Source organism: Rhodococcus zopfii NBRC 100606 = JCM 9919 (genome assembly GCF_001895025.1).
Classification (GTDB): domain Bacteria; phylum Actinomycetota; class Actinomycetes; order Mycobacteriales; family Mycobacteriaceae; genus Rhodococcus; species Rhodococcus zopfii.
On sequence record NZ_BCXI01000037.1, the window covers coordinates 1 to 56,531 of the forward strand.

At 67.1% G+C, this 56,531-nt stretch carries 54 protein-coding genes, 1 tRNA gene and 1 pseudogene (1 of these 56 running past the window's edge); 36 read left to right on the plus strand and 20 right to left on the minus strand.

The features are described 5' to 3' along the window. Positions 1 to 89 precede the first annotated feature (89 nt). Positions 90 to 974: a LysR family transcriptional regulator gene (locus RZ1_RS21240; protein ID WP_072814578.1), complete on the minus strand. Its 885-nt coding sequence runs from the start codon at positions 972 to 974 to the stop codon at positions 90 to 92. A 135-nt stretch (positions 975 to 1,109) separates the two neighbouring features. Between RZ1_RS21240 and RZ1_RS21245 the strand changes: the two genes are divergently transcribed. Both RZ1_RS21245 and curA read left to right on the plus strand, forming a co-directional pair. Then, entirely contained in the window at positions 1,110 to 2,486 is a 1,377-nt protein-coding gene (locus tag RZ1_RS21245; RefSeq protein ID WP_072814505.1) for an NAD(P)/FAD-dependent oxidoreductase, read from the plus strand. Positions 2,487 to 2,613: 127 nt separating this feature from the next. Beyond that, positions 2,614 to 3,651, plus strand: a complete 1,038-nt coding sequence (gene curA / locus RZ1_RS21250; protein ID WP_072814506.1) for an NADPH-dependent curcumin/dihydrocurcumin reductase — start codon at positions 2,614 to 2,616, stop codon at positions 3,649 to 3,651. A gap of 60 nt (positions 3,652 to 3,711) precedes the next feature. Here curA and RZ1_RS21255 read toward each other — a convergent pair whose 3' ends face one another. The 3 genes and pseudogenes from RZ1_RS21255 to pcaD form a co-directional block, all read right to left on the minus strand. Beyond that, a complete protein-coding gene (locus tag RZ1_RS21255) occupies positions 3,712 to 4,923 on the minus strand; it encodes an acetyl-CoA C-acetyltransferase (protein ID WP_072814507.1) in 1,212 nt (403 codons plus the stop codon). 25 nt (positions 4,924 to 4,948) lie between these two features. Next, on the minus strand, positions 4,949 to 5,743 hold the full coding sequence (locus RZ1_RS21260) for an IclR family transcriptional regulator domain-containing protein (RefSeq protein ID WP_372481619.1): 795 nt from the start codon (positions 5,741 to 5,743) through the stop codon (positions 4,949 to 4,951). Positions 5,744 to 5,821: 78 nt separating this feature from the next. After that, positions 5,822 to 6,580, minus strand: a pseudogene (gene pcaD / locus RZ1_RS21265) (3-oxoadipate enol-lactonase); the annotation flags it as partial. 74 nt (positions 6,581 to 6,654) lie between these two features. On the opposite strand from pcaD, the gene RZ1_RS21270 reads away from it, so the two are divergent. The 3 genes from RZ1_RS21270 to RZ1_RS21280 all read left to right on the plus strand — a co-directional run bounded on the left by RZ1_RS21270 (position 6,655) and on the right by RZ1_RS21280 (position 9,766). After that, on the plus strand, positions 6,655 to 7,401 hold the full coding sequence (locus tag RZ1_RS21270) for a CoA transferase subunit A (RefSeq protein WP_072814509.1): 747 nt from the start codon (positions 6,655 to 6,657) through the stop codon (positions 7,399 to 7,401). Further along, the gene (locus RZ1_RS21275) at positions 7,398 to 8,045 is read left to right on the plus strand and encodes a CoA transferase subunit B (protein WP_072814510.1); all 648 of its coding nucleotides are present in this window, start codon (positions 7,398 to 7,400) and stop codon (positions 8,043 to 8,045) included. Before RZ1_RS21270 ends, RZ1_RS21275 begins: the two co-directional genes overlap by 4 nt. 164 nt (positions 8,046 to 8,209) lie before the next feature. Further along, complete coding sequence (locus tag RZ1_RS21280; RefSeq protein ID WP_280522836.1) at positions 8,210 to 9,766, plus strand: FAD-binding protein; 1,557 nt, start codon at positions 8,210 to 8,212, stop codon at positions 9,764 to 9,766. 15 nt (positions 9,767 to 9,781) lie between these two features. Here RZ1_RS21280 and RZ1_RS21285 read toward each other — a convergent pair whose 3' ends face one another. Continuing rightward, positions 9,782 to 10,909 carry an AI-2E family transporter gene (locus tag RZ1_RS21285; RefSeq protein WP_072814512.1) on the minus strand — a complete coding sequence of 376 codons (1,128 nt, stop codon included), beginning with the start codon at positions 10,907 to 10,909 and terminating at the stop codon, positions 9,782 to 9,784. Between the two features lie 98 nt (positions 10,910 to 11,007). Continuing rightward, positions 11,008 to 11,084, minus strand: a tRNA-Met gene (locus RZ1_RS21290). 105 nt (positions 11,085 to 11,189) lie between these two features. Between RZ1_RS21290 and RZ1_RS21295 the strand changes: the two genes are divergently transcribed. The 3 genes from RZ1_RS21295 to RZ1_RS21305 are packed head-to-tail and all read left to right on the plus strand — an operon-like array spanning position 11,190 to position 14,070. Further along, a complete protein-coding gene (locus RZ1_RS21295) occupies positions 11,190 to 11,942 on the plus strand; it encodes a (Fe-S)-binding protein (protein WP_072814513.1) in 753 nt (250 codons plus the stop codon). Then, on the plus strand, positions 11,939 to 13,450 hold the full coding sequence (locus RZ1_RS21300; RefSeq protein ID WP_072814514.1) for a lactate utilization protein B: 1,512 nt from the start codon (positions 11,939 to 11,941) through the stop codon (positions 13,448 to 13,450). Before RZ1_RS21295 ends, RZ1_RS21300 begins: the two co-directional genes overlap by 4 nt. Then, complete coding sequence (locus tag RZ1_RS21305; protein WP_072814515.1) at positions 13,447 to 14,070, plus strand: LutC/YkgG family protein; 624 nt, start codon at positions 13,447 to 13,449, stop codon at positions 14,068 to 14,070. The genes RZ1_RS21300 and RZ1_RS21305 overlap by 4 nt, the downstream gene beginning before the upstream one ends. 160 nt (positions 14,071 to 14,230) lie before the next feature. Here RZ1_RS21305 and RZ1_RS21310 read toward each other — a convergent pair whose 3' ends face one another. After that, a complete protein-coding gene (locus tag RZ1_RS21310; protein ID WP_072814516.1) occupies positions 14,231 to 14,455 on the minus strand; it encodes a hypothetical protein in 225 nt (74 codons plus the stop codon). A 228-nt stretch (positions 14,456 to 14,683) separates the two neighbouring features. Between RZ1_RS21310 and RZ1_RS21315 the strand changes: the two genes are divergently transcribed. The 3 genes from RZ1_RS21315 to RZ1_RS21325 are packed head-to-tail and all read left to right on the plus strand — an operon-like array spanning position 14,684 to position 17,875. Next, the gene (locus tag RZ1_RS21315; protein WP_072814517.1) at positions 14,684 to 15,601 is read left to right on the plus strand and encodes a polyphosphate polymerase domain-containing protein; all 918 of its coding nucleotides are present in this window, start codon (positions 14,684 to 14,686) and stop codon (positions 15,599 to 15,601) included. 55 nt (positions 15,602 to 15,656) lie between these two features. Beyond that, on the plus strand, positions 15,657 to 16,334 hold the full coding sequence (locus RZ1_RS21320; RefSeq protein ID WP_072814518.1) for a DUF4956 domain-containing protein: 678 nt from the start codon (positions 15,657 to 15,659) through the stop codon (positions 16,332 to 16,334). Next, the gene (locus tag RZ1_RS21325; RefSeq protein WP_174565228.1) at positions 16,334 to 17,875 is read left to right on the plus strand and encodes a CotH kinase family protein; all 1,542 of its coding nucleotides are present in this window, start codon (positions 16,334 to 16,336) and stop codon (positions 17,873 to 17,875) included. The genes RZ1_RS21320 and RZ1_RS21325 overlap by 1 nt, the downstream gene beginning before the upstream one ends. Before the next feature lie 17 nt (positions 17,876 to 17,892). Here RZ1_RS21325 and RZ1_RS21330 read toward each other — a convergent pair whose 3' ends face one another. The 3 genes from RZ1_RS21330 to RZ1_RS21340 all read right to left on the minus strand — a co-directional run bounded on the left by RZ1_RS21330 (position 17,893) and on the right by RZ1_RS21340 (position 19,716). Next, positions 17,893 to 18,513, minus strand: a complete 621-nt coding sequence (locus RZ1_RS21330) for an LON peptidase substrate-binding domain-containing protein (protein WP_072814580.1) — start codon at positions 18,511 to 18,513, stop codon at positions 17,893 to 17,895. 7 nt (positions 18,514 to 18,520) lie between these two features. Further along, positions 18,521 to 18,994 carry a DUF309 domain-containing protein gene (locus tag RZ1_RS21335; RefSeq protein ID WP_072814519.1) on the minus strand — a complete coding sequence of 158 codons (474 nt, stop codon included), beginning with the start codon at positions 18,992 to 18,994 and terminating at the stop codon, positions 18,521 to 18,523. A 119-nt stretch (positions 18,995 to 19,113) separates the two neighbouring features. Continuing rightward, entirely contained in the window at positions 19,114 to 19,716 is a 603-nt protein-coding gene (locus RZ1_RS21340; protein ID WP_072814520.1) for a TetR/AcrR family transcriptional regulator, read from the minus strand. Between the two features lie 105 nt (positions 19,717 to 19,821). Between RZ1_RS21340 and RZ1_RS21345 the strand changes: the two genes are divergently transcribed. The 4 genes from RZ1_RS21345 (at position 19,822) to fabG (ending at position 23,917) form a co-directional block, all read left to right on the plus strand. Next, a complete protein-coding gene (locus RZ1_RS21345; protein ID WP_072814521.1) occupies positions 19,822 to 20,967 on the plus strand; it encodes an acyl-CoA dehydrogenase family protein in 1,146 nt (381 codons plus the stop codon). Positions 20,968 to 21,004: 37 nt separating this feature from the next. After that, the gene (locus tag RZ1_RS21350) at positions 21,005 to 22,222 is read left to right on the plus strand and encodes an acetyl-CoA C-acetyltransferase (RefSeq protein ID WP_072814522.1); all 1,218 of its coding nucleotides are present in this window, start codon (positions 21,005 to 21,007) and stop codon (positions 22,220 to 22,222) included. Positions 22,223 to 22,368: 146 nt separating this feature from the next. Then, positions 22,369 to 23,130: an SDR family NAD(P)-dependent oxidoreductase gene (locus RZ1_RS21355; protein WP_072814523.1), complete on the plus strand. Its 762-nt coding sequence runs from the start codon at positions 22,369 to 22,371 to the stop codon at positions 23,128 to 23,130. A 28-nt stretch (positions 23,131 to 23,158) separates the two neighbouring features. After that, positions 23,159 to 23,917 (plus strand): 3-oxoacyl-ACP reductase FabG, encoded by a 759-nt coding sequence (gene fabG / locus RZ1_RS21360; protein ID WP_072814524.1) that lies wholly within the window; start codon positions 23,159 to 23,161, stop codon positions 23,915 to 23,917. 66 nt (positions 23,918 to 23,983) lie between these two features. Here the strand turns inward: fabG and RZ1_RS21365 are convergent, their stop codons facing one another. Both RZ1_RS21365 and RZ1_RS21370 read right to left on the minus strand, forming a co-directional pair. Beyond that, positions 23,984 to 25,021 carry a beta-ketoacyl-ACP synthase III gene (locus RZ1_RS21365; protein ID WP_072814525.1) on the minus strand — a complete coding sequence of 346 codons (1,038 nt, stop codon included), beginning with the start codon at positions 25,019 to 25,021 and terminating at the stop codon, positions 23,984 to 23,986. A 203-nt stretch (positions 25,022 to 25,224) separates the two neighbouring features. Beyond that, positions 25,225 to 25,905, minus strand: coding sequence for a TetR/AcrR family transcriptional regulator (locus tag RZ1_RS21370; RefSeq protein ID WP_238072248.1), 681 nt, complete (start codon positions 25,903 to 25,905; stop codon positions 25,225 to 25,227). Positions 25,906 to 26,224: 319 nt separating this feature from the next. Between RZ1_RS21370 and RZ1_RS21375 the strand changes: the two genes are divergently transcribed. From RZ1_RS21375 to RZ1_RS21425, 11 genes are all read left to right on the plus strand, one after another. Beyond that, entirely contained in the window at positions 26,225 to 26,971 is a 747-nt protein-coding gene (locus RZ1_RS21375; protein ID WP_083583827.1) for a GntR family transcriptional regulator, read from the plus strand. After that, a complete protein-coding gene (locus RZ1_RS21380) occupies positions 26,968 to 27,405 on the plus strand; it encodes a phosphonate C-P lyase system protein PhnG (protein ID WP_072814528.1) in 438 nt (145 codons plus the stop codon). Before RZ1_RS21375 ends, RZ1_RS21380 begins: the two co-directional genes overlap by 4 nt. Continuing rightward, positions 27,402 to 27,986: a phosphonate C-P lyase system protein PhnH gene (phnH, locus tag RZ1_RS21385; protein ID WP_072814529.1), complete on the plus strand. Its 585-nt coding sequence runs from the start codon at positions 27,402 to 27,404 to the stop codon at positions 27,984 to 27,986. Before RZ1_RS21380 ends, phnH begins: the two co-directional genes overlap by 4 nt. A gap of 1 nt (position 27,987) precedes the next feature. Beyond that, positions 27,988 to 29,097 carry a carbon-phosphorus lyase complex subunit PhnI gene (locus tag RZ1_RS21390; RefSeq protein ID WP_072814530.1) on the plus strand — a complete coding sequence of 370 codons (1,110 nt, stop codon included), beginning with the start codon at positions 27,988 to 27,990 and terminating at the stop codon, positions 29,095 to 29,097. After that, positions 29,097 to 30,959, plus strand: coding sequence for an alpha-D-ribose 1-methylphosphonate 5-phosphate C-P-lyase PhnJ (locus RZ1_RS21395; protein WP_083583828.1), 1,863 nt, complete (start codon positions 29,097 to 29,099; stop codon positions 30,957 to 30,959). The genes RZ1_RS21390 and RZ1_RS21395 overlap by 1 nt, the downstream gene beginning before the upstream one ends. A 5-nt stretch (positions 30,960 to 30,964) precedes the next feature. After that, positions 30,965 to 31,714 carry an ATP-binding cassette domain-containing protein gene (locus RZ1_RS21400; RefSeq protein ID WP_072814581.1) on the plus strand — a complete coding sequence of 250 codons (750 nt, stop codon included), beginning with the start codon at positions 30,965 to 30,967 and terminating at the stop codon, positions 31,712 to 31,714. Continuing rightward, positions 31,711 to 32,955, plus strand: coding sequence for an alpha-D-ribose 1-methylphosphonate 5-triphosphate diphosphatase (locus RZ1_RS21405; protein ID WP_072814531.1), 1,245 nt, complete (start codon positions 31,711 to 31,713; stop codon positions 32,953 to 32,955). The genes RZ1_RS21400 and RZ1_RS21405 overlap by 4 nt, the downstream gene beginning before the upstream one ends. Positions 32,956 to 33,138: 183 nt before the next feature. Further along, a complete protein-coding gene (locus RZ1_RS21410; RefSeq protein WP_072814532.1) occupies positions 33,139 to 34,092 on the plus strand; it encodes a phosphate/phosphite/phosphonate ABC transporter substrate-binding protein in 954 nt (317 codons plus the stop codon). 30 nt (positions 34,093 to 34,122) lie between these two features. Next, the gene (phnC, locus tag RZ1_RS21415) at positions 34,123 to 34,968 is read left to right on the plus strand and encodes a phosphonate ABC transporter ATP-binding protein (RefSeq protein ID WP_083583835.1); all 846 of its coding nucleotides are present in this window, start codon (positions 34,123 to 34,125) and stop codon (positions 34,966 to 34,968) included. After that, complete coding sequence (phnE, locus tag RZ1_RS21420; RefSeq protein WP_072814533.1) at positions 34,965 to 36,692, plus strand: phosphonate ABC transporter, permease protein PhnE; 1,728 nt, start codon at positions 34,965 to 34,967, stop codon at positions 36,690 to 36,692. Before phnC ends, phnE begins: the two co-directional genes overlap by 4 nt. Positions 36,693 to 36,745: 53 nt before the next feature. Next, positions 36,746 to 37,564, plus strand: coding sequence for an inositol monophosphatase family protein (locus RZ1_RS21425; RefSeq protein WP_072814534.1), 819 nt, complete (start codon positions 36,746 to 36,748; stop codon positions 37,562 to 37,564). A gap of 84 nt (positions 37,565 to 37,648) precedes the next feature. On the opposite strand, the gene RZ1_RS21430 is transcribed toward RZ1_RS21425, so the two are convergent. The 4 genes from RZ1_RS21430 to RZ1_RS21445 all read right to left on the minus strand — a co-directional run bounded on the left by RZ1_RS21430 (position 37,649) and on the right by RZ1_RS21445 (position 40,825). Then, positions 37,649 to 38,593 (minus strand): DUF1214 domain-containing protein, encoded by a 945-nt coding sequence (locus RZ1_RS21430; protein WP_083583829.1) that lies wholly within the window; start codon positions 38,591 to 38,593, stop codon positions 37,649 to 37,651. Between the two features lie 72 nt (positions 38,594 to 38,665). Further along, entirely contained in the window at positions 38,666 to 39,334 is a 669-nt protein-coding gene (locus RZ1_RS21435) for a GAP family protein (RefSeq protein WP_072814535.1), read from the minus strand. A 31-nt stretch (positions 39,335 to 39,365) separates the two neighbouring features. Further along, positions 39,366 to 39,788: a hypothetical protein gene (locus RZ1_RS21440; RefSeq protein ID WP_072814536.1), complete on the minus strand. Its 423-nt coding sequence runs from the start codon at positions 39,786 to 39,788 to the stop codon at positions 39,366 to 39,368. 188 nt (positions 39,789 to 39,976) lie between these two features. Further along, positions 39,977 to 40,825, minus strand: a complete 849-nt coding sequence (locus RZ1_RS21445; RefSeq protein WP_072814537.1) for a ribonuclease HI — start codon at positions 40,823 to 40,825, stop codon at positions 39,977 to 39,979. Between the two features lie 180 nt (positions 40,826 to 41,005). Here RZ1_RS21445 and RZ1_RS21450 point away from each other — a divergent pair, with 180 nt between their 5' ends. Genes RZ1_RS21450 through RZ1_RS21465 form a run of 4 tightly spaced genes read left to right on the plus strand, consistent with a single transcriptional unit; the run spans position 41,006 to position 46,873 of the window. After that, positions 41,006 to 43,075, plus strand: coding sequence for a hypothetical protein (locus RZ1_RS21450; protein ID WP_072814538.1), 2,070 nt, complete (start codon positions 41,006 to 41,008; stop codon positions 43,073 to 43,075). A gap of 2 nt (positions 43,076 to 43,077) precedes the next feature. Then, positions 43,078 to 44,691, plus strand: coding sequence for a class I SAM-dependent DNA methyltransferase (locus tag RZ1_RS21455; RefSeq protein ID WP_072814585.1), 1,614 nt, complete (start codon positions 43,078 to 43,080; stop codon positions 44,689 to 44,691). Continuing rightward, the gene (locus RZ1_RS21460; protein ID WP_072814539.1) at positions 44,688 to 45,800 is read left to right on the plus strand and encodes a restriction endonuclease subunit S; all 1,113 of its coding nucleotides are present in this window, start codon (positions 44,688 to 44,690) and stop codon (positions 45,798 to 45,800) included. The genes RZ1_RS21455 and RZ1_RS21460 overlap by 4 nt, the downstream gene beginning before the upstream one ends. Continuing rightward, positions 45,797 to 46,873 carry a phospholipase D-like domain-containing protein gene (locus tag RZ1_RS21465; RefSeq protein WP_139281924.1) on the plus strand — a complete coding sequence of 359 codons (1,077 nt, stop codon included), beginning with the start codon at positions 45,797 to 45,799 and terminating at the stop codon, positions 46,871 to 46,873. The genes RZ1_RS21460 and RZ1_RS21465 overlap by 4 nt, the downstream gene beginning before the upstream one ends. A 423-nt stretch (positions 46,874 to 47,296) precedes the next feature. Here the strand turns inward: RZ1_RS21465 and rph are convergent, their stop codons facing one another. Beyond that, the gene (gene rph / locus RZ1_RS21470) at positions 47,297 to 49,909 is read right to left on the minus strand and encodes a rifamycin-inactivating phosphotransferase (protein ID WP_072814541.1); all 2,613 of its coding nucleotides are present in this window, start codon (positions 49,907 to 49,909) and stop codon (positions 47,297 to 47,299) included. A gap of 319 nt (positions 49,910 to 50,228) precedes the next feature. Here rph and RZ1_RS21475 point away from each other — a divergent pair, with 319 nt between their 5' ends. From RZ1_RS21475 to RZ1_RS21495, 5 genes are all read left to right on the plus strand, one after another. Then, positions 50,229 to 51,272: an LLM class F420-dependent oxidoreductase gene (locus RZ1_RS21475; protein WP_072814542.1), complete on the plus strand. Its 1,044-nt coding sequence runs from the start codon at positions 50,229 to 50,231 to the stop codon at positions 51,270 to 51,272. A 168-nt stretch (positions 51,273 to 51,440) separates the two neighbouring features. Beyond that, positions 51,441 to 52,160, plus strand: a complete 720-nt coding sequence (locus RZ1_RS21480) for a PASTA domain-containing protein (protein WP_238071644.1) — start codon at positions 51,441 to 51,443, stop codon at positions 52,158 to 52,160. Further along, positions 52,150 to 52,590, plus strand: a complete 441-nt coding sequence (locus tag RZ1_RS21485) for a DUF6508 domain-containing protein (protein WP_072814543.1) — start codon at positions 52,150 to 52,152, stop codon at positions 52,588 to 52,590. The genes RZ1_RS21480 and RZ1_RS21485 overlap by 11 nt, the downstream gene beginning before the upstream one ends. An 861-nt stretch (positions 52,591 to 53,451) precedes the next feature. Beyond that, complete coding sequence (locus tag RZ1_RS21490; RefSeq protein WP_238071645.1) at positions 53,452 to 53,970, plus strand: XRE family transcriptional regulator; 519 nt, start codon at positions 53,452 to 53,454, stop codon at positions 53,968 to 53,970. An 80-nt stretch (positions 53,971 to 54,050) separates the two neighbouring features. Next, complete coding sequence (locus RZ1_RS21495; RefSeq protein WP_244899372.1) at positions 54,051 to 54,311, plus strand: HepT-like ribonuclease domain-containing protein; 261 nt, start codon at positions 54,051 to 54,053, stop codon at positions 54,309 to 54,311. 48 nt (positions 54,312 to 54,359) lie between these two features. Here the strand turns inward: RZ1_RS21495 and RZ1_RS21500 are convergent, their stop codons facing one another. The 3 genes from RZ1_RS21500 to RZ1_RS21510 all read right to left on the minus strand — a co-directional run bounded on the left by RZ1_RS21500 (position 54,360) and on the right by RZ1_RS21510 (position 56,288). Continuing rightward, a complete protein-coding gene (locus RZ1_RS21500; RefSeq protein ID WP_072814546.1) occupies positions 54,360 to 54,962 on the minus strand; it encodes a DUF2510 domain-containing protein in 603 nt (200 codons plus the stop codon). 136 nt (positions 54,963 to 55,098) lie between these two features. Beyond that, entirely contained in the window at positions 55,099 to 55,767 is a 669-nt protein-coding gene (locus RZ1_RS21505; RefSeq protein ID WP_072814547.1) for a DUF4352 domain-containing protein, read from the minus strand. Between the two features lie 41 nt (positions 55,768 to 55,808). After that, on the minus strand, positions 55,809 to 56,288 hold the full coding sequence (locus RZ1_RS21510; RefSeq protein ID WP_083583830.1) for a hypothetical protein: 480 nt from the start codon (positions 56,286 to 56,288) through the stop codon (positions 55,809 to 55,811). 135 nt (positions 56,289 to 56,423) lie between these two features. On the opposite strand from RZ1_RS21510, the gene RZ1_RS21515 reads away from it, so the two are divergent. Beyond that, positions 56,424 to 56,531: the beginning of a type I restriction endonuclease subunit R gene (locus RZ1_RS21515; protein ID WP_072814548.1), read on the plus strand. Its footprint extends 3,087 nt past the window's final position; the window shows 108 of its 3,195 coding nt (coding positions 1-108); the start codon lies at positions 56,424 to 56,426; its stop codon lies beyond the right edge, outside the window.

Genomic DNA, 56,531 nt, shown 5'->3' on the forward strand with positions numbered 1-56,531 from the left:
GCCTGTCCGGTGGCGCGCTGTGAAGCGCGTGCCCACCGCGTGTCTTTCGGCACCGGCAGGAATGCCCGGCATGTGGACCACGGAAGACGTCAACCGGACGGCACGATCGATCGGGCCAGTGCCTGCATGAGGTGGTCGAACTCGGGGGTGCGGGTGGTTCCGGCGCGGACGACGGCGCAGACCGGCACGCGCAGCAACTGCCGCGATTCGCGCATGATCCGCAGGCCGGTGCGGGACGTCGCATCGACGGTGCCGGCGTACATCACCGTCCATGCCCGCGGGTTGGTGAGGACCTCGAGCGTCGCGGTGTGGTCGCTTGCGATGGCCGGGCCGAGCCGCACCCGCCGTCCGACCTCGAGGAACGCGTCCTCGACGACCCGGTGGATGAGGATCTGGCTGTGCCGCGGCGGCAGCAGCAGCGGATAGTGCGCGAGTTCGCCGAGGTCCACCGTCGAGAACGCGGACAGCGGATGCTGGCTGGAGGTGACGATGACGAGGTCTTCGACGCCGAGCTCGATCGTCTCGAGTTCGGGCCGGTCGATGTCGCCGCGGATGAGGGCGAGGTCGGCATCACCGGAGGCGACCGCGTTCACCCGGTCCGTGAAGTCCTTGATGACGAACTCGACGTCGAGGTTGGGGTGCTGCTGGCGGACCCGGGAGATCGCGTCGAGGCTCTGTGCGGCGAAGCTCATGTTCGCGCTGATCCGAATGCGGTTGCGTGGCGGTCTCCCCACGTCGAGGGCGCGCGTTTCGAGGGCGAGGACCTCGGCGGCGATCGGCATGAGGCGCTGGCCCGCGTCGGTGAGCCGGACGACGCGGGTGGACCGCTCGAACAGGCTGGTGCCCAGTTCGTTCTCGAGCTTCGCGATCTGATGGCTGATCGCCGACTGCGAGATGAAGCATCGTTGCGCGGCACGGGAGAAGCTCGACTCCTCGCCGACGGCCATGAAGTACCGGAGTTGCCGGAAGTCCATCACCCTCCTATTTATGAGCAAATCAGATAACAGTATTTCGAATCTCCCAGGTTAGTGGACCGGAGCGAGGCGGATACATACGTTGGATCTCATACATCGACTTCAGTCGACTTCAGTGTGGAGGTTTGGGCAGTTATGGGCGATGCAGAGTTCGACCGGACGGACGTCGTCATCGTGGGTTCGGGCTTCGGTGCCCTCGCGACCGCGAAGAAGCTCGGGAAGGCGGGCACCCCGTTCGTGCTGATCTCCGAGACCACCGAGCATCTGTTCCAGCCGCTGCTGTATCAGGTCGCCACGGGTGTCATCTCGCCCGGTGAGATCGCCCCCTCGGTGCGTGCGATCCTCGCCAAGTACCCGAACGCCGACGTCCGGCTCGGCCGCGTCGTCGATGTCGACCCCGAAGCGAACACCGTCGTCTACGAGGCCGCCGGCAAGCGCCACACCCTCGGCTACAAGCATCTCGTCGCCGCGACCGGCGCCCGTCAGGCGTACTTCGGCCGCGACGAGTTCGCCGACCTGACGTTCGCCCTCAAGACGGTCGACGACGCGGAGAAGCTGCGCCGCCAGATCATCCGGTGCTTCGAGGAAGCGCACATCACCACCGATCCCGAGCTCCGCAAGAACCTGCTCAGCTTCATCGTCGTCGGCGCAGGCCCGACCGGTGTGGAGCTGGCCGGCCAGATCAAGGAGCTCGCGCAGCGCTACTTCGCGGAGTCGATCGGCAACATCAACGCCGCCGACGTCACCGTCACCCTCGTCGAGGGCGCCGACAAGGTCCTCCCGCCGTTCGGTGGCAAGCTCAGCGACTACTCGAAGGAATCGCTCGAGAAGGCCGGTGTCGACGTGGTGCTGAACACCATGGTCACCGACATCGACGAGCACGGTGCGACCCTGTCGACGCCGTCGACCGAGGAGACGCGCCGGCTCACCGCCGAGACGATCATCTGGTCGGCCGGCATCCAAGCCAACGACTTCGCGGGCGTCCTCGCCGAGCGCACCGGCTGCGACACCGTCCGTGGTGGCCGGCTGCTCGTCGACAACGACTTCACCGTCGGCCGCGCCGACAACATCTACGCGATCGGCGACATGGTCACGCTGGACAACCTGCCCGCGCAGTCGCCGTTCGCGATGCAGGGCGGCCGCCATGTCGCGAAGATGATCCTCGGCAAGATCCCCGCCGGCACCCCGTTCCAGTACCGGGACAAGGGCAGCATGGCGATCATCAACCGGTTCCGCGCCATCACCCGCGTCGGCAAGGTCGAACTCACCGGTTTCATCGCGTGGGTGCTGTGGCTCGCGGTGCACCTCGTGTACCTGGTGGGCTTCCGCAACCGCTACATCGCGGTGATGTCGTGGTGCGGTTCGTTCCTCGGACACCGGCGTCCGCATTTCTACTATGCGCAGACCGCGGAGCCGGTTCCGGCCGGGAACGAATCGGCCGCCGTCGCGGAGGAACCGACTGCCGAGGACACCCCGGACGTCGAACGCGAACCCGCACCGGCCATCGCCTGACCGAATCCCGACGAACTGCGCCCCGGACGGCTCCCGTCCGGGGCGCAGCCGTTGCGCCCGGGGGCGGAAGCCTTCGCCCGGGCGTGCGGGCGTACAGGTACGGGCGCGGGCGGGCACACTGAGACGCATGAGCGACTCCACGAATGTCCAGAGCACCCGGATCGTCCTCGCCTCCCGACCCGTCGGTGCGCCCACCGCGGAGAACTTCCGCACCGAAACCGTCGCGGTTCCCGAGCCCGGGGACGGTCAGCTCTTGGTGCGGGTGGTGTATCTGTCGCTCGATCCGTACATGCGGGGACGGATGAGCGCCGCGAAGTCCTACGCCCCGCCGGTGGAGCTCGATGCGGTGATGGTCGGGGCGACGGTCGCGCAGGTCGTCACGTCGCGGCACCCGAACTTCGCGGAGGGCGACTACGTGCTGGCGGGCACCGGCTGGCAGACGCACGCCGTCGTCGACGGGCGAGCGGTGCGCAAGCTCGATCCGGAGGCGGCGCCGCTGTCGACGGCGCTCGGTGTCCTCGGCATGCCCGGTTTCACCGCGTATTCGGGGCTGTTGAAGATCGGGCAGCCGAAGGCGGGGGAGACCGTCGTGGTCGCGGCGGCGAGCGGTCCCGTCGGGTCCGCGGTCGGGCAGATCGCGAAGATCAAAGGTGCCCGGGCGGTCGGGATCGCCGGCGGACCTGAAAAGTGCCGGCATCTGCTCGACGACCTCGGATTCGATGCGGCCGTCGACCACCGCGCCCCCGATTTCGCGGAGCGGCTGCGCGAGGCGGTGCCGGACGGCATCGACGTCTACTTCGAGAACGTCGGCGGGTCCGTCACGGCGGCGGTGATCCCGCTGCTGAACCTGTATGCACGGATGCCGGTGTGCGGGTTGGTGTCTCAATACAACACGGTAGCCACCGACGCGCCGGATCGCTTGCCGGCCTTCTTCGGGACGATTCTGGTCAAGAGCCTGACCGTCCGCGGGTTCATCCAGTCCGAGTTCGTGCGGGAGATGCACGACGACTTCCTCCGCGACGCCTCCGAGTGGGTCCGCAGCGGCACGTTGAGGTATCGGGAGGACATCGTCGACGGACTGGACGCCGCGCCGGACGCGTTCGTCGGGCTGCTCGAGGGCAGGAACTTCGGCAAGCTCGTCGTGCGGGTCGCTCCGGAGTCCTGACCGCCCGGGTGATGGGAACCTTCACCCGGGCGGGCCGAATGATGGTTCCCGTCAACGGGTTCAGACGACGCGTTCGAAGACCGCGGCGAGACCCTGGCCGCCGCCGATGCACATGGTTTCGAGTCCGTAGCGACCCTCGCGGCGGTCGAGCTCACGGAGCAGGGTCGCCAGGATCCGTCCGCCGGTGGCGCCGACGGGGTGACCCAGGGAGATGCCGGAGCCGTTGGGGTTCAGGCGCGGGTCGTCGGGTTCGAGGCCCCACGTCCGGGTCACGGCGAGGGCCTGGGCGGCGAAAGCCTCGTTGAGTTCGATGACGTCGAGGTCGGCGAGCGAGAGACCGAGCCTGCCGAGGGCCTGTGTGGTCGCGGGGACCGGGCCGATGCCCATCGTGCGCGGCGGGACGCCGGCGACCGCCCAGCTCGCGAGGCGGGCGAGCGGTCGCAGTCCGAGTGCCGCGGCCTTCTCCGCGGTCGTGACGATTGCCAGCGCGGCACCGTCGTTCTGGCCGCTCGCATTGCCGGCGGTGACGGTCGCGTTCCGGTCGACCTTGCCGCGGATCGGACGGAGCTTGGCGAGCGTTTCGAGGCTCGTGTCGGCGCGGGGGTGCTCGTCGGTGTCGACCAGCACGGGATCGCCCTTGCGCTGCGGCACCGGCACCGGCACGATCTCCTGCGCGAACACGCCGTTCTTCTGGGCCGCGACCGCACGCTGATGGGACTGGACGGCGAGTGCGTCCTGGTCGGTGCGGCTGATGGAGAACTCCGCGCGCAGGTTCTCGGCCGTCTCGATCATTCCGCCCGGGACCGGGAAGTCGCGTCCACCGGCGGTGACCCGGGCGCGCGCCAGGCGGTCGTTGAGCGCGACGGCCTCACCCTTGACGCCCCATCGCATGCCGGTCGCGTAGAACTCGGCCTGGCTCATCGATTCCGCGCCGCCCGCGAGAATCAGCTCGCTCCCGCCGGTCTGCACCTGCATCACGGCCTGGATGATCGCCTGCAGACCCGAGCCGCACCGCCGGTCGACCTGCAGACCCGGGACGTCGACGCCGAGACCGGCATTGAGCGCCGCGACCCGGCCGATGGCGGGGGATTCGCCGTTGGGAGAGGCCTGCCCGAGGATGACGTCGTCGACATCTGCACCCGATATTCCGGTGCGGGTGACGATTTCGCGGATCACGGTCGCGGCGAGATCTTCCGGCGCGACCGCGGAGAGTACGCCGCCGAAGCGGCCGACCGGGGTGCGCAGGGGTTCGCAGATCACGACGTCATGCATGGTTGTTCCTCGGTTTCGTTGGTACCTAATGTGTTTGGGTGCTGGCGAGGTCGGCGGAGATGGCGGCTGCCGCGGCGACCACCGCGGGGACCAGCTCCTCGTCGACGACCTCGCGGGTGTAGCGGGCCGCGTGTGTCGAGATGTTCACCGCGGCGACGACCGCTCCCGACGCATCGCGGATCGGAGCCGCGAGCGAACGCAGGCCCTCCTCGAGTTCCTGGTCGACGACGCAGTATCCGTCGCGGCGCACGCGGTCGAGTTGGGCACGCAGGTCGTCGGCGGTCACGACCGTCCGGCCGGTCAGGGGTGTCAGTTCGGCACGGGCCAGATACGCGTCGAGTCCGGCCGGGGTGAGCCCGGCGAGCAGCACCCGGCCCATCGACGTCGCGTGCGCGGGGAAGCGGGTGCCGAGGGTGATGGACACGGTCATGATCCGGGTGACCGGCACCCGCGCCACGTACACGATGTCGTCGCCGTCGAGCACCGACACCGACGTCGATTCGCGCACCGCCGCCGCCAGCGCCTCGAGGTGCGGGCGCGCGACGTCGGGCAACGTCAGGCTCGACAGGTAGCTGTAGCCGAGTTCGAGGACGCGCGGCGTCAGCCAGAACCGTGACCCGTCCGTACGGACGTATCCGAGTTCGGCGAGGGTCAGCAGGAACCGGCGTGCGGTCGCGCGGGTCAGGCCGGTGGCCTTGGCGACGTCGCTGAGGGTGCGCTGGGGGTGCGCCGCGTCGAACGCCTTGACCACGCTCAGCCCCCGCGCCAGCGACTGCACGAAGTCGGGGGAAGCGCCGGGAGTGTCCGTCGTCGTATCGATCTCGCTCACGATCCGCTCATCCCCCTCGTGTCCGTGCCTGGCGGGCGCAATACTTCCACGCATCTGTCAGCGGTCGTTCGCGAAGTGCGCGACCACCAGTTCGGTGATGCGGTCGGCCTGCTCGACGTTTGCGAGGTGCGCACCCGGATCGACGACGTGGAAGGTGGCGCCCGCGATGCCCTCGGCGAGTGCGCGCATGGTGGCGGGCGGGGTCGCGGGGTCCTGCGCACCGGCGACGACCAGGGTCGGGGCGGTGATGCGCGCGAGGTCGGGCCGTCCGTCCCAGGTGGCGAGTGCTTCGCAGCATGCGGCGTAGCCTTCGTCGGCCGTCGACTTCACCATGTCGACGTGCCGGGCGACGAGGGCGGGATCGCGGTCGCGCAGGCCGGCGGTGAACCAGCGGTCCACGATGGATTCGGCGATGGAGGCCAGGCCCCCGGTGCGCACGGTCGCGGCGCGGTCGTGCCACGGTCCGGCCGGGGCGAACGCGGCGGAGGTGCACAGCAAGGTGAGGGTGCGGACCCGCTCGGGGTGGTGCGCGGCGAGCCACTGTCCGACGGCCCCGCCCAGGGACAGCCCGACGAAGTGCACGGCGTCGAGACCGAGATCGTCGAGCAGCGCCACGATGTCGCCGCCGAGTTCGTCGAGTGTGTAAGGACCTTGGGGCGCAGGTGATTTCCCGTGTCCACGATGGTCGACGACGAGGACGTGCGCGACGGCGGACAGGGCGTCGATCTGGGGTGCCCACATCGACAGGTCGGATCCCAGCGAGCCGAGGAGCACCACGGGTGGGGCGGCGGGGTCGCCGTGCCGTTCGTAGTTGAGCGTGACGGTCATGCACCTCAGCATAGCCGTTGTTCGTATTACGGACGAGGGTTCACAATGCGTACAAGACCCGCTATCCTTCGGTCATGGACAAAGTCGTTGCCACCGCCGCCGAGGCCGTAGCCGACATCCCGGACGGCGCCACGATCGCTGTCGGCGGATTCGGCCTGGTCGGCGTCCCCGAAATCCTCATCGATGCCCTCCTCGACCAGGGCGCCACCGACCTCGAGACGGTCAGCAACAACTGCGGAACCGACGGCTTCGGTCTCGGTGTGCTGCTGGAGAAGGGCCGCATCCGCCGGACCATCTCCTCGTACGTCGGCGCCAACAAGGAGTTCGCGCGCCAGTACCTCGCCGGGGAACTCGAGGTCGAGCTGACCCCGCAGGGCACCCTCGCCGAGCGCATGCGCGCCGGCGGCGCCGGTATCCCGGCGTTCTTCACCCCGGCCGGTGTCGGCACCCAGGTCGAAGAGGGCGGACTGCCGCTGCGCTACGACGGCAAGGGCGGCATCGCGGTGGTATCCCCGCCGAAGGAAACCCGCGACTTCGACGGCGTCACCTACGTGATGGAACGCGGCATCGTCGCCGACTACGCCCTGGTCCACGCATGGAAGGGCGACCGGCACGGCAACCTCGTCTACCGGCAGAGCGCCCGCAACTTCAACCCGCCGGCCGCGACCTCGGGTCGCATCACCATCGCGCAGGTCGAATACCTCGTCGAACCCGGCGAGCTGGATCCGAACGAGATCCACACGCCGGGCATCCACGTACAGCGCGTCGTGCCCGTCGGCCCTGTCACCGTCGGCATCGAAAACAGGACGGTCCGTTCATGACTCAGGCAGCCACCAAGAAACTGACCCGCGAGCAGATGGCCGCGCGTGTCGCGCAGGAACTGTCCGACGGGCAGTACGTCAACCTCGGCATCGGCATGCCCACGCTGGTCCCGAACTTCCTCGATCCCGGCATCGAGGTCATTCTGCACTCGGAGAACGGTGTGCTCGGCGTCGGCCCGTACCCGTACGAGGACGAGATCGATCCCGAACTCATCAACGCAGGCAAGGAACTCATCACCGTCGTTCCCGGCGCCTCGTTCTTCGATTCGTCGCAGTCCTTCGGGATGATCCGCGGCGGCCAGATCGACGTCGCCGTCCTCGGGGCGATGCAGGTCAGCGCGAAGGGCGACATCGCCAACTGGATGATCCCCGGTGCCATGGTCAAGGGCATGGGCGGTGCGATGGACCTCGTGCACGGCGCGCGACGCGTCATCGTGATGATGGAACACGTCACGAAGAAGGGTGAGCCGAAGATCTTCGAGGAATGCACCCTGCCGCTCACCGGCAAGCGCTGCGTCCAGCGGATCATCACCGACATGGCAGTCATCGACGTCACCGACGAGGGCCTGAAGCTCGTCGAGACGGCTCCCGGAGTCAGTGGCGAGGAGGTCGTTGCCGCGACCGCCGCGACACTGATCGTCTGACGCTCGTCTTCCCGTCGCCCGCCGGCCCGCACAGGGCCGACGGGCGACGCTGCGCTTCGGTGGGTGCACCCTTCGGGGATGAACACCGCCCGGATCTCCCGGTGGCCGGGATACTCGCCTGCCGAGGCCGATCGGGCCGCTAGCCTCCTGCTCGACGGCCTGAGATCGAGCGATCGGGAGCAATGATGGTGGACTGGGCGGAAGAATGCGACGTGCTCGTCGTCGGGTCGGGAGCCGGAGGGTGCTGCGGCGCGTACACCGCAGCCCGTGAGGGCCTGTCGGTGATCCTCGTCGAGGCCTCGGAGCAGTTCGGTGGCACCACCGCCTATTCCGGTGGCGGCGGCGTGTGGTTCCCGACGAACGCGGTGCTGCGCCGCGCCGGCGACGACGACACCATCGAGGACGCCCTCACCTACTACCACGCGGTGGTCGGCGACCGCACGCCCCGCGAACTGCAGGACGCATACGTCACCGGCGGCGCCCCGCTCATCGACTATCTCGAAATCGACGCGGATCTGGAATTCCAGGTGCTGCCGTGGCCCGACTACTTCGGCAAGGCACCCAAGGCCAGCGCGACGGGCCGGCACATCGCTCCGGCACCGCTGTCCGGGAAGGGAATCGAGGACCTCAACGAGTCCGTCCGTGGACCCCTCGGCCGCGAACGCAACGGCGACGCACTGCCCGGACATCTCATCGGCGGCCGCGCACTTGTCGGCCGATTCCTGTTGGCGCTGAAGAAGTTCCCACACGTGAGCACCCACCGGAACACGCCGCTCGTCGACCTCGTCGTCGAGGACGGCACGGTCGTCGGCGGCATCGTCGAACACGACGGTGAGCGTCGCGCAATCCGTGCCCGGCGTGGTGTCGTGCTCGCGGCCGGCGGGTTCGAGCAGAACGACGAGATGCGCGCCGAGTACGGCGTTCCCGGTGTGGCACGGGATTCGATGGGGCCGTGGTCGAATCTCGGCAAGGCGCACCTGGCGGGCATCGCCGCCGGCGCCGACACCGACCTCATGGGCGAGGCATGGTGGTCGCCCGGCATGACCCATCCGGACGGGCGCTCGGCGTTCGCGCTGTGGTTCACCGGCGGCATCTTCGTCAACCAGGACGGCAAGCGGTTCGTCAACGAGTCGGCACCCTACGACCGTCTCGGACGGGACATCATCGCGCAGATGGACGACGGTTCGGTGACGTTGCCGTTCTGGATGATCTACGACAACAAGGACGACGGTGTTCCGCCCGTCAAGGCAACGAATGTGCCGATGGTCGAGACCGAGAAGTACGTCGCGGCCGGTCTGTGGAAGACGGGGGAGACCCTCGAGGAACTCGCCGAGCAGATCGGTGTCCCCGCCGACACGCTGGTCGCGACCGTCGCCCGCTACAACGAGTTCGCCGCCTCCGGGGTCGACGAGGACTTCGGCCGCGGCGACGAACCGTACGACCGGGCGTTCTCCGGCGGAAAGTCCCCGATGGTCCCGATCGAGCAGGGCCCGTTCCACGCGGCGGCGTTCGGGATCTCCGATCTGGGCACGAAGGGCGGGTTGCGCACCGATCCGTCCGCGCGGGTCCTGACGCCGGCCGGCGAGCCGATTCCGGGCCTCTACGCGGCGGGCAACACGATGGCCGCGGCCAGCGGCACGGTGTACCCGGGTGGGGGCAACCCGATCGGCGCGAGCATGCTGTTCGCGCACGTGGCGGTGCGGGACATGGCGGCGCGGTAGGCGCGAAGCGCGCCTTCAGTCCTCGTCCTCGTCCTTGCCCGGCGGCTCGGCGCGGTCGGTCTCGCCCGGCTGGACGACGAGTTCGTAACGGTGACCGTACGTTTCGACGAGGGCCTGCAGCACCGCGACGACCGGGACGGACACCAGGGCGCCCATCGCTCCGAACAGCGACGCCCCCACGATCACCGACCCGAACGCGACCGCGGGGTGGATCGACACGGTCCGCGACGTGATACGCGGGTGCAGCACGTAGTTCTCGACCTGCTGATAGGCGGTACCGAAGAGCACGACCCACAGTCCGTCGATGGGGTCGTTGGCGGCGGCGATGATCGCGGGCAGTGCGATCGCGAGATAGGTGCCCAGGGTCGGGACGAACTGCGACACGATGCCCGTCCACAGTGCGAGCGGCAGCCAGTAGGGCACACCGATGATCATCAGGAAGATGCCGGTGCCGATGGCGCTGATGGCCCCGAGGATCAGCCGGGACACGACGTACCCGCCGGCCTTCTCGACGGATGTTTCCCACACCGTCGCGATGATCTTCTGTTGCCGGGCGGGGAACCAGCTCGAGATGGTGCGCCGCAGCGAGGGACCCTCCGCCGACATGTAGAACACGAACAGCAGCAGTGTGAGGGCCTGGAACACGACGCTCACCACGGAGGACACCACGCCGAGCACACCGGGGGTGAACCGCTGCGCGAGATCCTTGATGGTCTCGGGGGTGAGCTTGATGAGTTCGTCGCCGGTCGAGAAGTTCGTGTCGAAGGTGCGGTTGGACCATTCGGTGGCCGTGGTGATCGCGTCGGGAAGTGCCTTGAGCAACTGGCCGAGCTGCTCGGCGAGCAGCGTCCCGAACAACGCGAGAAACCCGATCACGAACGCGATCAGGCCGAACAGCACCAGCCCGGTGGCGGCGCCGCGCCGCATTCCGAACCGGTCGAGCCGGTCCACGACCGGTTCGAGCGTGATGCTCAGCAACCACGCCAGGAACAGCAATCCGAGGAAGTCGCGCAGGTTGACGAACAGCCAACCCGAGAGTTGGTAGGCGGCGACCGCGAGCAGGACGTACAAGACGGCGGGCCGCAGCCAACGGGGTGTGTTGCGCTGCCGGGATGGTGGCTCGCTCGGCTTGTCCTCACTCATCGCACTCTCCCGGTTGCCTGCCTGACAGGTCGCACAAGGCGGAATCTACCCCGGGAGCAACGAAACCGGCCCGGACTCGTGAGAGTCCGGGCCGGTGGTGGTAGCGGGGACAGGATTTGAACCTGCGACCTCTGGGTTATGAGCCCAGCGAGCTACCGAGCTGCTCCACCCCGCGTTGCGTTCTCCACAGTACACCATCGGGAGGGGTGCTCCGTTCACCGAGCTTTCGGGCCCTCGCGCTACTGTGGTCGAACCCACAGTTCGGATGCGGAGATCCACCATGCGAGTCGCGTTGTTCGCCACCTGCCTCGGGGACACCCTGTTCCCCGGTGCGGTGAAAGCCACGGCCCTGCTCCTGGCCCGGCTCGGTCACGATGTCGTGTTCCCGCCCGGCCAGACCTGCTGCGGACAGATGCACGTCAACACCGGATACCAGCCCGACGCGCTGCCGCTGGTGCGCAACTACGTCGACACCTTCGGCGACACGTCCGTCGACGCCGTCGTCGTCCCGTCCGGGTCGTGCGCCGGATCGGTGCGGCACCAGCACGAGATCGTCGCCCGACGCTACGGCGACCCCGCGCTGTGTCGGCGCGTCGAAACGGTCAAGGCCAAGACGTACGAACTGTCGGAGTTCCTCGTCGACGTCCTCGGCGTCACCGATGTCGGCGCCCGCTACCCGCATCGTGTGACCTACCACCCCACCTGTCACTCGCTGCGCATGCTGCGCGTCGGCGACAAGCCGCTGCAGCTGCTGCGCAACGTCCGCGACATCGACCTGGTGGAACTCCCCGAAGCGGACTCGTGCTGCGGTTTCGGCGGCACGTTCGCGATCAAGAACGCCGAGACATCCACGGCCATGCTGTCCGACAAGCTCCGCAACATCGCCGCCACCGGCGCCGAATACTGCGCGGCCGGCGATTCGTCGTGCCTGATGCACATCGGCGGCGGCATGTCGCGACTGAAAGCCGGAGGCCGGACCGTGCACCTCGCCGAGATCCTCGCCTCCGTCGACGCCCCGGTGGTGACCGGATGAACACCACCGCACTCGGCACCCCCACCGTCCCGCCGCGCGGTTCCGGAAATCTGCGCGGTGTCGAAACATTCCCGGACGCAGCGCATCACGAACTCGGGAACAGCCAGTTGCGCCGCAACATCGGCAAGGCCACCCACACGATCCGCGCCAAGCGGCTGCGCGTGACCGGGGAGGTGCCCGACTGGCAGGCCCTTCGCGACACCGGCGCCGCCGTCAAGGCGGACGTGCTCGCCCGCCTGCCCGAACTGCTCGAACAGCTCGAAGCCGCCGTCATCGCGCGCGGCGGCATGGTGCACTGGGCCGCCGACGCCGGCGAGGCGAACGCGCTCGTCGCGCAGCTGGTGCGCGACACCGGGTCCGGGGAGATCGTCAAGGTCAAATCCATGGCGACCCAGGAGATCGGGCTCAACGAATACCTCGAAGCCGAGGGCATCGTCGCGCACGAGACGGATCTGGCCGAACTCATCGTCCAGCTCGGCCACGACACGCCCTCGCACATCCTCGTCCCCGCGATCCACCGCAACCGTTCCGAGATCCGTGAGATCTTCCTGCGCGAAATGCCGGGCGTCGATCCGGATCTCGACGACAACCCGGCGCACCTCGCGGAAGCTGCGCGAAAGTTCCTGCGCCACAAGTTCATGACCGTGCCGGTCGCGGTGTCGGGCGCGAACTTCGGGATCGCCGAGACCGGCACCCTCGCGGTCGTCGAATCCGAGGGCAACGGGCGAATGTGCCTGACGCTGCCGCAGACGCTCATCACCGTGATGGGCATCGAGAAGCTGTTGCCCACCTACCGCGACCTCGAGGTGTTCCTCCAATTGCTGCCGCGGTCGTCGACGGGGGAGCGCATGAACCCGTACACGTCGATGTGGACGGGTGTCACCCCCGGCGACGGACCGCAGGAGTTCCACCTGATCCTGCTCGACAACGGCCGCACCGCCGCGCTCGCCGATTCGGTGGGACGCGAAGCGCTGCACTGTATCCGATGCTCGGCATGCCTCAACGTGTGCCCCGTCTACGAACGCACCGGCGGCCACGCCTACGGCTCGACCTATCCGGGTCCGATCGGGGCGGTGCTCACCCCGCAGCTCGCGGGCATGAGCGAACCCGGCGACCCGAACGCGACGCTGCCGTTCGCATCGAGCCTGTGCGGGGCGTGCTTCGACGCGTGCCCCGTCAAGATCGACATCCCCTCCCTACTCGTCGAACTGCGCCACCAGAAGGTCGAGCACGCGGGACTCACCGTCGAGTCCGCGGCGATGAGGGCGGCGGCGATCGCGATGTCGTCGTCGCGGCGCTGGACCGCGGCGCAGAAGGCCGGCGGCCTCGGCGGCCGGATCGTGGCCGGGAAGAAGGGCACCATCTCCGCGCTGCCCGGCGCGCTCGGCGGCTGGACCGCGACCCGCGACATCCCGGCACCACCGAAACAGACGTTCCGGCAGTGGTGGGACTCCGACGAGGGCCGCGCGGCGCTCGCGCAGGCGCGGCGGGAAGGCGACGACCGATGAGCGCACGCGAGACGGTGCTCGGCCGGATCCGCGACGCGCTGACGCTCGCACCGCCCGCGCCCGTGACGATTCCGCGCGCCTACCGCACCGGCCGCACCCTGCCCGACGACGAACGCTACGAGCTGTTCGCGGATCGCTTGCTCGACTACAAGGCCCACGTGCACCGGTGCAGCGCCGACGAATTGCCCGCAGTCCTCGCCCGGGTGCTCGCCGATCGGAAGGTCGAGCGAGTGGGGGTGCCTGCGGGTCTCGACGAGTCCTGGCTGACACAATTCCGAGGCGAGATTGTCGTCGACTCGGCCGCCGTTCCGGCACCGGAACTGGAGGCGCTGGACGGTGTGGTGACCGCGTCGACGGTGTCCTGCGCCGAGACCGGCACCATCTTCCTCGACGGCAGCGCGGACCAGGGCCGGCGCGCGTTGACGCTCGTGCCGGATCTGCACGTCTGCGTCGTGCCGCTCGGCACCGTCGAAGTCGGTGTGCCGGAAGCGCTTGCGAGGCTCGTGCCGGAACGGCCGACCACGTTGATCAGCGGTCCGTCGGCGACGTCGGACATCGAACTCGAACGTGTCGAGGGCGTGCATGGGCCGCGCACCCTCGAGGTCGTGATCGTCGGCTGAGTGCGGGTGCCGCCGGGTCCGTGGTCTTCGAACGCACAGCGCGACGCTGCGTGATGCCGTTCCGGTCGTGATGGCGAATGCCCCGAGCACCGGGAAGTGCTCGGGGCATTCGGATGTCATCGCAGGACGCGACTCGGTCCTGCGAGAACTGACGTGGCCCTCATGCGTGGAACGACTCGACCATGACCCCACCGTCGGTCAACACTTCGCACCGATGGGTATAGACGCCCGGCTGGGGATTGTAGTCGCCCGGCTGGATCGGCTGGCAGTTGATCGTCGTGTCTGCCGCCGCTGTCGCGACCCCGCCGCCGACTCCGATCGACATCGCACCGAACGCCAAGATGCACCCCGCTGCTGCCCGACCGATGCTCGACTTCAAACTCATGAACCCTCCCGTTTCGTGTATGTGGTTTCGACAGTCCTTGCAGCCCATGCGGATTCTGCTTCGTCTGTCGATCGGTAGGATGCGTCGACGGGGCGGAAAGTTCCCGAGGCTCGGCCGGAGTGCCGCCTCACAGGCGATTGCCAGCGTCCTTCCAGCTTCCCGGGAAGGTCCTCGGATGTACTCGGAGCGTTCACGTATTTGCCACCGATCAGCCGGGAGTTGCCGCCAATGAGCCTCATCGATCGATTCCGGAAGCGATCCTCGTCGCATGATCGAACCGGGTCGGCCGAGGACGTTCCGGCCGTTCCCGCTGGTTATCAACTGACGGCGAGCAAGCTGCACGCCTTCAACCGGTACGAGATCAAGTACCTCGTCGACGAGATGAAGGTTCCGGAGCTGCGGGCCGAGCTCGCCGCCCGGATGGACACCGATCCGTTCTCCCCTCGCGGGGGATACCCGGTGACTTCGCTGTACTACGACACCGCGGATCTGCGCTTCTACTGGGAGAAGATCGAGGGCCTGAAGTTCCGGCGCAAGCTCCGGATGCGGTTGTACGGCAACCCGGCGAACTGCACCGACGACACCACGGTGCAGATCGAGATCAAGCAGCGTGTCAACCGAGTCACCCAGAAGAGGCGTATCGCACTGCCCTACGGGCCGGCGCGGCGGTGGCTGGACGGCCGCGAGAAGATCGACTGCGGTCCGGCGCAGCAGCCGTTCGTGAACGAGGTGACCACCCTGATCGGAAATCTCGATCTGCGGCCCATCGTCACCACCGGCTACCTGAGGGAGGCGTTCGTCGGCCGCGAAGCCGATCTCGGCCTGCGGGTGACGATCGATCACAAGGTGCACGGCCGCGACCGCGACTTCCGTTTCGCGTCCGGCGCCGAGAACCGTTTCACTATCCCGCCGAAGCTGGCCATCGTCGAACTCAAGGCGAACGAGCGGGTTCCGTACTGGGCGACGGATCTGACTGCACGACTGGACATGTCGGTGATCCGCGTGTCGAAGTACTGCCAGTCGGTGCAGGCGTTCGGGTCGGCGCCGCGCTCGCGCATCGGCGTGCCCGAACTGATCCTGCCCGGCGGGTACGACGACCCCGTCCCGGACGACCTCCTCGACGGCCCGGTCCCGGCCGTGAGTTGACCACCCACGCAGTGTTTTTCGCGCTGCTGTACCAATTCCGAACAATAGGACACCAATGAATTTCGACCTGCAGGATCTCAGTGGGACGTTCACGACATTCGACAGCATCGTGTCGCTGTCGCTCGCGTTCGTGCTGTCCGCCGTCATCGGCTGGGTCTACCGTTACACCCACAAGAACGTCTCCTACAGCCAGTCCTACGTGCAGACGCTCGTGATGGTCGGCATGATCATCTCGCTGATCATGCTCGTCGTGGGGTCGAACATCGCCCGGGCGTTCGCGCTCGTCGGCGCATTGTCGGTCGTGCGATTCCGCAACGCCATCAAGGAAACCCGTGATGTCGGGTTCATCTTCCTGGTGATGGCGATCGGCATGACCACCGGCACCCGGTTCTACATCCTCGCCGTCGCCGCGACCGTCGCGATCTGCCTCGTTCTGCTGATCATGAACAAGTTCACCTGGTTCAAGCTCGATGTGCAGCGCCAGGTCGTGAAGGTTCAGGTCCCGCCGGAGCCGGAGTTCGACGCGCTCGTCGAAGACGTCCTCATCCGGTTCTGCACGGAATTCGAGTTGGTCTCCACCGAATCCGTCCGTTCGGGAGCATTGACCGAGCTGTACTACACGGCGCAGTTGCGCAAGGGTAAGAAGTCGTCCGAGTTGATCGCGGCATTGAGCGCGGTCAACACCGGCCAGCGCGTCACCGTCCTGACCGGATACGACCAGACGGATATCTGATGAGCGGGACGACCACCGGCGGCGAGCCCCGTCCGCGGCGTCCGCTGAAACAGCGGCGTCGGCTGAAACATCGGATCCCGACGTCGTTGCGTCAGCACTGGACGCTGCTGGTGGTGTTCGTCGCGTTCGTCACGACCGTGGGAACCGTGTTCGGATCCGCCAGGATCCGTCCCTACATCACCGGGGACGCCGCGATCATCGCGTCGGAGATCACCGACAACATCAGCGGCACCGTCGATCTGTTCGACAGTTCGGTGCAGCACGACGTGTCTCTCGAGATATCCGACGCCGAATACGACGACATGATCACCTCCTTCCAGAAGACCGATGAGAAGAAGTGGATCCTCGCCGATCTCACGATAGACGGCACATTCGTCAACGACGTGTCCGTGCGGCTCAAGGGCAACTCGACCCTCATGGGAGTGCGCGGCGACGACGCCGTGCCCGGCGGATCGGGTTTCCAGCCGCCGGAGGGCCTGGAACCGCCGGAGGGATCAGAACTGCCCGAGGACTTCGTTCCCGGGCACAGGGGTGGCATGATGTCGTCGGCTTCGGAGGACGATCCGACCTCGCTGCCGCTGCTCATCAGCTTCGACGAGAACTCCTCCGGCCGCGCCTATCAGGGCATGACCGAGCTGTCGGTGCGCCCGGGAACACCGGTGCTGAACGAGGCGATGGCGTTGTCGCTCACCGCCGAAACCGGCCAGCCGACACAGCGATACGCGTACACGGTGTACTCGATCAACGGCAGCGCCACGACGACGCGGCTGCTGCTCGAGCATCCCGACGACGGCTACGCCAATTCGTTGTTCGACGGTGACGGCTATCTGTACAAGGCAGATGCGAGTTCGCGTTTCGAGTACGTCGACGACGACCAGTCGTCCTATGCCGATCAGTTCAAGCAGATCAACGCCGTCGGGACCGGGAATCTGCAACCGATCGTGAACTTCTTGAAATGGATGGACACGGCGAGCAGCGAAGAGTTCGACGCGCATCTGGGGGACTGGGTCGACGTCGAATCCTTCGCCCGCTACGTGGCGACGCAGAACCTGCTCGTCAACGGTGACGACATGGCCGGACCGGGCCAGAACTACTACCTCTGGTTCGACCTGGACACGAAGAAGATCACCGTCGTGTCCTGGGATCTGAACCTGGCGATGCAGGGCGACACGAGCGCCGGCCCGCACGACTCGGTCGGCATGATGGGGCGCGGCGGTGACGGGCCCGGCGCGGGCATGCCGCCGCCGGAAGTGCCGACACCACCGCAGGACGGTGGATTGCCCGGGATGACGATGGGCAATCCGCTGAAGACCCGGCTCCTCGACTCGGACGCATTCACGGCCGTGTACGAGAGTGCCTACTGGGGTCTGTTCGAGCAGATGTACGGCAGTGGGCGTGCCGGCGAACTCCTGGACGAGATCGCCGCGACCGTCCCGGTGAGCGACGGCCTCACCCGGGAAACCCTGCAGGCGAGCGTCGATTCGATGCGCACGTGGATCGATCAGCGCACGGACGCCTTGGTAGCCCTGCGTGATCAGTGACGGAGCCCCGGAACGAGCTATCGCTCTTTCAGCTGCCATTCGGCGAGGTCGATCGCCGTGGAGATCGCCTCCGCGAGAACGGCGAGGCGTTCGTCGGGTCCCGGCGCGGACAGCAGGGCGAGTCGGTCGGCCTCGCCCATCGGCACCCACCGCGACAGCGCGTACAGCCGGGCTCCGGGCTCGTCGGGCAGGTCGTCGGCGCGCGGGGGCGTCACGCCGTCCTCGGTGAGCCGGTCGAGCAGTCCGTACAGCTTCCCGAACAGTCCCGTCAGCCCGGACAGATCCGTGCCCTCGGACGGTGTGTCGGGCCACGGCTCGACCTCGGCCCGCGGGTACGGATCGTCCGGCAACCACCGGAGGATGCGGATCCGCTCCTCGGCGAGGCATTCGAGCCGGTGGTGGCCGCCGCCGAGTTCGGTGTCGACGACGATCCGCGCGACCGTCCCGACGCCGTACCGGACGTCGCCGCCGCCGACCTCGTGTCCGCGCGCGATGAGCACGACACCGAAGCGCGGCCCGTCGGGTGCGGCCAGGCAGTCGTCGACCAGTTGCTGATACCGGGGTTCGAACACACGCAACGGCAGGTGATCGCCCGGTAGCAGCGCTGTTCCCAGCGGGAACATCGGCAGGATCGACATCACCGCATCATGGCATCCGCAGGCGCGGCACGGGCGGTTCGGGGATCGGGTCGCCGCGGTCGATCTCGGCGAGAAGGTGGTCCGCCCACGCGGACAGGCCGTCGATGTCCAGGCCGTGCGGGGGCGCGTCCTCGTAGTGCCGCACCCGCGCCTGCCCCTGTTCGAGCAGCGAGGCGGCGCCCGACGGGTTGCCGCGCAGCAGGTGGGTCAGCCCGACCGCGAGCTGCGCGAGCCCCTGCCACAGGGTGCGTTCCTCGAGCGGCGCGGATTTCCACGACCCTTCGAACACCTCGTGTGCGTGGAACGGGTACCCGTGGTCGAGCAGTCGCTGGGCCTCGGTGATGGCCTCGTTCGGGGACAGGTCGAGGTCCTCGGGGACGGGGTCGACGCCCTCCTCGCCGTAGGGGAGTGGACGGCCCAGCGCGTCACGGGGGCGGGCGTTCTTCGGCTTGCCGTCGGGGTCCCGATCGCGCTCGGTCATGTCGTCGAGACTACTCCCGGACAACCGCACTCCGTGGCAACATCCGCGCGCGGGGTGGCATCGGCGGTTGTCCAGTGGCCGTGCGGATTTCGCGGCGCGGCACGCCTACGACCTACGGCTCAGTGCACGGCGCCGACGAGGCGCAGCGCGAGATCGGCGTAGAGCGCGCCGATGGTTTCGGGATCCTGGTAGCGGCCCGACGGGTACCAGCGGCAGATGTCGACGCACAGCGACATCAGCGCGAGGGTGACGCCCTCGGCGTCGGGCACGGTGAACTCACCGGCGGCGAGGCCGGCGTCGACGACGTCGCGGACCACCTGCGTGGTGCGCCGCCGCAGTCCGGTGATGACGCGGTAGTGCTCCGGGGTGAGAGCGGTGAGTTCGTACTGGACAACGCGGGCACGGCTGTGGTTCTCGGCCTGCCATTCGGCGAAGCACCGGACGATCGTGGTGAGGCGACGGGTGGCGTCGGTGTCGGGGATGTCGGCGTCCTGCACGACCCGCAGCGCCAGGTCGTGCCCCTCGTAGCTGATCGCGTAGAGCAGTTCTTCCTTGGATTTGTAGTGCGGGTACATCGCGGCCGGGCTCATGTCGAGGCGCGCGGCGATCTGCCGGGTGGTGGTGCCGCCGTACCCGTTCTCGGCGAACGCCTCGACGGCGGCTTCCCGTAGTCGGGCCGCTGCCTTGGATCCGCTGATCACGGCGTCTCTCGATGTGGTCACTGTCGCTCTCCCTGCGTTGCCCCGGCAGTTGACAACCTGCCTCACAGGGTCCACCATAAGCAAACGCTTAGATTATAAGCGAGTGCTTAGATTAGGAGCGGTTGAATGCGACGCACCCTGTACGGTCCCGATCACGAGGCGTTCCGCGAGTCGGCTCGCGAGTTCGTGAACCGGTTCGTGCTGCCCCGTGCCGAGGAACTCATCGAACGTCACGAGATTCCCCGCGACATCTGGATCGAAGCGGGCAAGGCCGGCTTCCTCGGACTCGAGATCCCCGAGCGCTTCGGCGGCATGGAGGCCGGCGACTACCGCTTCAACGCGGTCCTCGCCGAGGAGTTCGCCCGCGCGAACATGGCGCTGTCGTCGTCGCTCGGCATCCACTCCGACATCACCGTGCCGTACATCGTCCACCTGGGTAACGAGGAGCAGCGCGAGCGCTGGCTTCCGCGTTGCGTCACCGGTGAGCTGATCTGTGCGATCGGCATGACCGAACCGTCCGGTGGTTCGGACCTCGCCAACCTCAAGACCACCGCGGTCCGCGACGGCGACGACTGGATCCTCAACGGCGCGAAGACCTTCATCACCAACGGCTACAACTGCGACCTGGTGGTCGTCGCGGCCCGCACCGATCCGTCGAAGGGCGCCAAGGGCATCTCGCTGCTCGTCGTCGAGCGCGGCATGGAGGGCTTCGAGAACGGCCGCAAGCTCGACAAGGTCGGCCAGCCCGAGGCCGACACCGCCGAACTGTTCTTCAAGGACGTTCGCGTCCCGGGCAAGAACCTCCTCGGCGAAGAGGGCATGGGCTTCATCTCGATGATGAAGCTGCTCCCGCAGGAACGCCTCGGCTCCGCCGTCAACAACGTGCACCACGCCAAGCACATCCTGCTCGAGACCATCGAGTACGCCAAGGAGCGCAAGGCGTTCGGCAAGGCCATCGGCACCATGCAGTACAACAAGTTCCTGCTCGCCGAGCTCGTCACCAAGATCGAGGTCGCCGAGGCGTACGTCGACCAGGCCGTCGAGGCCCACGCCGACGGTGAGCTCAGCGCCGTCGACGCCGCCAAGGCGAAGTGGTGGTCGGCGCAGACGCAGTCCGAGGTTCTCGACGCGTGCGTGCAGATTCACGGCGGCTACGGCTTCATGAACGAGTACCGTGTGGCCCGTGCCTGGAAGGATGCCCGCGTCACTAAGATCTGGGCCGGCACCAACGAGATCATGAAGGAACTCATCGGCCGCGATCTCGGCCTGTAGTCCCACTGATTCGTCACTTACTCCGAAGGAGCTTCCGATGCCCGAAGCAGTGATCGTCTCCGCAGTACGTTCGCCCATCGGCCGCGCGATGAAGGGTTCGCTCAAGTCGGTGCGCCCCGACGACATGGCCGCCCAGATGGTGGCCGCCGCGCTCGCGAAGGTCCCCGAGCTCGACCCCACCGAGATCGACGATCTCCTCATGGGTTGCGGCCAACCCGCCGGCCAGTCCGGCTTCAACATCGCACGGACCGTCGCGGTGCAGCTCGGCTACGACTTCCTGCCGGGCGTGACCGTCAACCGGTACTGCTCGTCGTCGCTGCAGACCACCCGCATGGCGCTGCACGCGATCAAGGCCGGCGAGGGTGACGTGTTCGTCTCCGCCGGTGTCGAGTCGGTGTCGAGCTACATCACCGGCAACGCCGACGGCCTGCCGAACACGAAGAACCCGCTCTACGCGGACGCCGAGGCCCGCACCGCGAAGCTCGCCGAGGGCGGCACCGCGTGGACCGATCCGCGTCAGGACGGCCTGCTGCCCGACGTCTACATCGCGATGGGCCAGACCGCCGAGAACGTCGCCTCGTTCACCGGGATCTCCCGTGAGGATCAGGACCGGTGGGGCGTCCGGTCGCAGAACCGTGCGGAAGATGCCATCAAGTCCGGGTTCTTCGAGAAGGAGATCACCCCGCTGACGCTGCCCGACGGCACCGTCGTCTCCACCGACGACGGCCCGCGCGCCGGCACCACGTACGAGGCGGTCAGCCAGCTCAAGCCGGTGTTCCGCCCGGACGGCACGATCACCGCCGGCAACGCGTGCCCGCTCAACGACGGGGCCGCGGCGCTGGTGATCATGTCCGACACCAAGGCCAAGGCGCTGGGTCTGACCCCGCTCGCGCGCGTCGTCTCGACCGGTGTGTCGGGTCTGTCGCCGGAGATCATGGGCCTCGGCCCGATCGAGGCCGTGAAGAAGGCGCTGGCGCTGGCCGGCAAGTCGGTGTCCGACATCGATCTGTTCGAGATCAACGAGGCGTTCGCCGTGCAGGTGCTCGGCTCGGCCCGGGAACTGGGCATCGACGAGGACAAGCTCAACGTCTCCGGCGGTGCGATCGCACTCGGACACCCGTTCGGTATGACGGGTGCGCGCATCACGAACACGCTGATCAACAACCTGCAGGCCCACGACAAGCAGTTCGGCGTCGAGACCATGTGCGTCGGCGGCGGCCAGGGCATGGCGATGGTCCTCGAGCGCCTGAGCTGACACCCACATAGGCAAGGGTTAACACACCATTAGGCCGTATGTCTGAAAAGACATGCGGCCTAATGGTTTTCGGGCGTGTCCGGTTGGAGACTCGCCTCCGTTTGGGCTATACACATCGGTAGCCCCGTCACTTTCCAGGAGAAACTGTGTCCGCTCTCGACAGGTTCCGCCTCGACGATCGCGTCGCAATCGTCACCGGCGCATCATCCGGCCTCGGTGTCGCGTTCGCGCAGGCGCTGGCCGAGGCCGGGGCCGACGTCGTGCTCGCGGCCCGCCGCGCCGACCGGCTCGCGGAGACCGCCGAGCTCGTCCGCGCCGCCGGACGTCGCGCGGTCACCGTCGAAACCGACATCGCCGACCCGGACCAGGCGCAGCGCATGGTCGACGCCGCCGTCGAACAGTTCGGCAAGGTCGACATCCTCGTCAACAACGCCGGCATCGGCACCGCGGTCCCCGCCACGAAGGAGACCCCGGACCAGTTCCGCCGCGTCATCGACATCAACCTCAACGGCTCCTACTGGGCCGCGCAGGCCGCCGGTCGCGTGATGCAGCCGGGCAGCTCGATCGTCAACATCTCCTCCATCCTCGGCATCACCACCGCGGGCCTGCCGCAGGCCGCGTACGCCGCCAGCAAGGCCGGCGTCATCGGCCTGACCCGCGACCTCGCGCAGCAGTGGGGCGCCCGCAAGGGCATCCGCGTCAACTCGATCGCCCCGGGATTCTTCGCGACCGAGATGACCGACGAATACCCCGACGGATACATCGACAGCATGACGTCGCGGATCGTCCTCGGCCGGACCGGTGACCCGGCCGAGCTCGCCGCGACCCTCGTGTGGCTGGTCTCCGACGCGGCCGGGTACGTGACCGGCCAGACCCTCGCGGTCGACGGTGGCCTCACAATCAACTGATCGTCCACCCACCCCCTGGAGGTATGAAGTGAGCTCAACAGTCCGCACCGCCATCGTCACCGGAGCCGCACGCGGCATCGGCGCCGCCGTCGCCAAGCGCCTTGCCGAGGACGGCCTGCAGGTCGCGGTCCTCGATCTCGACGCCGACGCCTGCGCCGACACCGTCGCCGCGATCGAGGCCGCGGGGGGCAAGGCCCTCGCGGTCGGCGCGAACGTCGCCGACGAGCAGTCCGTCGCCGCCGCGGTGGAGAAGATCGCCACCGAACTCGGTGAGCCCACCGTTCTGATCAACAACGCCGGCATCACCCGCGACAACCTGCTGTTCAAGATGACCGTCGAGGACTGGGACGCGGTCATGGCGGTGCACCTGCGCGGCGCCTTCCTCATGACCCGCGCCACCCAGAAGTACATGGTGAACAACCAGTTCGGCCGCATCGTCAACCTGTCGAGCACGTCCGCGCAGGGCAACCGCGGGCAGGTCAACTACTCCGCCGCCAAGGCCGGTATGCAGGGCTTCACCAAGACCCTCGCGATCGAGCTCGGCAAGTTCGGCGTCACCGCCAACGCGATCGCACCGGGCTTCATCGAGACCGAGATGACCGCCGCGACCGCCGCGCGCGTCGGCGTCCCGTTCGAGGACTACAAGGCCGCCGCCGCGTCGCAGATCCCTGTTGCGCGCGTCGGCAAGCCGGAGGACATCGCGCACACCGCGTCGTTCCTCGCGTCCGAGGGGTCCGGCTTCGTGTCGGGTCAGGTCATCTACGTTGCCGGTGGTCCGAAGGACTGAATCGAGCCGGACGCGGCGCTGCGGTCCCGGCCGGGACCGCAGCGCCGCTGTCGTTCCGGCGGGTCGTCACCCGAGCGACGGAAGCCGCACGACCTGCCCCGCATACGCGAGCCCCGCGCCGAATCCCAGCAGCAGTGCGGTGTCGCCGGGTTTCGCCTCGCCGGATCGGAGCAGCTGCTCCATCGCGAGCGGAATCGACGCGGCGCTCGTGTTCCCGGTCTCGGCGATGTCCTGCGCGACCGCGACCGAATCGGGGAGGGACAACGCGCGAATCAACGCGTCGGTGATCCGGCTGTTGGCCTGATGCGGCACGAAGGCGTCCAGGTCGTCGACGGTGACCCCGGACTTGCTGAGGGCGTCGCGGCACGCCTTCTCCAGGAAGGTGACGGCCCACCGGAACACCGCGGCGCCGTTCATGCGGATGTAGGGCCGTTCGGGCACGGTCCCGCTGCCGCCGGCCGCCTCCACTTCCGCGAAGTACCGGGCGAAGTCCTTGTCCTGCTTGATGGCCTCGGTCTGGGAGCCGTCCGACCCCCACGCGACGGGGCCGATGCCCTCGGTGTCGGACGGTCCGACCACCGCGGCGCCGGCGCCGTCGGCGAAGATGAACGCGCACGTGCGGTCGGTGGGGTCGAGCAGATCCGAGAGTCGTTCGACACCGATCACGAGCACGTGGCGGGCCTGCCCCGCCCGGACCAGCGCCGCCGCGTTGCCCAGTGCGTAGCAGAAGCCCGCGCAGCCCGCGGAGATGTCGAACGCCGCGGTGTCGTGCATGCCGAGTTCGGTGGCCACGACCGCCCCGGCGGAGGGGCCGAGAACCATCTGCGACGACGTGGCCAGCACGACCGCGTCGATCTGGTCCACGGCCAGTCCCGCGGCGGACAGCGCGTCGCGGGAAGCGGCCACGCTCATCGACACGATGGTCTCGTCGGGTTCGGCCCAGCGACGGGTGGCGATGCCGGAGCGGGTCCGGATCCATTCGTCGGAGGAATCGATGCGGTCGACGATCTCGGCGTTGGGCACGACGCGGCGGGGCCGGTACGCCCCGATGCCGAGCAGCGCGGCGTGCGTGACCGCGGGTGCGGTGGTGATAGCGGTGGGCATGACGTCCTCTCCGGCCGGAGCGATCGTCTCCGGCCGGATCCATCATGGAACCGATCGGCGGATTTCGGAACGGACTTCCCGTATTGACCTGTACAAGGTTTCCTGCGCCGTCCTCGCCACCCCTGCCCGGGTGGTGCTGTTCGAGGGGGCGCTCGACGACGACGCCGCGGGGGAAGCGGTGCACCGGAAGCCGCGCCCAGCCCTCAGATCCCTACGCCTGCCGCCTCCAGGTCGGCGACGACCTGATCGAGCGGACGCCCCGGGGGAGCCGCCGCGAGTGCTCCTCGGATCGTCGCTGCCAGAACCAATTTCACGAACCGGGCGTGTTCGATCTCGGGGATCTCACGGTGTGCCTCGCCGAGGTGTTCGTCGGTGTCGAGTTGCGCGGTCGCTTCCTGGCGTTGCACCTCGAGTTCGTCGGCGTCCTCGCGCCGGGAGTCCTCGGCCACCGCGTAGTTGATCGAGATGCCGGCGATCACGCAGGACAGTGCCATCGCAACATCGGGGGCATATCCGAATCGGCCCAGTGCATAGGTCTGGTGCGTCATCAGGAGGCGGCCGCCGTCGCCGCGGGGAAACAGGGTCTGCATGTACACGCCGAGCCCCGGGTGACGGACGATGAAGTCCCACAGCTGCAGGCCGAACGACAACAGATGTTGCTCGACGTCGTGATCCGGATCGTCGTGCAGCTCGAGGTCGCTGAGCAGGCTCTCGCCGACCATCCGCTCGAGTCCCCATCGTCCGTCGACGGCCCGGTACAGGGCGGTCGAGGACACGCCCAGTTCCGCTGCGACGGCGTTCATGCTCAGCCGGCGCATTCCGAGTTCACGCCCGACGCGAATGATGTCGTCGAGGTCGAACATGCGCGGGCGTCTGCCGATCACGTGTGTGTACCTCTAGTTCTCACCTAAGTTACGCCCCCCAACTTTTGCGAGTCTAAGTTGCCGTCCCGTCGCCGTGCAACACGGTCGGTCCGGTGGGTGATTCGGCGGGTGATCCGGATCGGGTTCCCGGGTGGCGCACGTCTCCCGCGCCCCCCGGTGAGGGGAACCATCATCCGATCTGACCGAATGCTGGTGTGCATCAACGGATTTGGATGGTGGGGCGGGTGCGAAACAACTCGCCGAGCCGTTCAACTGTGTTTTCCCTCCGGTTACCGGCGGTGAAGTTGTCTGGACAATTCCGTGCACGATGTTGGTAGCCGTGACGGAGCGGACTGGCTACCAGGACATCGCAGGGCGTTTGGCCCGGGAGATCGCCGTGCTCGAACCGGGCTCCAAGATCTCGAGTGAACACGAGCTGATGGAACGGTTCGGTGTCGGGCGGGCCTCGGCTCGTGCGGCGGTTCAGGAACTCGAGCGTCGCGGGATGGTCCGCCGGATCCGCGGTTCCGGGACCTTCGTCAACCGCCGAATCGACTACCTCATCTCGAAGGAACTGCGTCCGTCGTGGCAGCGCACGGTCCGGGCCGTCGGTGCCACGTCGCGGTCGACGGTGCTGTTGTCCGAGGTCCGGCCGGCGCCGGAACACAGTGCGCGGTATCTGGGGGTCGGACCCGAAACCCCCGTTCACCACATGCGCAGGCTCCGATACGTCGACGACCGGGTCGCTGCCCTGGCGGACGAGTGGGTGACCTGTGACGTGGTAACCGAACTCGGAGCGGCCCTGCGTATCGAGGAGTCGCTCGACGAACTCCTCCGTCAGCTCGGGCGCGTCGACTCGGTCCGGTCGTGGTGCCGCGCCGGGATGGAACTACCGGACGACGACGTCTGCCGAGCGCTGGACATGACCACTGTCGCGCCCGTGTGGGTGATCGAAAGCATCAACCGTGACGCCGACACGGGAACCGCTGTCACCTACAGCAAGGCGTGGATGCGCGCCGACGTGATTCGCGTGGTCATGGAGATCGGCGACCACATCCCTTGCCGAACCGAAGAAGGAAAATCATGATTCCACCCCCCTACACGAGAGAGCGGCTCGGGGAACTCCTCGCCGCCGCGCCCGTCGCCGATCTCGTGACTGCGGCGGACGCGTGCCTGTCCGACGGCGCGGAACTGACCGTTCTCACCTCCCCCGAGGTGGGGTGCGTCGCAACCCAGGTGCGCGAACCGATCGGGCACGTCCGGTTCTTCCTGGGCAACGTGCTGGCCTGTCAGGCCGAGGTGCGTGTCGGACCGAACCGGGGCTGGGCGATGCGGATGGGCGACAACCGCGTCGCGGTCCTGGCGGCGGCGGTGTGCGACGCCGAGGTCGCCGGGGACCGTCCCCACGCCGGGCAGGTGCGCGAGTTGTGCGCTCGGGTCGAGGAGGAACTCGCCACCGCCGAGCACCGGGAGTGGTCCCGGATCGCCCCGACCGTCGTTCAATTCGAGGAGCTGACGTGACCGTAGCCGACAGATTCGCAGGAGTCGGGCTCGAACCCGAAGCGGCCCAGCAGGTGTTCCGGGCAGTGCTGAATTCGTTCAGCAGGCCCGGGCTCCCGCACCGGTTGCCCTCGACCGGATTCCCGCCGGCGTTGCTGCCGGCGTTGGCCCTCGCCGATCTGGAAACCGGCGTCGCCGTGCTCGACGGTGCGGACGCCGAGTGGGGCGAGATCCTCACGGTGGCAACGGGAGCAACCGAAGTGTCGGCGGACTCCGCACGCTTCGTCACGGTGTTGCGCAGCGCCACCCCCGGTGACCTGGGCAACGCAGCCCGAGGTACGGCCCTGTCACCGGAGTCCGCGGCCACCGTGGTCTGCGCGGTGCCATCCCTCACCGGGGGAACAACCGTCACGCTCGAAGGACCGGGTGTTCGCGAGACCGAGGTGATCGCACCCCGGGGGTTCGACGAAAACCTCTGGCGTGCAAGGAACGAGGCGGTGTCGGCGTTCCCCGCGGGAATCGATGTCTTGCTCGTCGCCGACGACGGCACCGTGCTCGGCCTTCCGCGTACCACCGGCGTACTCATCGAACGGGAGAGCTGACATGGGATATTCGGGAGCCCGCGGTGGCCTCGACGCGATCCTCGCCGCGGAGGAGCTGGTTCGCTCCGCCCGGGAGACCGACGAGTCTCCTCGTCTGTCCACCGGGCAGATCACCGGGCGGATGCGCCTCGCCGTCGACCGTGTCATGGGGGAGGGATCGCTCTACGATGCCGCTACCGCTGCCGACGCGCTGCGACAGGCCGAAGGCGACGTCATCGAGGCCACGCATCTGGTGCGTGCCCATCAATCAACCCTGCCGCGTCTGGCGGTGAGCGAACCGGTCGACCCCGACGAGATGACGGTGCTGCGCCGCATCGTCCCGGCTTGGCGCACCCCCGTCGGACCGCAGTTGCTCGGTCGTACGAGCGACTACACGGGCCGCATGCTGGTCCGGGACGACCGCCACGAACCGGGGGACGAGCTGTCGGACAACGATTTCCCGGAGCGTCGCGATTCGGACCGGCGACCGCAGCGGTTCTCCGACATGTTGCGGGAGATGGACCTGATGGTGGACAGCCGGCCCGCCGACGGGATCGACCCCGAGCCGTTCGACATCTCCCGGCACCCCGCCGCCCCGCCGGCGCCCCGCTCGGCTGTGCTGGCATCGATGGCCCGTGCCGAGACCGGGTCGCTCATCGGCACGTGGTACCGCTCCATCCGCGGCACCGAGGGCAACCTCCACGAGGTCACGCTCGGTGAGGTGCGGCACGGCCGGGTCCCTGTCCGGGTCCGCCACCCGCACACCGGGAACCCGTTCGTGCTCGGCGAGATCGAAGTCACCGAATGCGAGGCGATCGAGGATCTCGACGGCCCCGACGAGGACCGCGGCCGATTCGACGTCGGCTACGGACTGTGCTTCGGGCACAACGAACGCAAGGCGATTGCGATGGCGAATCTCGACATCGCGTGCCGGCGGTTCGGCGACGAGAGCGGTCTCGAACAGACGCTGCTGCTCACCACCGACGGACTCGACTCGTGTGGCTTCCTCGAGCACCTGAAGCTTCCGCACTACGTCACGTTCCGCTCCATGATCGATCGGAAACTCGCGGTCCGGGCAGGTGCTCCCGACCTCTCCGATCGGAACACCGAACCTCTCGGAAGGACCTGCTGATGACAGGGCTGCTCATACCCACCGATCCACGGCAGGACAGCGCCTCCCGGATCGTCGAGACCATGGACGCGATCGACGCTTCCGCTCGCGAACGCGGCATCCTCGACGAGATCTCCAAGCGCGAGATCCGGCGCGCGACTCTCACGGCGGTCTGCGTTCCGGGCTATCTCACGCCGTTCGGGTCGCGGGAGATGCCGGTCGCCCGGGGCTGGGGTTCGGGCGGACTGCAGGTCACGCTCGGCCTCACCGGGACCGACGACGCGGTCAAGGTCATCGACCAGGGTGACGACGACGGCGTCAATGCCACCAATCTGCGGCGGCTGATCGAATCCAGTGAGAAGTGCGCGACGACGAAGGACACCCGCGAGGCCACGATCATCCAGTCCCGCCACCGCATCCCCGAGGAACCGATGACCGAGGACCAGATCCTCGTTCTGCAGGTTCCCAACTCGGAACCGCTTCGCGCCGTGCAGAAATCGGTCGTCGAATGCGCGCGGATGCACGCGGAGGCGGACTATTCGACGATGTGGGTGAGCCTGTACGAGGACCTCGTTCGCAACGGGGTGATCACCAAGACCACCGGATACCCGGTGCTGGTGAATGGCCGATACGTGATGATCACTTCTCCGATCCCGCGCTGGGACGTTCCGCGCCTGCACAGCTCCCCGCACCTGACGCTGCTCGGGGCGGGCCGCGAGAAGCGGATCTTTGCGGTGCCGCCCTACACCGACGTGCAGCCGCTCACCTTCGACGACGTGCCGTTCGAGGTCGAAGGAGATTCGGGCCAGCGTTGCGAACGCTGCGGATCGACCGACACGTTCCTCGTCGAGTCCGCCCCCGGCCGCACCGTATGCAGCGACATCGAATGGTGCACACGCGTCACCGACGGTGACGTCGACGGCATCGGCCACCTCGCGCACGCTCCGCTGCGGCACCTCCCCGACCCGGGGCGCCGGGTCCGCAACGCCCGGCCGGCGGTGCGGCACGGCGAGCGTTCCGCGGACCGGTCGGCCGCGCCGCACCCCGACGGCTGGGTCCTTGCGGTCAGCGGAGTCGGCAAGGTGCACGGCCCCGGCGGCGCGGACGCGGTCGCGGGGACCGGACCCGAGGCCGGGACCGCGATCAGTCCGCTCACCGGATCGGTGGTGGCCGCATGGGACGTGACCTTCGACGTGGCGCCGGGCGAGGCGCTCGGTGTCATCGGTGAGTCCGGGTCGGGGAAGTCCACGGTGCTCCGTTGCCTGATCGGTGACGAGCAGGCGACCGCCGGCTCGATGTTCCTGTCCGCAGTCGGGGGCGGCGCCACCGACGTGCTTACTCTCCCACCGTCGGCGCGTCGTGCACTGCGCATCGACACGATCGGACTCGTCCACCAGAACCCCGCCGACGGCCTGACGATGACCGTGTCGGCGGGCGGAAACATCGCCGAGCGGCTCACCGCGGCCGGATGGCGCAACTACTACGAGATCCGCGACCGCGCAGCCTATCTCCTCGAAAAGGTCGAGGTCCCCCTCGACCGGATGGACGACCCCGTCCACACCTTCTCCGGTGGCATGCGGCAACGCGTGCAGATCGCGAAGGCGCTCGCGACCGATCCGCAGGTGCTGCTGCTCGACGAGCCGACCACGGGCCTCGATGCGTCGGTCGCCGCAGGAGTGCTCGACCTGCTCCGCAACCTGCTGGCCGAGCGCGACACCGCCGCGGTCGTCGTGAGCCACGACTTCGCGGTCATCGAAGCACTCACCGACCGCACCGTGGTGATGAACATCGGACGCGTCGTGGAGGCCGGACTCACCGACCAGTTGTTCCAGGATCCCCACCACCCCTACACCCAGCGGCTCGTCGCGGCCGCCCGGAGGTGACCTTCATGTCCCAGCCCGCGTCACCGGCGGTCCTCACCGTCCGTGATCTCCGTAAGTCGTTCACACTCCACACAATCGACGGAAGAACCGTCACGTCCCTCCACGGTGTCGACCTCGAGGTCGGCCGGGGCGAGCACGTCGCCCTGGCAGGGCCGTCCGGCGCCGGAAAATCCAGCTTCCTGCGTTGCGTGCATCGCAGCTACCTACCGGACTCCGGCTCGATCGTTCTGCACACCGACGACGGGCCGGTCGAACTCACCGACCTGGGCGACCGCGAGATGGCGCGGCTGCGCGGACGCGAACTCGGCTACGTGTCGCAGTTCCTCGCCGCCCCTCCGCGCACCGCACCGCTCGAGGTGGTCGCCGCTGCCGCGCGACGTCGCGGCATGACCGGCAGCGACGCCCGCGACGCGGCGGCCGCGTCGCTGCAGCGCCTCGCCCTCGACGAAGCACTGTGGGACGTGGACTGCAGTGTGCTGTCCGGCGGTGAGCGCCAACGGGTGAACATCGCGGCCGGCACCGTGCACCCTCCGCGCCTGCTGCTGCTCGACGAGCCGGTATCGGCGCTCGACCCCGCCAACCGGGAACGCGCGCTCGATCTGATCGACTCGCTGACCGCGTCCGGTGTGGCGGTGCTCGCCGTGTTCCACGACCTCGGGGCCATGCACCGCCTGGCCACCCGGGTCGTCAGGTTCGCGGACGGCCGAATCGCGCAGATCGGAACGGCATCGGACGTACTGGGGGTGGCGGCATGACCGGAATCGAGATCGCGTCGACCTTGCCGACGGCGGAGCCGTCCGCGTGGACGTTGCAGGGCCCACCGGCGGATTACACGGTCGGTCACGTGCGTGCGGTACTGCCCGACCGCGTCCTCGACGATGCACGGATCGTCGTACGGGACGGGCGGATCGTCGAGGTCGGTCCGTCGGTGCCGGGTGTCCGGCACGACGTCGACGGTGGAGGACTGCTGTGCCTGCCGGGCCTCGTCGACGTGCACTCCGATGGGCTCGAGAAGGAACGCATGCCGCGTCCGGGTGTCGAACTGCCGTGGCCGTTTTCGCTCATGTCGTTCGAAGGCAAGGTCCGGGCCGCGGGCGTGACCACGGTGTTCCACGGCGCCTCGTTCTCCGACCGCTCGACCGCCGCATCGGGGCGCAGTGTCCACGTGGCGCAGCAGATGTGCGAATCGGTCGAGCAGTGGGGCGAGCGCGACACCGAGGCGCCGCTGGTCGACCATCGGGTCCTGCACCGTCTCGACGTGCGGTCGTCCGCCGGATTCGTTGCATTACGAGCGGAATTCGAGCGGCTGGTCGAGACGGGAGCGGTGACGGCGGCGACGCCCGCGGTCATCTCGCACGAGGACCACACCCCCGGAATCGGGCAGTATGCGGACCGGGCCTACTACGAGAAGTACATCGTCGGGATGCGGGGTATCTCGGTTGCCGAGGCGCGGAAGGTGGTCGACGAGCTCGCGTCCGAGCGGGAGGCCAATGCTGCGATCCGGGACGAGACGATGGGCTGGCTCGCCGAACAGTCCCGCACCGGGCTCGTCCGGATCTTCGGACACGATCCCGAATCAGCGGTCGAGATCGCGGATCTCGCGGCGCGGGGCGGCAACGTCGCCGAGTTCCCGACCACCGTCGAGGCGGCGCGGGAAGCCCGAGCCCGTGGGATGTCGGTGGTGATGGGCGGCCCGAACGTGCTGCGCGGACGGTCTCATTCGGGCAATGTCTCCGCTGGGGAACTCGCCGATCTGGGGCTTGTCACCGCCCTCGCGTCGGACTACCTGCCGTCCTCGCTGATGGGCGCCGCATTCGCGCTCGCCGACCGCGGTCTGCCGCTGCCACAGGCGGTTTCGCTGGTCACGAGGGGCCCGGCGACGGCGGTCGGATTGGCCGACCGCGGCGCACTCCGTGTCGGGCAGCGCGCGGATCTCGTTCTCGTGGCGGTCGAGCGCTCGCATCCGGTCACCCGGGCGGTGCTGCGCGCGATGTGAATCCCGCTGTGCGAAGTTCGCGGACAGGACACAGAACTCGTCGCCCTGCTGCGATCGACGATTCATCGCGTGTTGGTGTACTCGACACAACCTGGAGACAGTCTCGTACCGGCGATGCAGATGCGGTGTCGGCTCGGTTCATCACACGACCCGCGACATGCGGGCTCGACAAGGAGTTCATCCATGCATATCCGTTCTCTCCGTTCCCTGACCGCGGCTGCCGCCGCGGTAGGTACAGCCCTGGTCCTCGCTGCATGCGGTTCGAGTGCAGACCAGAGTGATTCGGCTGCGTCGGGCTCCGGCCCCGACAAGCTCGTCCTCGCCTCGATCCCGAGTGAGGATTCGACGAGCCTGCAACAGGAGTTCGCGCTGGTCCAGAAGGTCATCGAGGACGAAACCGGAATCCCGGTCGAGTTCCAGAATGCTACCGATTACGCTGCGGTCATCGAAGCCCAGCGTGCCGGGAAGGTGCAGATCGCGGTCTACGGTCCGTTCTCCTATGTCACCGCCCGGGATGGCGGAGTACCGATCCAGCCGCTGGGCGCGTTCGCGGACAGCGCCGACGAAGAGCCCGGTTACCGGTCGTACGCCATTGTCCCGGCAGGCTCCGACATCCGCACCCTCGACGACTTCCGCGGCAAGACGATCTGTTTCGTCGATCCCACCTCGACCTCCGGGTACCTGTACCCATCCGCGGGTCTTCTCGAAGCAGGGATCGATCCGGCGAAGGACGTCACCCCCGTATTTTCGGGAGGACACGACGCCTCGGTACTGGCTGTGGTCAGCGGACAGTGCGACGCCGGCTTCGCCTTCGACACCATGGTGACGAAGACCCTCATCGACAAGGGTGAGATCAAGAACGGTGACGTGTCGGTGATCTGGGAATCCGAAGTGATTCCCGGCAGCCCCACCGCCGTGTCGACCACCCTGCCGCAGGAACTCGTCGACCAGATCACCGACATCTTCCGGACCAAGCTCAACCGGCCCGCACTCGTCGAGGCGGGCTACTGCGCCAGCGAAGCGGAATGCAAGCTTCCCGCAGGCACGGAGTTCGGTTACGTCTCCGTGGACGACGAGCTGTACGACGGCATCCGCAAGGTCTGCGATATCACGAACTCAGCCTCCTGCGTGAGCTGACCGAACACCCGACATCTAATGGAGCCCGCCATGACAGATCCCGACCATTCCCGCCTCGGCGCGTCCATCGACAAGATTCTCCGGCCCACGATCAGACTCGAGCACGCCACGAAGGATTTCGGGCCCGAGCTGCGGGCACTCGACGATGTCACCCTCGACGTCCATCCCGGAGAAGTGGTCGCACTGCTGGGGCTGTCGGGTTCGGGCAAGTCGACACTGCTGCGTCTGCTCGACGGCCTGCACGTGCCCACCAGCGGCACGGTGCAGGTCCTCGGGTGCGACGTCGGGACGGCGCGGGGGCGGGAGTTGCGCGCGCTGCGGCGCAAGGTCGGATTCGTGTTCCAGCAGTTTCACCTCGTCGGCAACATGTCGGTCCTCGAGAACGTGTGCACGGGGGCACTGGGTGCGTTGCGCGGGCCGCGCTTCGGTCTGATGACCTACCCGAAGTCGGTGCGCCTGGCGGCGATGGAGCAGCTGGACCGCGTGGGACTTGCCGACCGCCCGTTCCAGCGCGCCGACACCCTGTCCGGTGGTCAGCAGCAGCGGGTCGCCGTGGCCCGTGCGCTGATCCAGAAGCCCCGCATCCTTCTTGCCGACGAACCGGTCGCCTCGCTCGATCCCGAGTCCTCGGCCCAGGTGATGGCGCTGATCTCACGGGTCGCGGCCGAGGACGATCTGACGGTGCTGTGCAGTCTGCACCAGGTCGATCTTGCCCTGTCGTGGGGTCATCGCCTCATCGGGCTCCGCGGCGGCACCGTCGTTCTCGACAAGCCGGTGTCGAGCATCGACCGCAGCGAGATCATGGACATCTACTCCGCGGTCGCCCCCGTCGCGGCTGTGGCGGTGGGTCGGCCGGCGGACCGGGCCGTCAGGTGAGCTCCCTGGTATCGACCCGGCCGCCGGATCCCGGCACGCTGCCGCGCCCCACGTGGCAGGCGGCGAGCGTGCAGGTGATTCTCTTCGGGTTGCTGGCCGCGTCGCTGTGGTCGGTCGCATCCCTGAAGATCAACCTCGCCACGTTCGGCGACAGCATCGGCAACGCAGCCGATTTCGTCTCCAGGATCTTTCCGCTCGACTTTCCGACACTCGGCGAGCTCGCGGCGATGACCGGCCAGACGCTCGCCATCGTGCTGTGTGCGACGGTGCTGGCGGTGGTTCTCAGTCTGCCCGTCGCTTTGGCCGCGGCCCGCAACACCGCACCCGGGACGGCGCTGCGCGTGCCTGCCCGCGTGGTCATCGTCGTGACCCGCACCGTTCCGGAACTGGTGCTGGCGATCCTGTTCCTGCGGTTGTTCGGTCTGGGTGCGATCGCCGGCATCCTCGCCCTCGGTATCCACTCCGTCGGCATGATCGGGAAGCTGTACGCCGATGCGATCGAGGACACCGACCCGGGCCCGCGCGACGCACTGCGCACCGCCGGAGCAACCTGGTCGCAGCAGATCACCGGAGGGGTGATCCCCCAGGTGATGCCCGCACTGATCGCTACCGCCCTGCACCGCTTCGACATCAATCTTCGTGCGTCGGTACTCCTCGGATTCGTGGGCGTCGGCGGCATCGGTCTCGAACTGTCCGCGGCGCTGCGCACCATGAACTACCAACGCGGAATGGCGCTGGCGCTGTTCCTCGTCGCGCTGTGCATCGTGGTCGAGGTGCTCTCCGGTGCACTCCGGAAGCGGGTGCTGGGCGACCGCATGCCGTCGCGGGCAACGGTGTGGTCTCGGCTGCGCCGATGGGCATCGAACGCTCAGAACGGTTGGGTGGAAGGGGCATCCGGCGGAGCAGGACAACCGTCGGCGCTGCGCACCGCGGACGGCGAGTACCGGATCAGCCCGCCGTGGACCGGGGATCGCATCGGACGCGCCGTGTATGCGACCTTGTTCGCCGGTGCGCTCGTCGCCTCGGTCTGGGCGTCCGACATCGATCCGTCCCGGATGGCCGACGGATTCGCATCGATGTGGAACACCCTCGGTCTGTTCTTTCCGCCCGGTACCGGCGGGATCGGGGGCGAACTGTGGACGCAGCTACTGGTGACGCTGCAGATCGCGCTGGCCGCGACGCTCATCGGCCTGGTCGTGGCGATCCCGGTCGGGTTGCTGGCCGCTCGGAACGTCGCGCCGACTCCGGGTATCGCCAAGGGATTTCGCATCGTCATCGTGCTCGTCCGGGGCATCCCTGATCTGATCTTCGCGATCATCGTCATCATCGTGACCGGGCTCGGTGCCACCGCCGGTGCCATCGCACTGTCCGTCGGGGCGATCGGATTGCTCAGCAAGCTGATCGCCGACTCGGTGGAGGAAGCGGACGTGCGTGTCCAGCACGCGGTGGCCGCGAGTGGAGCGACACGGATGCAGGTTCTGCTGGCCGCCACGGTCCGGCAATCGGGTCCGGCGATCATCGCCCACATCTTCTACCAGCTGGACACCAACATCCGTGCCGCGACGCTGCTCGGCGTCGTCGGTGCCGGCGGACTGGGCTTCTACCTCGTGAACGCTTCCCGCGTCATGCAATTCGATGTCGTCACGATGATCGTCGTGATGATCTTCGCGGTGGTGATGCTGCTGGAGGGCATGGCCATGTGGGTGCGGAAGGTCGTGTCATAGCTCGATCGCCGAAACAGTTCTCGGGCAGAGCAATACATCAACAGGAGGCAGGAATGACCCTTACCGATTCGGCGCGCACCGCCGCCGATCGTGCCCTCTCCGTGGCATCCGACGCGGCACTGGTCGCGTATCAGGATGCCATCGCGACCTATTCGCGGGAGAAGCTGAAGTCGATCGCGATGGAGGGCGCCGACGGAACCCCGACGATGTTCATCGACATCGTGATCGAGGATGCGATCATCGCAGCGGCGACCGCGGCGGGCGCGAACGTCCTGTCGGAGGAGCGGGGATGGGTGGACGTCGGCTCGGCCGTCACGCTCGTCGTCGATCCGGTGGACGGATCGGCGAACGCCGCTGCCGGAATCCCGTTGTCCTGCTTCAGCGCAGCGGTCGTGATCGACGGAGAATTCACCGAAGCGATGACCTGCTGGCTCCACACCGGTGAACGCTGGTGGGCGTCGCGCGCAGAGCCGGCGTTCCGGACGAGCGGATGCACGTCGCTGCCGGAGGCCGCCGTGTCGATGCTCCGCCCGCACGACCGCAACCGCGACGCGTGGTGGCGAGTCGCGTCCACCGCGACCCGCATCCGCATCCTGAGTTGCAGCACCCTCGAATCGGTGTTCGTCGCGACCGGGTCGACCGACGCCTTCCTCGACGCCGGCAGCGACACGCATCGGCTCATGGACATCGCCGCGGCCGTCGTCCTGGTCGAGTCGTCCGGCGGGGCGGTGATCGACGCTTTCGACCGGCCGATCGAGTTCGGCACCGACCTCACCAAACGGTGGAGCGGGATCGTCGCGGCAACACCGGAGCTGGCGCACGAACTGCGCGATGCCGTGCAGGGAGTGGATCGACCGCCCGTGACCCTCTAGGGGTGTCCGACGCGAGCCTCGAACGCCGAACGACCGGGCGCCGGCATCCGATGAGGATGCCGGCGCCCGGTCGGTGGGCGTCACTCAGGAAACGGGTCTGATCTGCGGCAGCTGCCAGCTGCCGTCGGAGATTTCGGCCCGGGGCCGGTACAGGCGCACGAGGAAGTTCCAGCCCTCCGGTGTGGGGATGGCGTTGGGAGTCCCCTCGGGGAAATCCCCGAACCGCACGGTGAACGACCCGTCCGGATTCGGCTCTGCGGTGATGTTGTTGACGGTGTAGGAGTTCCGGGAATTGGGCTCGAAGAAGCCCTGTGCGTTGTAGACCGACACCGACCAGAATCCGTCGACCGGCACATCCGCCAACGTCAGTTCGTAGTTCCCTGCCGGTGCCTCGGGCGCGACCCCGATGTAGCTGGCCTCCCTGCTCGGCAGCCCACCCCACCCGGCGGCGGTGCCGATCAGATGCCGTACCGGATCCACCTCGTCGGGCGTGCCGAACATGGCATCGAATCCGGTGAGACCGGCCGCGAGCTGGAGCAACGCGGTCCGGGTCGCGTCGAGGCTTGCCTTGTCGTAGTCCGGTGCGACGAACGGCCGGGCCGCGCCCGCGTCGATGACGATCGCGTCCTGGATTTCGGCGACCGCCTTCAGGTCGTCGGGATCGATCGGGTCGACCAGCGTACGAACGGCGACGCCGACGTGCGACGACCCGAACCGGGACGTCTCCAGGCGGTGCTTCCCCGCCTCGTGGTAGATCGCCCCGACGTGGTGGTCCTGGTCGACGATCATCGCCGAGACGTACCGATCACCGTGCTCCGGCAGGGTCAGCGTCGCACCCTCGGAGATGTCGACCACCGCGAAGCTGTACAGGGTGTCGCGGTTGAGGCGGATCACGGTCTGATGGTCGATGGCCGCCGGTTCGCGATTGTGTAGCAGCGAGTTGACACCGCCCGCATCGCGCTGCAGATCGGAGAACATCCGATCGGTCTCGGCCCTGACGAAATTGTCGACGTTCACGTGAACGGTCACGTAATTACCTCACTCCTCTTTCGGTCTTTCCCGAGAACTGCATATTCGGTGTCGAGACTGCGGACTGCGAACTCACAGCGCACCTATTCCGTCGCCCAGCAACTTCGTGCCGAGAACGATCAGCAGCACACACATGATCGCTGTGTTGTTCGCTACGAGCCAGGAACGCAGCGAGGCCAAAACGGGTTCGGCGCGGCCGGGTGAAACCAGATACGCGATCGTCGGTAGCGCAATCGAGGCAGACGCGACCGCGACGAAGACCGCACCGCACACCACGACGCCGCCCGTCCCCAGCCCGGAGGATCCGAGAACGGAACCGGCGGTGACCGTAAGAAGCAGGTTCTTCGGATTGACAGCTGCCAGCAGCGCCGCGGTTCCCATCGCAGCGGCGGGTCGCATTGTGTCGACCGTGGACATCCACGCGGGAAGGCTCGGCTCGCTCCCCGAGCGCGGTCGTGAACGCCACTGGCGCACCGATAATCCCAAGAGCGCGAGCCCGAGGAGTACCCGAAGTGCCCCGACCAACGGTTTGCTGTCAGATGACGACTCGGGAAGAACACCTGCCAGCAGGGTGAACACGACGGTGGCAGCGAGTACACCGAGAACCCACCCCACGAGAAAACATGGACTCAGGATCCGAGCGCGAGGCCCCATCAACATCAATATTGTCGCAATGATGGCGACGGGGCTGATCGCGATCGCAATCGCAAGGGGAAGTAGATCCCCGATCGTGGTATTCACAAATCTCGCAGTTCTCCGCGGATCCAGTCACTCAGCAGCCGAGCGAAGCACCCAGCTCGTTCTGCGCCGATACGACCGACTCGATGTTCCCCCGAAGCTGTTGTGCTGCTTCGGGCACCGTGAGATTCGGGTCGAGATTCTCGACGCCCTCGTCGTAGGAGTTCCAGGACTCTTCCAGTGCGGCGAGACGGTCCTCGTTTACCTGCTCGGCAGACACGACCAAATTGTCGTAGGCAGTAGACACATTGTCCCGGGCGTCGCGGATCTCCCCGATACTCGACGATTCGGACAGCGAGGTGCGCGCCTCGGCGACAGCGCCCACGAACTCCGCGTAGGAATCGCACGCGGCAGCAGCGTTTTCCTCCGGTGACGGATCGTCATTGCCACAGGCCGTTCCGAACATTGCGACCGATCCGGCAACGAACAGGATGGCGACAAGTGTCTTCCGGGACATCCGAACTCCTTACGGCGAAAGGAATGTTCTCGAGCAGATGGATGATTACACAGAACAATGAGACATTCGCGCCAGAATGGTGAAACGGTCCACGAGCAGGACTGATGTGGTTAGCTGTCGTGCCGCCGCGTGCCGTGGCCGACGAAATCGTCGCAGTCTTCAGCATTCCGGCCGAGCGTGCGGTGGTCCTATGCGCTGTGCGGGTGGCCTTCGTGGAGGGACTCGACGATGTTGTCGGCGATCGCGGCCGCGACGTCCGGGGAGACGTTCGCCTCGTGACAACGCCGCGCCGCGACGGCGAGCCGGTGCGCGGCCTCGTTGAGCGCGTGACCGCAATGTCCGCGCACCCATGAGAACGTCACGTTGCGACCCTTGACGGCCTCGTGGATGCGGTCGACGACGGCCGCGACGGCGAGACGACCGTGATAGCGGCCGTCGAGGGCGGCGAGGGCGAGCCGGCTGTCGGTGAGGATGTGCAGATCGCGGTCGCGGAACCGGTCGATGCCCATCTCGATCGCCAGTAGTTCCCCTTCCAGGATCGACCGGGCCTCGGGTGCCATGTGCATGCGGCGACGTCCGGTTTCGGAGATGCAGCCCAATCCCGCGCCGCGCAACTTCCGGGCCTTGGACGCATCGGTGGCGACGAGCAGCGGCGGCAGCGCCGTCCGCGCGACCTCGCGCCGTTCCTGGTCCGCGGCGAGCAGGGCAGCGACGTGCTCGCCGATCGCGTCGGACGCGCGGCGCAGGAGCGTGCCGAACGGACCGAACGCGGTGTCGACGAACTCGACGGCCGGGAACGACGCCGACACGAACGTCAGATTGCGGCGCAGGCCCGCGTCGGAGAGATGGAGACGGACCGAGCTGTTGCGGACCTGCTCGTACAGGAACGCGAACGCGTCGAGCCCGGTCATGTTCCGGTCGATGTCGGTGTCGCAGTCGCGGGTGAACAGCCGGACGCCGTCGGAGGTGGCCAGGGCAGCGCACGTGACCGGGCCGAGATCGGTGCGGACCTGACGAATGTGGATGGCGGCGAGCATGGTGTTCCTCCTCGTTGATCGACTGGCACCCACCCTGCGGTACCAATACCGCCGCCCGCGAGCGTCGAGCCGATAACAGGGGATATCAGCCCTCCTCGCGGTCGTGTCGGTCCTCTCCAGTAGATTTCGCTGCGAACTCGGCAGGGGTTGCCGAGGTTAGCGAAAGGGGCCGACAACACCGTGCGTGACGAACCGGCCCTGCTACTCACCAAGACCGACATCGCCGCCCTTGCCGGCGTGAAACGCCCGGTGGTGTCCGTGTGGACCACGCGGTACCGCGGTACCGACCGGCCGTTCCCGCGACCCGTGCGGGTCGACGCCCGGCAGGAGAAGTTCGCCGCGCACGAGGTCGTCGACTGGCTCCGCGACCGCGGACTCGGCAACAACGACGCCCTCGCCGAGGACGTCGCGATCCACGCCGCGCTCGACCACCCCGCCGGCATCGACCCGGACACCGGGTTCGCCGGGCTCACCGCGCTGCTGTGCCTCGCAGCGCACCTCGGTAGCCCCCTCGCCGACCTCGACGACGAGGACATCCTCGACGAGGCCGACGAGTTCGACCCCGACGACGACTACCTGTACCGGGAGATCGCGGACCTGGGCGACCATCTCGCCACCTACGCCCGGCACGCCGACCGCATGGCCGACGCCGCCTACACCTCGGAACGCGCATTCGAAGCGATACTGGCACAACGTTTTCGGATCCCGCTGGCCGGACTGGCCGATTCGGCCCTCACCGACAGTGCCCTCGAGCTGTGCGTGCGGGTGGCGACGGCACTCGTCGCCGACGAGCGCACCGTGTTCGTCGACCCGTCGGCGGACGGCAGCGACCTGCTCGTCGCGCTGCGTCGCGTGCTGCCGGAGGGCACCGAACCGGTCGCCATCACCGGCCGCGCCGACACGCCGTCTGCACGGCTTGCCCGCCGGCGTCTCGCGATGCACAAATGGCGTCGCCACCCCGCGCCCGCAGAAGGGTTCGGCGCCGACTTCTCCGTCGACCGACCCGCGCTGTTCCTCACCCAGTACCCGGGCCCGGCCACGCGAGGAGTGTCCCCGGTCGAGGTGCTCACCGAGATCGACAACATCACGATGCAGATGGGCCACGACCACCTCGCGGTCGTCATCGCCCCCGCCGCGGTCCTCGTCGACGCGTTGCGGGACCGGGAGGCGTCGGCGATCCGATCCGGCATCCTGCGCTCGGATCGGCTGCGCGCCGCGATCCGGCTGCCGGAGGGGCTGCTGGTGACGCGACCCGGTACGGCGATGGCCTTGTGGGTGCTCGGCGCCGCCGACGAGCGTGTCGCACCCACGGATCTGTGGACGGTGCTCGCCGACGTCGGGCACCGCACCCTCGACCACGACACCATCGACGGTGTGGTCTCCGACGTCGTCGCGGCGATGGGTGCGTGGGATTCGGTGCGGGCGCACGCCTTCCGGTTCGGTGCGGTGTATCCCACGTCCAGGCTGCTCGCGGAGGACCGGCGCGGGCTCGTCGCCACCCGCACGGTGCCGCCCGCCGGGGGTGGCGCCGATATGGCGAGCCGGGCGATGCTGCTCGTCGATCGCGTCAACGACCAGTCAGGCAAGGTGTCCGGCGACCTGTCGCTCACCGTCGAATACCACCGCGCGGCGGCTGCCGCGTTGTCGACGGCCGGCGACCTCGTCGCGCAACGCAAGCTCTCGCTGGTCTCCGGCAACCGGATCGACGCCGACGACGTGCTCGCGGGTGGCCAGGTCCGGGTCATCGGTACCGAGGAGTTGCTGGGGCAGAAGAAGTTCGGTGAGCGGGGCGTGGACCGGCTGGTACACACCGCGAAGTATCCGAGCAGCCGCTACACCGAGCCCGGTGACATCGTCTTCTGCACCGCACCGCGATTCGGGATCACCGTCGACACCGACGGTGCGTCGCTCGTGCTCGCGCCCGCCCGCGTACTGCGGGTACGCAACGGCACCGTGAACGGTCTCGTACCCGGGCTCATCACACGTCACCTGCGGCAGCTCGCCGCGGACGACAAGCCGACCGGCGCGATCCGCGGCGGTCGACGCTGGCAGGACTGGACGGTCCCGGTGATCGCTCCGCAGCGGGTCGCGGCGGCCGAGACCGTTTTGGCCGAGTTCGAATCCCGGCGACACGACGCACAGCAGCTGCTCGACAGTTTGGATCTCTTGGCCGACACGATCATCGACGGCGTGACTCGCGGAGTCCTGTCCGTCGACATTGAACACGGGACAGTCCCGGAGGAAGGGTGAAGATGCCACCGAGGAAAAGGGCGACGGTCACGGCACCGTCGACGATGAAGGAACTGAAGGACACGCTGTGGAAGGCCGCGGACAAGCTGCGCGGGTCCATGGACGCGTCGCAGTACAAGGACGTCATCCTCGGATTGGTGTTCCTCAAGTACGTCTCCGATGCGTTCGACGAGCGGCGTGAACAGCTCGAGCAGGAACTCATCGCGGACGGACTCGACGACGAGGGCATCGCGTCGCTCATCGACGACCGCGACGAGTACCTCGGGTCGAGCGTGTTCTGGGTTCCGGAAGAGGCGCGCTGGTCGTATCTCGCGCAGAACGCCAAGGGAATCCAGGAATCCGGCGACGTCGAGGCCCGCACCGTCGGTGAACTGGTGAACGGCGCGATGCGCGGGCTGATGGCCGAGAACGCCACCCTCACCGGCACTCTGCCGATCATCTTCAACAACCCGAGCGTCGACCAGCGCCGCCTGGGTGAGTTGATCGACATGTTCAACGACACCCGCTTCACCGGCGAGGGCGCGCGGCGTGCGCGGGATCTGCTCGGTGAGGTGTACGAGTACTTCCTGGAGAAGTTCGCCCGCGCCGAGGGCAAGCGTGGCGGCGAGTTCTACACGCCCGCAGGCGTTGTGCGGGTTCTCGTCGAGATGCTGGAGCCGTACAACGGGCGGGTGTACGACCCGTGCTGCGGGTCGGGTGGCATGTTCGTGCAGGCCGAGAAGTTCATCGAGCACCACGGCGGCAACCCCGCCGACATTTCGGTGTACGGGCAGGAGCTCAACGAGCGCACGTGGCGGATGGCGAAGATGAACCTCGCGATCCACGGCATCACCGCACAACTGGGCCCGAAGTGGGAAGACACCTTCGCCCACGATGTGCACCCGGATCTGCTCGCCGATTTCGTGATGGCGAATCCGCCGTTCAACATCAAGGATTGGACGCGCCGCGAGGACGACAAGCGGTGGAAGTACGGTGTCCCGCCGTCCGGCAACGCGAACTACGCGTGGATTCAGCACATCCTGTCGAAGCTCGCCGAGCGCGGCAGCGCGGGTGTGGTGATGGCCAACGGCACCATGTCCTCGAATTCCGGTGGTGAGGGCGAGATCAGGGCACGACTGGTCGAGGCCGACCAAGTGTCGTGCATGGTTGCGCTGCCGACGCAGCTGTTCCGCAGCACGGGAATTCCGGTGTGTGTGTGGTTCTTCGCGAAGGACAAGGCGCCGGGGCCGAAGGGTTCGATCGACCGGCGCGGCCAGGTGCTGTTCATCGACGCCCGCAACCTCGGCTACATGGTCGATCGCGCGGAGCGAGCACTCTCCGACGACGACATCGCCAAGATCGCCGGCACGTTCCATGCTTGGCGCGGAACGGAATCCGCGAGCGGTGTCGAATACGCCGACGAGCCGGGCTTCTGCTATTCCGCAACGCTCGCCGAGATCAAGGAAGCGGACTACGCGCTCACCCCTGGCCGCTACGTCGGTGCCGCGCCGCTCGAAGACGACGGTGAACCGATCGAAGAGAAGATCGCGCGGTTGACGAAAGAACTGTACGAACAGTTCGACGAGTCGGCGCGGCTTCAGGCTGTCGTGCGGGAGCAGTTGGGGAGGGTCGGGTGAACAGCCTTCCAGCAGGGTGGGAGACAAGATACCTCGACGAGGTTGTTGAACTCAGACGTGGATTCGACCTTCCGACACGGGAACGGCGGGGTGGTACATATCCAGTTCTGAGCGCAGGAGTCACGGCAGGATGGCACGACGAGGGCCCCATCAAGGGACCTGGAATGGTTGTTGGTCGTGCAACGAACCTGGGAGTGCCGACGTGGTCCGACGGTGATTTCTGGCCGCTAAATACGACTCTCTACGTCTCTGACTTCAAGGAGAACTGCCCGCGGTTCGTGTTTCATCTATTTGAGAACATGGACTTGAGTGGTTTTGACTCAGGCAGCGTTCAGCCAATGTTGAATCGCAACTATATCGCCAAATTGAAAGTGTCGATTCCTCCTGTTGCTGAGCAGCAAGCGATTTCCGAGGTTCTCGGCGCCCTCGACGACAAGATCGCCGCGAACCGAAAGCTGGCTCAAACTGCGGATGAGCTTGCAGTCCAAACACTGCGCGAATGTGACGTTGCTCCGCTTATCGATTTGGTCGAGCATCGGCGGTCATCGCAGATGCCGTTGGAGTGCGGCGTGGACCGGGTAGCGCACTTCAGCCTCCCTGCATTCGACGAGGGTGAGTCACCCGAGGTCGTCGACCCGATGGAGATCAAGAGCTCCAAGTTCAGGGTCGAGGCACCATCGGTCCTGATCTCCAAGCTCAATCCTCGGTTTCCCCGGATTTGGGAGATTCCTGCAGTTCCAGAAATACCGGCGTACTCGTCGACCGAATTCCTTGTACTCGAACCGAAGTACGGTTCGACCTCAACGCTGTGGGCGGCGCTCCGCCAACCAGCGGTTACAAGGCAGCTCGAGTCGATGGTCGCGGGTACATCGGGGAGCCACCAACGCGTCAAGCCAGCAGATCTTCTCAGCGTGGACGTTCCGGACGTAAGGTCGATCAACGACCGGACGAGAAGTACCATCGACGGACTGTCTGCCGTGATCCACGCCGCACGTCGGGAATCGCAGAATATGGCAACCCTTCGCAATGCGCTCCTTCCGCGCTTGATGGCCGGCGAACTCCGAGTACGCGACGCGGAAGAGTTCGTCGAGGTAGTGCTGGGGCAATGACGGATACGGCGAGCCTCGGGCTCGAAGATCGAACTGCCCGGGTGATTGCGGGGCAGCGGGTGTGGGACGAGCTCACCCCACTCCTCGCGTCGCGCTCATGCACCCTCCTGGCGGCAATTGCGTACGTCGGTTCTCATGGTGGTGAGCTGATCAAGCTCGAGCGTGGCTCGTCCGTCATCGTCGATGCGAGCGTTTCGGCGGTGCGGGCAGGGTCGACCGACCCGAGCGTACTCGCTGAGTGGATCGGGGCGGGCGTAGGTGTGTATTCGTTGGAAGGCTTGCACGCCAAGATGATCCTTGCCGAATCTGCTGGTGGGTCCCGTCCCGCATTTCTTATCATCGGGTCCGCGAACCTGTCAGGATCCTCGGCGGCAAGGCTCACCGAGAGCGTCATTCTGACCGACAGTCGCGACTGCCTCGACGAGGCCCGAAGTGAACTGCTGGCGTGGAAGATACGAGCCGGCAAGCCGCTTACCCTCGAGGAAGTGCGCGCGCTCGGTGAGCACTATGGTGCGGACCGATCGCCAGGCCGGAAGAGATCCGAACAGGACGACACTCACGACGCAGCGACTCCGAGTGAGGAACTGCCGGGTTCAACCCCTGAGGCAAGCTCCGCATCGAGGCAGCGACCGACGCAGCTTCTGCTTGTAGGGCTCGGAGAAGAGTTCGATCCGCCGTCCGAAGTCATCTATCACCGGGATCGGCTTTCCGCTGAACTAGGCTGCGACGATGCGGATTCGGACTCGGTTCTTTTCGTGTTCCGTGATCAGAGCGACCCCGGGTGGCGTCTACCGCTTTCCCAGGGCGCCTATGTGATCGGCGTAGATGCAAGTGCAAGTGGACGCGTGACGAAGCAGACCGAGGTCGCACCGCCGGGACCGGTCGTCTATCTGTACGACGATGACGACGGAGATCGATACTGCTACTTGCACCTCACGGAGTCAGCGCGCGATGTGACGTGGGCAGACGTTACCGCGGCGCTCGAGCCGCTGGGAGAGAAGCCTGAGTTTGACCGCAACTATTTCCGCAAGTCCGCAGTCGACGCACTTCTGAGCCTCTGGCCTGAGTACTGAGAGGGACGATGAGTGTGGGTTCGCCGCCGGATTCCTCGGGCGAACCCACACCGTCGGTACTCTGGTGATTTGAGATTTCGGAGCCTCCCCTGGTCGCCGGCCATCGTCGAAATCGTCGTTACTCGAGTAAAATCGGGTGGGGAATGGCTGCGGCCCACCTGATGGCCTTCAGCTGGGTCTCCGTGAGGTCGATTCGATGCGTGCTCCCTCCGGAACGGTTCGCAGGAAGGATCGAACTGGGCCAGCTCCCCTCGCGGCGAACACACCTGGGTAGATCTCACATGTGGGATCGTCGGTAGAAATAGCACGGGTTCCCAACAACGGTGTACATCGAAAGTGCTCGCCATGTCCTTCTGGGTGGAGGCAGTTGACGTAGTGGCGGAATGGTTCGGAGGCATGAACGCTTTCCGTGTACGAGGCGGATCATTCCCCGAGGATCTCGACATACCCGTCTGTCCCGTTCACGCGGATCCGCTGCCCGTCGCGGATCAAGCTCGTGGCGTTTTCCACCCCCACGACCGCGGGTAGCCCGTACTCCCGCGCGATCACCGCGCCGTGCGTCATCAGACCGCCCACCTCCGTCACCAAGCCCTTGATCGCGACGAACAACGGTGTCCAGCTCGGGTCGGTGTAGGCGGTGACCAGGATGTCGTCGGCCTCGAGGTCGGCGTGCGCAATGTCCAGGACGACGCGGGCGCGCCCCTCGACGGTCCCGGACGACACCGCCATCCCGGCGAGCGCGCCCTCCGGTAGATCCTCGCGGCGGTAGGCCCCCGTGAGCGCTTCACCGTCCGACGTGAGCACTCGCGGTGCCCTCAGTGCCTGATACGTGCGGAACTCCTCCCGTCGCTCGTCGATCAACTCGTTGCGCTCACGCTGTGTCGCAACGAGATCGGCGAGTTCGTCGAACCTCAGGAAGAAGATGTCCTCCGGATTGCGAACAACACCGTTCCGGGCGAGACGGTCGGCCTCGCGCAGCAGTGCCTGCTTGTACACGAAGTAGCGGCACACCATCCCGTACTTCGGGTACTCCCGATACCCCGCGAACGTGCGGACGCGGTCGATCATGCGCTTCGTCTCGTCGGCCTTGGTCTGTCCATCGGGCAGGGCGCGCAATCGTTCCAGCACCTCGCGTTCCTTCTCCCGGGCATTTCGCACGCCCTGTCCGAATCGCATCGCGGCTGCGCCCGGCTCGAAACCCTTGATGTTTCCCAGGATCGGCGGCACGAGCGTCGTCGGAGATTCGCTCCAGCGGGGTCGGGTGATGTCGATCTCGCCGACACAGCGCACGCCGTACCTGGTGAGATAGACATCGATCGCCGCGCGTGCCTGGCTGCCCCCATCGAACTTCGCCAACTCGTCCAGGAACACATCGTCGTCGAAACCCGAATCCTCGACGTGCCGCAGGAACGCGACCACCTGCGGATACGGCCGGATCGCGTCGGCGACATCCAGCAACGCCAACCCCATCTCCGACGTCACGTTGTGCGGAACCGATTGTGTCAGAACGTCGGCCGCGTTCTGTTCGCCCAGCCACTCGGAGATCCGATCGTTCAGCCAATCGGCGGCGTCCATCCCGGTCATGATCAGCTGAAGACCTCGCGGATCGAACAGCACCCGCCTGAGCTCGCCGATATCGTCCCGGATGAAGTCGATCAGCTCCGTCCCGGACTTGGTTTCGATGTCGCGTTTCAAGACCTCGAGGGAGGCCTCGCTCTGCGCGATCAGTCCGGTGACGATCGCCGGATCCGCCGCGATCGGATCAGGAGCGCCGACCACCGGTGCAGCGACGGAATCCTCGTCCGGACGCTGCCGGACGAAACCACGGTCCACGGCGGTCTGCAGTGCGTCCCCGATGAGCGGATCGGACGTGCCCAACGCTGCCACCAGGGCCGCGCCGGACGTCGGTGACGAAAGCCTGTCGGTGACATCGACGAACAGCCGACCGCCGGCGTCGCGCATTGGTGCCCGACTCGTCATCTGCCAGAAGGACAGTCCGAGGGGCTTCATGGCATCGGTCATCATCTGCTGGTGCCCGACCGAGACGTAGACCCGGTTCTCGTCGTCGTCGGCGTTCGGGATCGGGATCGGGAAGAGAGTGGTGATCGGCCGGCTCTGCACGACACGGAAGCCGTCGTCGAGCAGACACCACTCGATGTCCTGCGGGCAGCCGAAGTGCGCTTCGATCCGCCGGCCCAGCTGCGCAAGCCGCACCGCCTGCGTATCTGTGAGAACCGGCCGGTTCTGCCGTTCCTGCGCGACCTCCCGCATCCGTGTCCCGCCCGACCGGCCGGCGACGAGGGCGCGCTGCTTGATCGCGATCGTCCGGCCGATCACCGCGTCGTCCCGCACCGTGTACACGTCGGGGTTGACCTGGCCGGAGACCAACGCCTCGCCCAGACCGAATCCGGCATCGATCGAGGTGACCGTCCGGTCGGACGTGACGGGATCGGCCGTGAACATGATCCCGGACGCCTCCGGGAACACCATCCGTTGCACGACCACAGCCATGTGCACCTTCCGGTGGTCGATCCCGTTGCGCAGCCGATAGGTGACTGCCCGGTCGGTGAACAGCGACCCCCAGCACCTGCGGACGTGCCGGAGCACCTGATCCGGCCCCACGACGTTCAGGTACGTGTCCTGCTGACCCGCGAACGACGCCGACGGCAGATCCTCCGCGGTCGCGCTGGACCGCACGGCCCACCCGGTGTGTTCACCCAGGCGCGCCAGCCCCCGCACGATCGCCGATGCCACCTCGTCCGGGACGACGCATTCCTCGATCGTGCGTCTGACCTGCGCGCTCACCGCACCGATCTGCTCACGATCATCCGGAGCGAGGTGTGCGAGCCGATCGAGCAGTGCGTCGAGCCCCGGGGCATCCGTCACGACTCGACGGAACGCCTCCGTCGTCACACAGAAGCCGTCCGGTACGGCGACACCGTCGATGCTCGACAGCTCGCCGAGGTTCGCACCCTTGCCGCCGACCAGCGCGATCTGCGCCCGGTCGATCTCCTCGAAGTCCAGTACATAGTCCATACCGCTGCCCCTCCCTGCTGGCTCCAGCGTGCTGCGGGCGATTATGAACCGAAAATCGGGACCTCATGAGGGCCGGGAATCGTGTATAGATTGGAGATGGGAACACGCCGCACGGTCGCGGTTCCCTCCCCGGAGTCACTTCCTCGAAAGCCCTGCTGTCGGCAGGCGGAACGCGTCGCACAGCGGACCATAGGCAGCGGCGAAGGAACTCATCGGCGATGCGTCCTTGCGTCGCGTCAGGCCAGGTGCTGAACTGCGGACGTAGATCGTGGCACGCGGATCCCTCGGCGGCACCGCTTAATTGGACGGGAGTTCCTCGATGCGAATCGGAACGATGATCACCTACAGCGGCGGGTTCGCCGAGACGGTCGCCGAGGTCGCCGATCTCGAACGCGCCGGCCTCGACATCATCTTCATGGCCGAGGCCTACTCGTTCGACGCCGTCAGCCAGCTCGGCTACCTTGCCGCGAAGACGACGCGCGTGCAGCTCGCGTCCGGGATCTTCCAGATCTACACACGCACCCCGTCGCTGATGGCGATGACCGCCGCCGGCCTCGATTACGTGTCCGACGGCCGATTCGTGCTCGGCATCGGGGCGTCCGGACCGCAGGTGATCGAAGGTTTCCACGGCGTGCCGTACAACGCGCCGCTCGGACGCACCCGCGAACTCGTCGACATCTGCCGGCAGGTGTGGCGCCGGGAACCGGTGCGTCACGACGGCAAGTACTACCAGATCCCGCTGCCCCCGGAGAAGGGCACGGGACTCGGCAAGCCGCTCAAGATCATCAATCATCCGATACGCGAACGCATCCCGATCGTCATCGCCGCACTCGGACCGAAGAACGTTGCCCTCACCGCCGAGATCGCCGAGGGCTGGCAGCCGGTGTTCTACAACCCGGAACGCGCGAACGACGTGTGGGGCGAGGCGCTCGCCAAGGGTAAGGTCGCGCGCGATCCTGCTCTCGGCGACCTCGAGATCTACGCAAGCCCCGCGCTTGCGATCGGCGACGACGTCGATCACCTGCTCGACCTGGTCAAACCCACCCTCGCGCTGTACATCGGGGGCATGGGCGCCCGCGGCAAGAACTTCTACAACGACCTCGCCTGTCGATACGGGTACGAGGCCGACGCAAAGGTCATCCAGGACCTGTACCTGGACGGGAAGAAGGACCAAGCCGCCGCGGCGGTGCCGGACGAGTTGGTGCGGGCGATCTCGTTGATCGGACCGGAGGGCTACGTGCGCGAGCGGGTCGCCGCGTTCGCGGAGTCCGGCGCGACGACCTTGAACGTCAAGTTCCTCGCCCCCGATTCGGCGGGACGTATCGAGCAGCTCGAGAAGCTTCGCGCCATCGTCGACGCGTGACACCGAAGGCCTGTCGGGTGCACAGGTGTTGTCGCGTTGTGTGTGAATCCTCGACGACAACTGCGCACTCGAGCTGGGCGTGCCGGTAACGGCAGGATCGCTAAGTTCGATCTGAGCGGGGAGGCGCACAGCACGCATGCGTGCCCTCGGACCGGTGAAGGAGTGCACGTGAAGGCCTACCTGAGGGTGCTCGCAGGGATGTTCGCGGGCATCACATTGTGGCTGGCTTTCGTGGAGCTGATCCACGGAAAGTTCTCGCCCGCCTTCATCCAGCTCGTGTTCGCCGCAGGACTTGCGTATCTCGCTGTCGGCAAACCTCTTCGGGACTATCGGGCGCGGAAGCGGACCGAATACGCGGGCCTGGCCGCCCGCGCGGAGGCCGGACACCGTGCATACCTGGCCGGGGACCCGGCCGCCTTCGCGCCGCCGCCCCCGACACCGCAGTCACCGAAGATCCGCAGAGGCGTCGTGATCGCGGCGCTCATCGCCGCAGCGTTCGTGATCTTCGGGATCATCTCCGACATCTCCGACGGACTCGACCCCCCGTCGGACGACGACGCCACGACCACCGCACCCACTACACCGCCGGAGACCTCGGGTCCTGTGCCCTCGACGAACTCCGTGGCGGCCACGACGAACCCGCCCCGTCCATCGGCGATGGCAGTCATACCGAACGTCGTGTGCATGAATCTTCAAGATGCACAGGACACGATCCAGGCGGCCGGCGTGTTCTATTCGAAAAGCGTCGACGCGACCGGTGCGGGCCGCGCCCAGGTGTGGGACCGGAACTGGATCGTCGTCGAACAGACCCCAGCGGCCGGTGTCGACATCGACGAGGGAGATGTAATCCTGTCGGTCGTCAAGGAGGACGAGCCCCATGGTTGCTGACTCCGGGCGCACCTCGGCCGGGCGGGTCTCGCCGGACGACATCCCGTTCCGTGACGCGCTTGCCGGCTTGACTGCGGACGACTGGGCCGAGCTGCGCGCGCTGGTCTCGACGATCGATGACCACCAGGCACCGTACGGCGAGTCCGACGGATCGCCGTTCGGAGGCCCCGTCGTCACCGAGATGATGCGTTTCGTCGATGATCGCGGTCTGATCGTTTCGTTCGATTGGCCTGCTTGGGAAGGGAAGTCGATCGTCGAACGAGTTGATTCGGCTGCGCTCGCCGGTGCATCCGCGGAGGACTGTCTGCGGACCCTGACTGTTCTTTCTCGCGCCGACCGATTTGCTCTCGGCACTCTCGTCGAGGCATTCGACCGGGGACTGGTCCGGACGTTGCTGCATCGCCTGCTCGAGACCACCGGCAACGCGTAGGAAGCGGACGCCCTGCGGGCGACTGCCTCGACCGAGCGGAGACCCTGCGGGTCCCTGAGTCTGCTCGGGCCCCTTCCCCAACGCTGCCCGGTCGACATACCCCGATAGACCGTCTCGGCCAGCACTTCTGGCCCCACGTCGTGTGGTGACGTGTGGCTTCGGCTGGACCCGGTCGTTCGTGTCAACCCGTGCGATCGGGTGCTCCGCCACCAGCTGCGGAGACTGAAGGTACTGGTGCCCTGTCGGTTTCGGGGGTTCGGCTCCATGGCCGAAGACCCGCAGCGGCGATGCGCTGACGTCGGACTACGGGAGCGTAGCGACGGACACGTCATGCCTCGGCTACCGGAACGGCCCTCGTGCATTTCCGTGCAGAAGAAACGCCTGTGGCCCCTCGACCGGTGGGGTCGAAGGGTAGAAGAGTCAGGACGTCGACAGGGGATCGAGCGGAGTCGCTCGTCGATTCACGCCGCGGTCGGGCGCGTGGATAGAATCCAGCCTACGGTGCATGACAGCCTCGCTTCTGTCTTGTGCCCAGACCCCGGATCGGTGTTGGCGCACCGGCCGGGGTCGACCTGTTTTCAGGTGATCTTGGGATGGTGCCACGCGCGGTCGGGGCGGTCAACTCGAACGGCTGTTCTATGAGTGTCGGCGTGTCGCGGTCGGAGTGCCGGCGTGGAAGTTCGGCGACGCCCCCGCCCGAGCGAATGTACCGCTCGTCTCCTTGGATCGACGGAATGTACCGTTCGCTCGGAAACGTTGCGCCCGCAAGGCAAATAATCGCGTCGGCCGCACCATATCGGAGATGCAAGTTGCGGGGTTCGCCGTCGACCCGCCGCTCCCGCGAATCGGAGCGTGCGCTGCGTGCACCTGGTGCGATTCCGACCGTTCACAGCGATAACAGAAATTGTTATCGTGGTCCTTGTGGCGGCAACATTCGGTGAATTCGTTCGGTTGCGCAGAGCGCTTCTAGGGTTGTCCCAACGCGCCCTCGCCGACCGAGCCGGTGTCAAGCAACCTCTCATCGCTGCCATCGAAACGGGGCGCCGTGAACCGTCCGAATCTGCCCGATCCGCGTTGACCACGGCCTTGGCGATGCGTCCGTCGGTTGCATTGGCTGCGCGTCGAGACGAGGTGAGGGAGTGCTTTGCCCGAGCAGGACTTCCCGCGCCGCAGATCTTCGGATCGGTCGCACGCGAAGATGACGACACGACGTCCGACCTCGACCTCATCGTCGAGTTCACCGATAACCACGACATCGTGGATCTCTTGGTGCTGCAGCAGGAACTCGAGGATCTGCTGACGGTTCGCGTGGACATCGTGGACGGCCGGTCGCGCGGGTCTGCTGCAGCGGCCGCGCGGGCAGAAGCGGTCGCGTTGTGACCGAAGATGATCGGGGTCGTCGGCTCCTCCGAGATCTCGAGGGCTTCGTCGCCGATGCCTCCTATACGGTCGGCCTCGGTTTGGATGCCTACCTCGAGGAGGGTGGAGCCGGCCGAGTTCTCAGGAACAACGGCCGTCACATCCTCGTTCAGGTGGCCACGGTTGTCGAGAAGCTTCCGGTCGCGTTCAAAGAGGCTCACCCCCAGATCGATTGGGTTGCGATCGGGTGGATGAGAAACCTGATCGCCCACCACTACGACAAGGTGAACGATCGGCTTGTCTTCACCACCCTGGCAACCCGCATCCCAGAGCTTGCCCGTGACCTCGAGTTGGGTGAGTGACCGAAGTCGTAGCGGGAGTCTTCGCGATGAGGGTGCGGACGACGTTTACTACGGTGCCCCGAACCCGTACGTGAACTCCTCCGTCGACCAGTTCATCGTCGCGTGGTACTTGTAACCGCGCATGCGTCCGTCGCCGATGTCCTCGGTGGCGACGAAACATTCGAAGACCGTGGTCGTTTCGGTGAGGTTGTCGGTCGAGCCTCCGTTGGTGGGGGAGCACGACACGTTCAGCACCGGTCCGTCGTACATGCCGTTGTTCACATGCTCGTTCGCCATCGTTTCGATGCTCGATTCGATCTGGGCGACACTCAACTGCCGCGAGAGGCGTTCGGCGGCAGCGCGCTTCTCCTGTTCGGCCTTCTCCGCGGCCACGCGTTCGGCCTCCCTGTTCGCGGCCTCCTCCGCGGCGGCGACCTGCGCTGCGACCTGCGCGTCATGGTTGACCTTCCACGCCACCGTCCCACCCGCCGCGCCGACCGCGAGGACGACAAGGCCGATGATGATCGGCTTCTTCGGAATCCGCCGCGTGGGTTTGTTCGACGACGCGTCGGGGGCGGGCAGGTCGAGCCACTCGGATCCGTTCCAGAAACGCTGTCCACCATCGGGGTTCGGATACCATCCGGCGGGAGCGGGAGTTTTGTCGTCGGTCATTGTCGGATTTCCTTTCGGGAGGCGATGGGGTGTGGTGTCTCCGTTGGGCGGTGGGAACGGCCGAAAGGAGACACGGGACGGTGACGCCTCCCGGTGCGCCCGACCCCTCTCGGGCGCACCGGTGGCTACGGGTGACCTACCGCAGGGAGACGGTCACGCCACCCGAGAACATGGAGTCGTGCAGTTCGATTGCGTCCGGCACCGCGCCGGCGGGCATGTCGAACACAACCGGCATCGTGACGGTGTTGCCCGGGTTGATCTCGTCCCAGAACGCGACGTCCGTGTCGAGGTTCAACGCCGCCGACGTGTCGGGGCTGAACTCGCGTCCCTGCGCGTCGATCAGCTTCTGATCGCTCGGGCTCAGGCCCTTCGGTGCGTCGGAGATGTTGGTGACCGTCATCGTGACGATCACGAACCGTCCCTGCGCCTCCTCGGCAAGGAACGGATTGTCGCCCAGCGACGCCAGGCCCGCCTCCACGCCGGTGACGACGAACTCGAACTTGCCGTCACGGACCGGGGTGTTCATCGCGGCGGCCGTATCCTCCTGCACGGGCGCGGCAGCCGGCGAATCCGCCGCTCGGGCCGGGCTGTCCGACCCCGACGGCTTGTCATCCCCGCCGCCGGCCACGGACGCGACGACGAAGACCGCGACGATGCCGCCGACGATCCACGGCCACTTCCGCTTCTTCTTCGGCTGCGGTGCCGGCGGGTATCCGGCGGAAGGCTGCCACCCGCCCGGCTGCTGGGGCGCGTAGTTCGGGTTCGGGGGCTGGATACGCGGATCGGGCTGATGGGGAGTGGTCATGGCACAACTCGATTCTCGAGGAAGGGGGAGGGGAGTAGGGGTCAGCGGCCGAGAGTGAGATGCACTCCGGTTTCTGCATCGGTCTCGTCGAACGACACCGACCCGCGGTGGGTGATCTGCACGGCGTAGCCGGACGCTCCGTGCGGGACGTCGGGCACCGCGAAGAAGAAGGTGCAGAAGTTGCCCTCGCGGACGCTGCGGGTGAGCAGCCCGGTACTGAGGACTGCTCCGTCCCTGTCGGAGACCGAGACGGAGGCACCGGGCGCGACGTCGTCGAATCCGCGGTCGCCCGCACATTCGAAACCCGGGACGGCACTGTCCGCCGCGCCACCGATGACCGTGAGCGTGCCGTTCACCTCGAACACGCTGGTCGCGGGCAGCCGATCGGAAAGGAGGGAGCCGGTCGCGATCACTCCCGCGACGACCGTCGCGGCGCACACGCCCACCGAAAATCCGGGCCAGAACCGCCCGTCGGTCTGCGGAGCGAACTCGACGGGTGCCGGAGCGAACTGAGTGGTCACGGCGACCTCCTGGGCTGGGAACGGAACGATTCGATCGTCGGTCCATGCCAGGTCGCAGGACAGTTCTCGGCCGATAATCCCGGTTATCGCCCGGTACCCTCGCCCCGGTGTTGCCGACCTTCTAAGTTGTTGTGCATGGCAGACGTTCTGGATTTCACCGGACACCTCAGCGAATCGTCGTGGGAGCACATGGCCCTCGACACCCTCGGCGAGCTCGGCTGGCAGTACCTGCCCGGCAGCGTC

What these genes read in the sequence shown, in the direction of transcription:
- RZ1_RS21240 (WP_072814578.1), bottom strand. Translation starts at nt 974, where the DNA reads ATGGACTTCCGGCAACTCCGGTACTTCATGGCCGTCGGCGAGGAGTCG.
- RZ1_RS21245 (WP_072814505.1), top strand. Translation starts at nt 1,110, where the DNA reads ATGGGCGATGCAGAGTTCGACCGGACGGACGTCGTCATCGTGGGTTCG.
- curA (WP_072814506.1), top strand. Translation starts at nt 2,614, where the DNA reads ATGAGCGACTCCACGAATGTCCAGAGCACCCGGATCGTCCTCGCCTCC.
- RZ1_RS21255 (WP_072814507.1), bottom strand. Translation starts at nt 4,923, where the DNA reads ATGCATGACGTCGTGATCTGCGAACCCCTGCGCACCCCGGTCGGCCGC.
- RZ1_RS21270 (WP_072814509.1), top strand. Translation starts at nt 6,655, where the DNA reads ATGGACAAAGTCGTTGCCACCGCCGCCGAGGCCGTAGCCGACATCCCG.
- RZ1_RS21275 (WP_072814510.1), top strand. Translation starts at nt 7,398, where the DNA reads ATGACTCAGGCAGCCACCAAGAAACTGACCCGCGAGCAGATGGCCGCG.
- RZ1_RS21285 (WP_072814512.1), bottom strand. Translation starts at nt 10,909, where the DNA reads ATGAGTGAGGACAAGCCGAGCGAGCCACCATCCCGGCAGCGCAACACA.
- RZ1_RS21295 (WP_072814513.1), top strand. Translation starts at nt 11,190, where the DNA reads ATGCGAGTCGCGTTGTTCGCCACCTGCCTCGGGGACACCCTGTTCCCC.
- RZ1_RS21300 (WP_072814514.1), top strand. Translation starts at nt 11,939, where the DNA reads ATGAACACCACCGCACTCGGCACCCCCACCGTCCCGCCGCGCGGTTCC.
- RZ1_RS21305 (WP_072814515.1), top strand. Translation starts at nt 13,447, where the DNA reads ATGAGCGCACGCGAGACGGTGCTCGGCCGGATCCGCGACGCGCTGACG.
- RZ1_RS21310 (WP_072814516.1), bottom strand. Translation starts at nt 14,455, where the DNA reads ATGAGTTTGAAGTCGAGCATCGGTCGGGCAGCAGCGGGGTGCATCTTG.
- RZ1_RS21315 (WP_072814517.1), top strand. Translation starts at nt 14,684, where the DNA reads ATGAGCCTCATCGATCGATTCCGGAAGCGATCCTCGTCGCATGATCGA.
- RZ1_RS21320 (WP_072814518.1), top strand. Translation starts at nt 15,657, where the DNA reads ATGAATTTCGACCTGCAGGATCTCAGTGGGACGTTCACGACATTCGAC.
- RZ1_RS21325 (WP_174565228.1), top strand. Translation starts at nt 16,334, where the DNA reads ATGAGCGGGACGACCACCGGCGGCGAGCCCCGTCCGCGGCGTCCGCTG.
- RZ1_RS21330 (WP_072814580.1), bottom strand. Translation starts at nt 18,513, where the DNA reads ATGTCGATCCTGCCGATGTTCCCGCTGGGAACAGCGCTGCTACCGGGC.
- RZ1_RS21335 (WP_072814519.1), bottom strand. Translation starts at nt 18,994, where the DNA reads ATGACCGAGCGCGATCGGGACCCCGACGGCAAGCCGAAGAACGCCCGC.
- RZ1_RS21345 (WP_072814521.1), top strand. Translation starts at nt 19,822, where the DNA reads ATGCGACGCACCCTGTACGGTCCCGATCACGAGGCGTTCCGCGAGTCG.
- RZ1_RS21350 (WP_072814522.1), top strand. Translation starts at nt 21,005, where the DNA reads ATGCCCGAAGCAGTGATCGTCTCCGCAGTACGTTCGCCCATCGGCCGC.
- RZ1_RS21365 (WP_072814525.1), bottom strand. Translation starts at nt 25,021, where the DNA reads ATGCCCACCGCTATCACCACCGCACCCGCGGTCACGCACGCCGCGCTG.
- RZ1_RS21380 (WP_072814528.1), top strand. Translation starts at nt 26,968, where the DNA reads ATGATTCCACCCCCCTACACGAGAGAGCGGCTCGGGGAACTCCTCGCC.
- RZ1_RS21390 (WP_072814530.1), top strand. Translation starts at nt 27,988, where the DNA reads ATGGGATATTCGGGAGCCCGCGGTGGCCTCGACGCGATCCTCGCCGCG.
- RZ1_RS21395 (WP_083583828.1), top strand. Translation starts at nt 29,097, where the DNA reads ATGACAGGGCTGCTCATACCCACCGATCCACGGCAGGACAGCGCCTCC.
- RZ1_RS21400 (WP_072814581.1), top strand. Translation starts at nt 30,965, where the DNA reads ATGTCCCAGCCCGCGTCACCGGCGGTCCTCACCGTCCGTGATCTCCGT.
- RZ1_RS21405 (WP_072814531.1), top strand. Translation starts at nt 31,711, where the DNA reads ATGACCGGAATCGAGATCGCGTCGACCTTGCCGACGGCGGAGCCGTCC.
- RZ1_RS21410 (WP_072814532.1), top strand. Translation starts at nt 33,139, where the DNA reads ATGCATATCCGTTCTCTCCGTTCCCTGACCGCGGCTGCCGCCGCGGTA.
- phnC (WP_083583835.1), top strand. Translation starts at nt 34,123, where the DNA reads ATGACAGATCCCGACCATTCCCGCCTCGGCGCGTCCATCGACAAGATT.
- RZ1_RS21425 (WP_072814534.1), top strand. Translation starts at nt 36,746, where the DNA reads ATGACCCTTACCGATTCGGCGCGCACCGCCGCCGATCGTGCCCTCTCC.
- RZ1_RS21440 (WP_072814536.1), bottom strand. Translation starts at nt 39,788, where the DNA reads ATGTCCCGGAAGACACTTGTCGCCATCCTGTTCGTTGCCGGATCGGTC.
- RZ1_RS21445 (WP_072814537.1), bottom strand. Translation starts at nt 40,825, where the DNA reads ATGCTCGCCGCCATCCACATTCGTCAGGTCCGCACCGATCTCGGCCCG.
- RZ1_RS21455 (WP_072814585.1), top strand. Translation starts at nt 43,078, where the DNA reads ATGCCACCGAGGAAAAGGGCGACGGTCACGGCACCGTCGACGATGAAG.
- RZ1_RS21465 (WP_139281924.1), top strand. Translation starts at nt 45,797, where the DNA reads ATGACGGATACGGCGAGCCTCGGGCTCGAAGATCGAACTGCCCGGGTG.
- rph (WP_072814541.1), bottom strand. Translation starts at nt 49,909, where the DNA reads ATGGACTATGTACTGGACTTCGAGGAGATCGACCGGGCGCAGATCGCG.
- RZ1_RS21475 (WP_072814542.1), top strand. Translation starts at nt 50,229, where the DNA reads ATGCGAATCGGAACGATGATCACCTACAGCGGCGGGTTCGCCGAGACG.
- RZ1_RS21485 (WP_072814543.1), top strand. Translation starts at nt 52,150, where the DNA reads ATGGTTGCTGACTCCGGGCGCACCTCGGCCGGGCGGGTCTCGCCGGAC.
- RZ1_RS21500 (WP_072814546.1), bottom strand. Translation starts at nt 54,962, where the DNA reads ATGACCGACGACAAAACTCCCGCTCCCGCCGGATGGTATCCGAACCCC.
- RZ1_RS21505 (WP_072814547.1), bottom strand. Translation starts at nt 55,767, where the DNA reads ATGACCACTCCCCATCAGCCCGATCCGCGTATCCAGCCCCCGAACCCG.